The organism is Paenibacillus lupini (assembly GCF_011761355.1).
Taxonomy (GTDB): domain Bacteria; phylum Bacillota; class Bacilli; order Paenibacillales; family Paenibacillaceae; genus Pristimantibacillus; species Pristimantibacillus lupini.
Genome location: NZ_JAASRW010000004.1, coordinates 628,582 through 686,252, shown reverse-complemented (window position 1 = coordinate 686,252; position 57,671 = coordinate 628,582). Strand labels below are relative to the sequence as shown.

Annotated in this window: 54 protein-coding genes and 5 tRNA genes (1 of these 59 running past the window's edge); 17 read left to right on the top strand and 42 right to left on the bottom strand. The window is 46.5% G+C overall.

Going from position 1 to position 57,671, the window contains the following annotated elements:
* Positions 1 to 586 precede the first annotated feature (586 nt).
* A complete protein-coding gene (locus FHS17_RS16440; RefSeq protein ID WP_167279467.1) occupies positions 587 to 1,939 on the top strand; it encodes a WCX domain-containing protein in 1,353 nt (450 codons plus the stop codon).
* Complete coding sequence (locus FHS17_RS16435) at positions 1,890 to 2,750, top strand: WYL domain-containing protein (protein WP_167279466.1); 861 nt, start codon at positions 1,890 to 1,892, stop codon at positions 2,748 to 2,750. The genes FHS17_RS16440 and FHS17_RS16435 overlap by 50 nt, the downstream gene beginning before the upstream one ends.
* Here FHS17_RS16435 and fabF read toward each other — a convergent pair.
* Positions 2,694 to 3,932, bottom strand: coding sequence for a beta-ketoacyl-ACP synthase II (gene fabF / locus FHS17_RS16430; RefSeq protein WP_167279465.1), 1,239 nt, complete (start codon positions 3,930 to 3,932; stop codon positions 2,694 to 2,696). The genes FHS17_RS16435 and fabF overlap by 57 nt on opposite strands.
* 158 nt (positions 3,933 to 4,090) lie before the next feature.
* Between fabF and FHS17_RS16425 the strand changes: the two genes are divergently transcribed.
* The gene (locus FHS17_RS16425) at positions 4,091 to 4,948 is read left to right on the top strand and encodes a helix-turn-helix transcriptional regulator (RefSeq protein WP_167279464.1); all 858 of its coding nucleotides are present in this window, start codon (positions 4,091 to 4,093) and stop codon (positions 4,946 to 4,948) included.
* 49 nt (positions 4,949 to 4,997) lie between these two features.
* Here the strand turns inward: FHS17_RS16425 and FHS17_RS16420 are convergent, their stop codons facing one another.
* The 12 genes from FHS17_RS16420 to FHS17_RS16365 form a co-directional block, all read right to left on the bottom strand.
* On the bottom strand, positions 4,998 to 5,879 hold the full coding sequence (locus tag FHS17_RS16420) for a fumarylacetoacetate hydrolase family protein (RefSeq protein ID WP_167279463.1): 882 nt from the start codon (positions 5,877 to 5,879) through the stop codon (positions 4,998 to 5,000).
* Between the two features lie 134 nt (positions 5,880 to 6,013).
* Complete coding sequence (locus tag FHS17_RS16415) at positions 6,014 to 7,102, bottom strand: hypothetical protein (RefSeq protein WP_167279462.1); 1,089 nt, start codon at positions 7,100 to 7,102, stop codon at positions 6,014 to 6,016.
* A 247-nt stretch (positions 7,103 to 7,349) separates the two neighbouring features.
* A complete protein-coding gene (locus FHS17_RS16410; RefSeq protein ID WP_167279461.1) occupies positions 7,350 to 8,831 on the bottom strand; it encodes a hypothetical protein in 1,482 nt (493 codons plus the stop codon).
* A gap of 355 nt (positions 8,832 to 9,186) precedes the next feature.
* Positions 9,187 to 10,317 (bottom strand): hypothetical protein, encoded by a 1,131-nt coding sequence (locus FHS17_RS16405; protein WP_167279460.1) that lies wholly within the window; start codon positions 10,315 to 10,317, stop codon positions 9,187 to 9,189.
* Between the two features lie 101 nt (positions 10,318 to 10,418).
* Complete coding sequence (locus tag FHS17_RS16400; RefSeq protein WP_167279459.1) at positions 10,419 to 11,930, bottom strand: HAMP domain-containing sensor histidine kinase; 1,512 nt, start codon at positions 11,928 to 11,930, stop codon at positions 10,419 to 10,421.
* The gene (locus FHS17_RS16395) at positions 11,927 to 12,619 is read right to left on the bottom strand and encodes a response regulator transcription factor (protein ID WP_167279458.1); all 693 of its coding nucleotides are present in this window, start codon (positions 12,617 to 12,619) and stop codon (positions 11,927 to 11,929) included. The genes FHS17_RS16400 and FHS17_RS16395 overlap by 4 nt, the downstream gene beginning before the upstream one ends.
* A 104-nt stretch (positions 12,620 to 12,723) precedes the next feature.
* Positions 12,724 to 12,808: transfer RNA gene (locus FHS17_RS16390), tRNA-Leu, on the bottom strand.
* 52 nt (positions 12,809 to 12,860) lie between these two features.
* A tRNA-Lys gene (locus tag FHS17_RS16385) sits at positions 12,861 to 12,936 on the bottom strand.
* Between the two features lie 51 nt (positions 12,937 to 12,987).
* Positions 12,988 to 13,062 (bottom strand) — tRNA-Glu (locus FHS17_RS16380).
* Positions 13,063 to 13,121: 59 nt separating this feature from the next.
* A tRNA-Ser gene (locus tag FHS17_RS16375) sits at positions 13,122 to 13,212 on the bottom strand.
* Between the two features lies 1 nt (position 13,213).
* Positions 13,214 to 13,289, bottom strand: a tRNA-Asn gene (locus tag FHS17_RS16370).
* 125 nt (positions 13,290 to 13,414) lie between these two features.
* On the bottom strand, positions 13,415 to 13,888 hold the full coding sequence (locus FHS17_RS16365) for a SprT family protein (RefSeq protein WP_243865377.1): 474 nt from the start codon (positions 13,886 to 13,888) through the stop codon (positions 13,415 to 13,417).
* Between the two features lie 100 nt (positions 13,889 to 13,988).
* Between FHS17_RS16365 and FHS17_RS16360 the strand changes: the two genes are divergently transcribed.
* Complete coding sequence (locus tag FHS17_RS16360; RefSeq protein WP_167279457.1) at positions 13,989 to 14,339, top strand: hydrolase/acyltransferase; 351 nt, start codon at positions 13,989 to 13,991, stop codon at positions 14,337 to 14,339.
* 77 nt (positions 14,340 to 14,416) lie between these two features.
* Entirely contained in the window at positions 14,417 to 14,569 is a 153-nt protein-coding gene (cmpA, locus tag FHS17_RS16355) for a cortex morphogenetic protein CmpA (protein WP_167279456.1), read from the top strand.
* A gap of 56 nt (positions 14,570 to 14,625) precedes the next feature.
* Here cmpA and FHS17_RS16350 read toward each other — a convergent pair whose 3' ends face one another.
* From FHS17_RS16350 to uptA, 6 genes are all read right to left on the bottom strand, one after another.
* Positions 14,626 to 15,270 (bottom strand): nitroreductase family protein, encoded by a 645-nt coding sequence (locus FHS17_RS16350; protein WP_167279455.1) that lies wholly within the window; start codon positions 15,268 to 15,270, stop codon positions 14,626 to 14,628.
* 252 nt (positions 15,271 to 15,522) lie between these two features.
* Positions 15,523 to 16,020, bottom strand: a complete 498-nt coding sequence (locus tag FHS17_RS16345) for an Rrf2 family transcriptional regulator (RefSeq protein ID WP_208420402.1) — start codon at positions 16,018 to 16,020, stop codon at positions 15,523 to 15,525.
* A 75-nt stretch (positions 16,021 to 16,095) separates the two neighbouring features.
* Positions 16,096 to 18,333 (bottom strand): Tex family protein, encoded by a 2,238-nt coding sequence (locus FHS17_RS16340; RefSeq protein WP_279590359.1) that lies wholly within the window; start codon positions 18,331 to 18,333, stop codon positions 16,096 to 16,098.
* A gap of 141 nt (positions 18,334 to 18,474) precedes the next feature.
* Entirely contained in the window at positions 18,475 to 19,110 is a 636-nt protein-coding gene (locus FHS17_RS16335; protein ID WP_167279454.1) for an MBL fold metallo-hydrolase, read from the bottom strand.
* 25 nt (positions 19,111 to 19,135) lie between these two features.
* Positions 19,136 to 19,702 (bottom strand): thioredoxin family protein, encoded by a 567-nt coding sequence (locus FHS17_RS16330; protein ID WP_167279453.1) that lies wholly within the window; start codon positions 19,700 to 19,702, stop codon positions 19,136 to 19,138.
* Positions 19,703 to 19,723: 21 nt separating this feature from the next.
* Positions 19,724 to 20,332: an undecaprenyl phosphate transporter UptA gene (gene uptA / locus FHS17_RS16325; protein ID WP_167279452.1), complete on the bottom strand. Its 609-nt coding sequence runs from the start codon at positions 20,330 to 20,332 to the stop codon at positions 19,724 to 19,726.
* A 199-nt stretch (positions 20,333 to 20,531) separates the two neighbouring features.
* On the opposite strand from uptA, the gene FHS17_RS16320 reads away from it, so the two are divergent.
* Together FHS17_RS16320 and FHS17_RS16315 are read left to right on the top strand one after the other, a co-directional pair.
* Entirely contained in the window at positions 20,532 to 20,978 is a 447-nt protein-coding gene (locus tag FHS17_RS16320; RefSeq protein ID WP_167279451.1) for a cupredoxin domain-containing protein, read from the top strand.
* Positions 20,979 to 21,057: 79 nt separating this feature from the next.
* The gene (locus tag FHS17_RS16315) at positions 21,058 to 21,369 is read left to right on the top strand and encodes a dehydrogenase (protein ID WP_167279450.1); all 312 of its coding nucleotides are present in this window, start codon (positions 21,058 to 21,060) and stop codon (positions 21,367 to 21,369) included.
* A gap of 54 nt (positions 21,370 to 21,423) precedes the next feature.
* On the opposite strand, the gene FHS17_RS16310 is transcribed toward FHS17_RS16315, so the two are convergent.
* The 4 genes from FHS17_RS16310 to FHS17_RS16295 all read right to left on the bottom strand — a co-directional run bounded on the left by FHS17_RS16310 (position 21,424) and on the right by FHS17_RS16295 (position 25,766).
* Positions 21,424 to 22,587 (bottom strand): glycosyltransferase family 2 protein, encoded by a 1,164-nt coding sequence (locus FHS17_RS16310; protein ID WP_243865376.1) that lies wholly within the window; start codon positions 22,585 to 22,587, stop codon positions 21,424 to 21,426.
* Between the two features lie 312 nt (positions 22,588 to 22,899).
* Positions 22,900 to 25,209 (bottom strand): S-layer homology domain-containing protein, encoded by a 2,310-nt coding sequence (locus FHS17_RS16305; protein WP_167279448.1) that lies wholly within the window; start codon positions 25,207 to 25,209, stop codon positions 22,900 to 22,902.
* 154 nt (positions 25,210 to 25,363) lie between these two features.
* Entirely contained in the window at positions 25,364 to 25,546 is a 183-nt protein-coding gene (locus FHS17_RS16300) for an H-type small acid-soluble spore protein (protein WP_167279447.1), read from the bottom strand.
* 34 nt (positions 25,547 to 25,580) lie between these two features.
* Entirely contained in the window at positions 25,581 to 25,766 is a 186-nt protein-coding gene (locus tag FHS17_RS16295; protein ID WP_243865375.1) for a hypothetical protein, read from the bottom strand.
* A 318-nt stretch (positions 25,767 to 26,084) separates the two neighbouring features.
* On the opposite strand from FHS17_RS16295, the gene ku reads away from it, so the two are divergent.
* Genes ku through ligD form a run of 3 tightly spaced genes read left to right on the top strand, consistent with a single transcriptional unit; the run spans position 26,085 to position 28,863 of the window.
* Positions 26,085 to 27,011, top strand: a complete 927-nt coding sequence (gene ku, locus FHS17_RS16290; protein WP_167279446.1) for a non-homologous end joining protein Ku — start codon at positions 26,085 to 26,087, stop codon at positions 27,009 to 27,011.
* Entirely contained in the window at positions 27,011 to 27,952 is a 942-nt protein-coding gene (locus FHS17_RS16285) for an ATP-dependent DNA ligase (protein ID WP_167279445.1), read from the top strand. The genes ku and FHS17_RS16285 overlap by 1 nt, the downstream gene beginning before the upstream one ends.
* Complete coding sequence (ligD, locus tag FHS17_RS16280; protein ID WP_167279444.1) at positions 27,949 to 28,863, top strand: non-homologous end-joining DNA ligase; 915 nt, start codon at positions 27,949 to 27,951, stop codon at positions 28,861 to 28,863. The genes FHS17_RS16285 and ligD overlap by 4 nt, the downstream gene beginning before the upstream one ends.
* A 7-nt stretch (positions 28,864 to 28,870) precedes the next feature.
* Here the strand turns inward: ligD and cls are convergent, their stop codons facing one another.
* The 4 genes from cls to rfbC all read right to left on the bottom strand — a co-directional run bounded on the left by cls (position 28,871) and on the right by rfbC (position 32,826).
* On the bottom strand, positions 28,871 to 30,307 hold the full coding sequence (gene cls / locus FHS17_RS16275; RefSeq protein WP_167279443.1) for a cardiolipin synthase: 1,437 nt from the start codon (positions 30,305 to 30,307) through the stop codon (positions 28,871 to 28,873).
* A gap of 114 nt (positions 30,308 to 30,421) precedes the next feature.
* Positions 30,422 to 31,294: a dTDP-4-dehydrorhamnose reductase gene (rfbD, locus tag FHS17_RS16270; RefSeq protein WP_167279546.1), complete on the bottom strand. Its 873-nt coding sequence runs from the start codon at positions 31,292 to 31,294 to the stop codon at positions 30,422 to 30,424.
* Positions 31,291 to 32,259 carry a dTDP-glucose 4,6-dehydratase gene (gene rfbB / locus FHS17_RS16265; RefSeq protein ID WP_167279442.1) on the bottom strand — a complete coding sequence of 323 codons (969 nt, stop codon included), beginning with the start codon at positions 32,257 to 32,259 and terminating at the stop codon, positions 31,291 to 31,293. Before rfbB ends, rfbD begins: the two co-directional genes overlap by 4 nt.
* Positions 32,260 to 32,268: 9 nt before the next feature.
* A complete protein-coding gene (gene rfbC, locus FHS17_RS16260) occupies positions 32,269 to 32,826 on the bottom strand; it encodes a dTDP-4-dehydrorhamnose 3,5-epimerase (protein ID WP_167279441.1) in 558 nt (185 codons plus the stop codon).
* A gap of 190 nt (positions 32,827 to 33,016) precedes the next feature.
* Here rfbC and FHS17_RS16255 point away from each other — a divergent pair, with 190 nt between their 5' ends.
* The gene (locus tag FHS17_RS16255) at positions 33,017 to 33,466 is read left to right on the top strand and encodes a bactofilin family protein (protein WP_167279440.1); all 450 of its coding nucleotides are present in this window, start codon (positions 33,017 to 33,019) and stop codon (positions 33,464 to 33,466) included.
* A gap of 62 nt (positions 33,467 to 33,528) precedes the next feature.
* Here the strand turns inward: FHS17_RS16255 and FHS17_RS16250 are convergent, their stop codons facing one another.
* The 7 genes from FHS17_RS16250 to FHS17_RS16220 form a co-directional block, all read right to left on the bottom strand.
* On the bottom strand, positions 33,529 to 34,323 hold the full coding sequence (locus FHS17_RS16250; RefSeq protein ID WP_167279439.1) for an ABC transporter permease: 795 nt from the start codon (positions 34,321 to 34,323) through the stop codon (positions 33,529 to 33,531).
* Positions 34,316 to 35,236 carry an ABC transporter ATP-binding protein gene (locus FHS17_RS16245; RefSeq protein ID WP_167279438.1) on the bottom strand — a complete coding sequence of 307 codons (921 nt, stop codon included), beginning with the start codon at positions 35,234 to 35,236 and terminating at the stop codon, positions 34,316 to 34,318. The genes FHS17_RS16250 and FHS17_RS16245 overlap by 8 nt, the downstream gene beginning before the upstream one ends.
* 106 nt (positions 35,237 to 35,342) lie before the next feature.
* Complete coding sequence (locus tag FHS17_RS16240) at positions 35,343 to 35,486, bottom strand: hypothetical protein (protein WP_167279437.1); 144 nt, start codon at positions 35,484 to 35,486, stop codon at positions 35,343 to 35,345.
* Positions 35,487 to 35,654: 168 nt separating this feature from the next.
* Positions 35,655 to 36,623, bottom strand: a complete 969-nt coding sequence (locus FHS17_RS16235) for an LCP family glycopolymer transferase (RefSeq protein ID WP_167279436.1) — start codon at positions 36,621 to 36,623, stop codon at positions 35,655 to 35,657.
* A 38-nt stretch (positions 36,624 to 36,661) separates the two neighbouring features.
* Positions 36,662 to 37,882: a sugar phosphate nucleotidyltransferase gene (locus tag FHS17_RS16230; protein WP_167279435.1), complete on the bottom strand. Its 1,221-nt coding sequence runs from the start codon at positions 37,880 to 37,882 to the stop codon at positions 36,662 to 36,664.
* The gene (locus FHS17_RS16225; RefSeq protein WP_167279434.1) at positions 37,882 to 38,580 is read right to left on the bottom strand and encodes a CpsD/CapB family tyrosine-protein kinase; all 699 of its coding nucleotides are present in this window, start codon (positions 38,578 to 38,580) and stop codon (positions 37,882 to 37,884) included. Before FHS17_RS16225 ends, FHS17_RS16230 begins: the two co-directional genes overlap by 1 nt.
* Positions 38,581 to 38,601: 21 nt before the next feature.
* Complete coding sequence (locus tag FHS17_RS16220) at positions 38,602 to 39,027, bottom strand: PilZ domain-containing protein (RefSeq protein ID WP_167279433.1); 426 nt, start codon at positions 39,025 to 39,027, stop codon at positions 38,602 to 38,604.
* 249 nt (positions 39,028 to 39,276) lie between these two features.
* On the opposite strand from FHS17_RS16220, the gene FHS17_RS16215 reads away from it, so the two are divergent.
* A complete protein-coding gene (locus tag FHS17_RS16215; RefSeq protein ID WP_167279432.1) occupies positions 39,277 to 39,645 on the top strand; it encodes a helix-turn-helix domain-containing protein in 369 nt (122 codons plus the stop codon).
* 573 nt (positions 39,646 to 40,218) lie between these two features.
* Here the strand turns inward: FHS17_RS16215 and FHS17_RS16210 are convergent.
* From FHS17_RS16210 to gltB, 3 genes are all read right to left on the bottom strand, one after another.
* Positions 40,219 to 40,743, bottom strand: coding sequence for a GNAT family N-acetyltransferase (locus FHS17_RS16210; protein WP_167279431.1), 525 nt, complete (start codon positions 40,741 to 40,743; stop codon positions 40,219 to 40,221).
* Between the two features lie 21 nt (positions 40,744 to 40,764).
* Positions 40,765 to 41,238 carry a DUF2975 domain-containing protein gene (locus FHS17_RS16205; RefSeq protein WP_167279430.1) on the bottom strand — a complete coding sequence of 158 codons (474 nt, stop codon included), beginning with the start codon at positions 41,236 to 41,238 and terminating at the stop codon, positions 40,765 to 40,767.
* Between the two features lie 387 nt (positions 41,239 to 41,625).
* On the bottom strand, positions 41,626 to 46,227 hold the full coding sequence (gltB, locus tag FHS17_RS16200) for a glutamate synthase large subunit (protein ID WP_167279429.1): 4,602 nt from the start codon (positions 46,225 to 46,227) through the stop codon (positions 41,626 to 41,628).
* A 398-nt stretch (positions 46,228 to 46,625) separates the two neighbouring features.
* Here gltB and FHS17_RS16195 point away from each other — a divergent pair, with 398 nt between their 5' ends.
* Positions 46,626 to 47,927, top strand: a complete 1,302-nt coding sequence (locus FHS17_RS16195; RefSeq protein ID WP_167279428.1) for a stalk domain-containing protein — start codon at positions 46,626 to 46,628, stop codon at positions 47,925 to 47,927.
* 46 nt (positions 47,928 to 47,973) lie between these two features.
* Here FHS17_RS16195 and kapB read toward each other — a convergent pair whose 3' ends face one another.
* Positions 47,974 to 48,348 (bottom strand): kinase-associated lipoprotein KapB, encoded by a 375-nt coding sequence (gene kapB / locus FHS17_RS16190; protein WP_167279427.1) that lies wholly within the window; start codon positions 48,346 to 48,348, stop codon positions 47,974 to 47,976.
* Between the two features lie 380 nt (positions 48,349 to 48,728).
* Here kapB and FHS17_RS16185 point away from each other — a divergent pair, with 380 nt between their 5' ends.
* The 4 genes from FHS17_RS16185 to FHS17_RS16170 all read left to right on the top strand — a co-directional run bounded on the left by FHS17_RS16185 (position 48,729) and on the right by FHS17_RS16170 (position 53,574).
* Positions 48,729 to 49,844, top strand: coding sequence for an MGDG synthase family glycosyltransferase (locus tag FHS17_RS16185; RefSeq protein WP_167279426.1), 1,116 nt, complete (start codon positions 48,729 to 48,731; stop codon positions 49,842 to 49,844).
* A gap of 110 nt (positions 49,845 to 49,954) precedes the next feature.
* Positions 49,955 to 51,370: an NAD-dependent malic enzyme gene (locus FHS17_RS16180; RefSeq protein ID WP_167279425.1), complete on the top strand. Its 1,416-nt coding sequence runs from the start codon at positions 49,955 to 49,957 to the stop codon at positions 51,368 to 51,370.
* 127 nt (positions 51,371 to 51,497) lie between these two features.
* Positions 51,498 to 52,691, top strand: a complete 1,194-nt coding sequence (locus tag FHS17_RS16175; protein ID WP_167279424.1) for an acyltransferase — start codon at positions 51,498 to 51,500, stop codon at positions 52,689 to 52,691.
* A gap of 28 nt (positions 52,692 to 52,719) precedes the next feature.
* Entirely contained in the window at positions 52,720 to 53,574 is an 855-nt protein-coding gene (locus tag FHS17_RS16170; protein WP_208420429.1) for a polysaccharide deacetylase family protein, read from the top strand.
* Between the two features lie 39 nt (positions 53,575 to 53,613).
* Here the strand turns inward: FHS17_RS16170 and FHS17_RS16165 are convergent, their stop codons facing one another.
* The 4 genes from FHS17_RS16165 to FHS17_RS16150 all read right to left on the bottom strand — a co-directional run.
* Positions 53,614 to 54,501 carry a cation diffusion facilitator family transporter gene (locus FHS17_RS16165; protein ID WP_167279422.1) on the bottom strand — a complete coding sequence of 296 codons (888 nt, stop codon included), beginning with the start codon at positions 54,499 to 54,501 and terminating at the stop codon, positions 53,614 to 53,616.
* Between the two features lie 360 nt (positions 54,502 to 54,861).
* Positions 54,862 to 56,481: an ABC-F family ATP-binding cassette domain-containing protein gene (locus FHS17_RS16160; RefSeq protein WP_167279421.1), complete on the bottom strand. Its 1,620-nt coding sequence runs from the start codon at positions 56,479 to 56,481 to the stop codon at positions 54,862 to 54,864.
* A gap of 111 nt (positions 56,482 to 56,592) precedes the next feature.
* Positions 56,593 to 57,174 carry an MFS transporter gene (locus FHS17_RS16155; RefSeq protein ID WP_208420428.1) on the bottom strand — a complete coding sequence of 194 codons (582 nt, stop codon included), beginning with the start codon at positions 57,172 to 57,174 and terminating at the stop codon, positions 56,593 to 56,595.
* 2 nt (positions 57,175 to 57,176) lie between these two features.
* Positions 57,177 to 57,671, bottom strand: partial view of an FAD-binding oxidoreductase gene (locus tag FHS17_RS16150; protein WP_167279419.1) — the 3' portion only. The gene runs 951 nt beyond the window's last position; 495 of the gene's 1,446 nt are visible here — the last part of the coding sequence; its start codon lies off the right edge, out of view; the stop codon is at positions 57,177 to 57,179.

Genomic DNA, 57,671 nt, shown 5'->3' with positions numbered 1-57,671 from the left:
GATCGTCTTAACAGGACGATGGAGGAATCGAACCTCCACAATATTTAGGTAAAGTACGTTCCGACTCCGACAGCACACCACGTACAGAGACTGTACCGGCGCTGCGGGATTAATCATCCATCGAAATCCCAGCCCGGTTCGGCCCGGCCGTTGCTTTACAAAACCTATTATCATTCAGATCACACTTCCGGAACATGGTGAAAGTATGGCGATCGAAAACTTTTAACAGAAAAAGTGAATTTCTTTTTCTGTTGAAAGTTACATCGGAAGCATAGGCTTAAACTTTTCACAGCGCCACCCATCCCTGATGCTTCATTGGATTTCGTCCACCTTATTGGTCAAACTGACGTAACTTGCTCTGCTACGTTGGATTCCATACAGTGAAATATGCTCCTTGATCCAAGTAATTCATGAAGAAGCCTGATTAGGTTGGATAGGATCCAGCATAGAGGATCTCAAATAACAAAAGGATTCAAAGCTAATGGATAAAATCCAACGTACACTCAAACTTTTCTGTCCTCTTCCTCCATCGCTTGTTACAATAAAAGAATCAATCCTCTTCCTTTCGAAAGGGGCCTTAGGAAACGTGGCAAAAGAAAGCTTTGATAAAGAAATTCAATTCCTCCGCATGCTTGTACTGACAAGCGGCGCTTATAATCGGCAGCAGTTTGCTGACCGGCTTGGCATCTCTGTACATACTTTCGATAAAACGATCCGGCGGCTGAAGGATATTGCCGGGACGGTCCAGCAGCAAGCTGCAGAGGAACCGAACAAAGCAATGTCGGATATGCTGCGGACGAGCTATTACGAATCAGCAGATCCGCTGCTGCTTTTCCTGTTCCGCTCCAAGTCACTTAAAGAATCCGAGAGCTATCGGTTATCCCTTATCATCGCTGTTTTACAGGAGCAGTCGCTCACTTCCCTTGAGATATTAGATCTTTGCAGCGAAGGGATGCCCGAGGAGCTGTCCCTGCCAGATGAGAAAACAATCCGTTCCGATCTAAAATATTTGGAGCAGGCTGGCGTCATACGGCGACTAGCAGGTGGAAGACCACAGAAGTATACCGCGCATAATGATTTTGTCAGCGAACTGACGGATGAGGAATTATCGGACTTGTATGCTTTTGTAGACGTAATGGCGAATACGCAAGTCCCTTCCGTTCAAGGATATCTGCTCCGTGACAGCCTGAAGAAGGCGATGAGACGGCGGCAGCTGCCAGATGGAGCAAGCGATCTCTTCTTATATAAATACCATTATCATTCGCGTATTCTTGACGAAGCGCATCTCTATACGATCATGCAGGCGATTGAAGCAAGACGGAAGCTGAGCTTCCATTACTTCACACCCAAATCGAATCAAAGCTATCATTCAAAAAATACGAATCCACTGTTCGCCAGGCAGTCCGAAGGCAGGCTGATCGAGATGCTGCCGCTGAAGGTTGCCTATGACCATCAATATGGACGTTGGTATTTGCTTGGCTATAGCTCAGGCAGATCGGGTGTGGCCATCTTCCGGATGGAGGGCCTTACACAGCTTGAGGAAAGTGTTCTAGTTAACGAAGAGGAGTATCAGGCGAAGCTAGCCTCGCTTGAGCGGAATACGCAATTTAGCTGGCTGGTTGATATGGGCAGGCCCGTAGAAGTGAAAGTGAGGTTTTTTAATCCATTCGGCGCAAAACGCAACTTCATCAAAGAACGGGTGCTGCTGCAAGGCCAATGGGGAGTTATAACAGAACAAGATGAGGAGTCTTTCCTCTTCGAAATTACAGTGAATGGCACACAGGAGATTAAGCCTTGGCTGCGCAGCTTTGGCTCAAGCTGTGAGGTGTTAGAGCCTTCGGTATTACGCCGGGAGCTGATTAAAGAATGGAAGGAGCTGGCGGCATATTATGAACCTGTTCGAAAAAATATTCAATTACAAGATGATGGCACAGCTTGATGAGCATGGTGCCATTGCCGTTACTACACAAGAACGACGCTGGCTCCTGATGATGCTGGAACATCCGGAAGCTGCTTCAGCACTTGAAGCGGATACGCTGGCGAGACTTCGGCAAAGCCTTGGTATGGATGACAAGTTGCAGGACCCTGAACGTATACGCGGCATTATTGTAGAAAAAGCTGGCAGCGTTTCTTCCTCCATCTATCATCCGCTAATGCGGACACTTCGGCGGATGATCGTGAACAAATCCGGCATGCAGCTCCTCTATTCCCGCAAGGACGGGACAATTTTGCCCCGTCAAACCGGCGTTCCGTATAAACTGGAATATTCCATGGTGAAACGGGAATGGTACCTTCTCTGGTACAACCGGCGAACACGCTCCTTGATGTCGACCAAATTACGAAGCATTCAACAGGTGCAGGAGATCCCTGTAAGTGCGGAGTTTTTTGATCAGGCGGCCGCAACGCTTGCCAGACAACTCGACAAGCGTATGCAGCACGCGGCTATTGAGATCATTCCGGCTTATAATAAAGAGCTTTCGCGTATTCTTTATGCCTTCTCATGCTTTGACAAGCAAGTTCATTATGACGAGCAGGCGGACACTTATACGATTAAATTGACCTTTCTTGGCGATGAAACGGAATATATTCTGTCAAAGCTTCGTTTTCTCGGCCTTCGTGTCCGTGTGACTGACCATCCTTTTATGAAGTTTCGAATGCGAGAAGCCGCACAGAAATCTTTAGCCCGTTACGGATTAAATCTCGAACCGGCTGAGGACAATAACGGCGTTATGTCCGCCGAAGCCGAATGAATTGGATACGCCAATACGCAGCGAAGCGGATTGTAGATGTGAAGAGACGTTGGTGATTCCGCACTCTGGATCCAACTGTTCCAAGTTTATCGTTGGCGGCACGATACCTTCGCGAAGACTTTGAATTAAGGCAATCGCTTCAACACCGCCTGCTGCGCCAAGCATATGGCCTAACATGGACTTGTTCGCCGTCACCGCAATCCGGCTGGCCTCCTCGCCAAACAATCGGCTGATGGCCTGCCCTTCCGAGCGGTCGCCAAGTCCTGTACTTGTTGCATGCGCGCTGATTATATCCACTTCAGATGGGCTGATTCCTGCATCAGCAATAGCCGTCCGCATAGCCGTCAGCGCCCCAGCTCCTTCAGGATGTGTAGCCACGACATGATAAGCATCGGAGCTTGCCCCATAACCTAGCACTTCTCCATAAATCTCAGCATTCCGTTTCTGAGCATGCGCGAGAGATTCAAGGACAACGATACCTGCTCCTTCTGACATCACAAATCCATCCCGATCTGTATCAAAAGGCCGGCTAGCTGCCTTAGGATCATCATTTCGTGAAGATATAGCTTGGGCATTGCCAAAGCTTGCAAGCGACAGTTCATTTACCGCAGCCTCAGCCCCTCCTGCAATAACGACATCAGCGATACCAAGCCGAATGAGCCTCATCGCTTCACCAATCGCGGTATTCCCGATCGAGCAGGCGGTAACCGGCGCTAATGTTGGACCTGTTAACTGGTATCGAATGCTGATGGATGCCGCTGCCATGTTCGCAATCATCATCGGTACGAGCATCGGACTAACACGCTCCGGTCCGCGATCACGTAATATGCGGTCCTGTTCAACCAATGTACTTAACCCGCCGATTCCTGACCCAACATATACGCCAATCCGGTCCCGATCCATTTCATCGAGCTTCAGCCCTGCATTACTGATTGCTTGGTCAGCTGCCGCAACGGCAAATTGAACGAAACGATCCATCTTTCTTGCTTCTTTCCGTCCGAACAATCCTTCCGGGTCAAAGCCGCTTATTACCCCTGCCATTTTGGTTTTTAACCTTGCTGTATCAAAAGTCTCTATACGAGAAATACCCGATTCGCCCTGCTTCATCCGGGTCCACATTTCATCAACCGAATTTCCAAGCGGTGAGATAACTCCCATTCCGGTTAAAACGACTCGTTCCATATTCATCAACACTCCTTCATTAGATGTTGCTTCTTCAGCACTCGAAAATTAGTACCTGATATTAATTCATGTTGCCACAGCCGTTATCCTATTACAAGTTGTTGTTTATCCTAGTATAATGAGTACTATGAACAATCCTACTGGAGGTATCAATCGATATGAACCATAGAACAAGGCTAGCCGCTCTCTCCAGCTTTCTTAAAGCACAACGTGCCAAACTATCTCCCGAAGATGCTGGTCTGCCCCCAGGTATCCGAAGAAGAACACCTGGCCTAAGACGGGAAGAGGTTGCTGTGCTGGCCGGCGTAAGTACGACCTGGTATACATGGCTGGAGCAAGGCCGGGATATTCAAGTATCGCCCAATGTGCTGGATGCCGTCGCTTCCGCGCTGCGACTCACTCATGATGAACGCAACTACTTGTATGGCCTTGCCATGGAGTCTGGAACAGGTACATTATCCACAAGCGTAATACCTTCCTACTCCTCCGATGCTGTCAGCCCGCCCTTACGTAAAATTTTGCAAGAACTCCGGCAATGTCCTTCCATCATTTCGGACCGCCGCTGCCAGATTGTTGGCTGGAACGAAGCTGCTGCACATGTCTTTGTTGATTTTGCTCAGATTCCCGAGCAGGAACGAAATATGATCAGACTACTTTTTACAAGGCAAGAGCTGAAGCGTCTCGCTGTTAATTGGAAGCAGTTCGCCAGCGGTTTTTTATCGATCTTCCGGGCTTATTACGGGCAATATGTAGAGGATAATTGGTATGATCAGTTTTTGAAGGAAATGATGGAGCTGCACCCGGATTTCCAAGAGCTGTGGGAGCATAGCGAGGTTCGTACCGCACCCGAGGTGGTGCTTGAATTCCGGCATGCGAAGGCAGGGAAAATGCTCTTCCATCTCACCTCCCTGCAATTACAAGGTGGGTCGGATCTGCGCTGCAGCATTTATACTCCAGCACCAGACAGCGATACGGAAGAAAAATTAAGCAAGCTGATGCGAGGAAAGCCGTCTTAGCCCACGATCAGGGCCAAAGACGGCTTTCTTCCTCACTCAGACAAATTTATTAAATGTCTGCAACCATACGATTGGTCAGAGCACCAAGCTTCTCAATTTCAATGGTCACAACATCTCCAGCTTTGAGGTAGACCTGCTTCTCAGGCGGGTAACCCATCATGACACCTTCCGGAGTGCCGGTCAGAATAATGTCTCCCGGCTGAAGGGTCATACATTGCGAGATATAGCTCACAATTTCCTGGCAGTTAAAGATCATATCGGATGTATTCGAGTCTTGGCGAACTTCGCCATTAACCGTACAACTGATCCGCAATGCATTTGGATCTCCTACCTCATCCTTGGAGACAAGGTATGGCCCGATCGGCGCGAATTTATCGCAGGACTTACCCGCCAGCCACTGGCTTGTCCGCGTCTGCAAATCACGGGCCGACAGGTCATTGGATGCACAATAACCAAATACATAATCAAGTGCTTCATCCACAGTTACATTTTTCGCCGTACGTCCGATCACAATGGCAAGCTCCGCCTCATAATCAACCTTCTGCGTGGCCTGCGGCAGAGGCACAGCATCCCCATGAGCCGCCAGCGCGTTATTAAATTTGCTGAACAGAATCGGATATTCCGGCAGCGGCATGTTGGTCTCCTCCGCATGTTTACGGTAATTGAGGCCGATACAAATGATTTTCCCTGGCTCTGGCACACAAGGACCATAATCGATTTCCGATTCGTTTATGTAAAAGACTTGTTCACCCTCCATGCCCGCAATACATTGTTGAAGATTCTCCCATTCCGTCTCTCCGCCATGCAATAAACCACTTATTGTGTTTGCTGCTCCTGGAACGCTGCTTGCATCGATGATCCCTTTATCCGTCCATATTCCCATGCGGTAAGAAGCAAAAGCTTCCTTTTCCCTGAAAGCGACTAATCTCATGAACAAATCCTCCCCGTATTCGAGATAAAAAAAAAGTGCGGCAACTTTCTCCATTATAGCCCTGCTTGATCCCCGGAACAAAATAAAAAACTCCCCGTACAGCACATAGGCTGCACAAGGAGCTGCTGTATTCCTTATTTCAACTTGCCCACACCAGTTGCGATTTGCTCAATTTGAGCATTCGTCAAAGCTTGATCCGCCGAGCTGATTGTTACATATCGGTCGTCGATTTGGAAGGACAACATCGCCGTGTCACTTGGCTTAAACCATTTCGCTTTTACACCATTCGATAGCGTTACACTCGTGCTGTCATACCCGAAGGAATAGTCACGCGGCGAGATTTGGACGGTCATATGTTTGAACCAGAAGATAACCGAATCTCCGCTTGCTACTTTTTGGAAAGCATCTCCTTTTGACATTTGCATAGGAGCGTAAGCAGCTGTAAATCCATCAAACTTGGCATACTCCGCTTTAATTTCCTTTGTCTGTGCTGCCGTATACGCTACAGCAGTTAGATCCGTGTTTTGGGAAGCTCCCACTTTTGTTACGCTTACTACTGCTTTTTCCAGTTGGGATTTGCTAAGCTTCCCGCTCGGGGAGCTTACCGTTACAAAACGGTCATCCACTTTTACAGTCAGCATTTGCGTTTTGCCTTCTGTATACCATTTTGCCTTTGCTCCGTTTGATAAAGTCACCGTTGTACCGTCATATTCGTACGAGTAATCACGCGGCGATACGCTGACTGTCATGTTCTTGAAAAGCAGGTTTACGCCATCTGCTGTTGCTGCTACCTTTTGCAGGGCATCGCCTTTGATCATCATTTGTGGAGCATAAGCTGTTTCAAATCCGTCGAAACCAGCAAAAGCTTTCTTGATCTCGTCGAGCTGAGCTGCTGTATAGTTCGTCAATACCCACTGATCAGTTGTACTTGTACCAATATAGATCGTGTTCGTCTTGCTATCATACTGGATTGGTGTATTCAACGCATTGGAGAGGGCACGAACCGGCAGGTAAGTCGTGTCATGATACGTAATTGGTGCAAGCTTATTTCCGTTCTCATCTTTAGGAATATAAGTGCTGCCGTCAATTTTAAAGCCGATGCTGTAGTTCAAAAAGGCACTGATCTTTTGCAAATTTGTTCCTGCAAATACACCAGCTGCTCCCGATACGGTCATCCCTGCGATCATCATTGTTGCAACTGTTCTTTTAATGTTTTTGTTCATTTTTATTATCTCCTTTAGAGTGAGTTTTTTGTATTTTTAACTTCTGAACTTTTATCTCTTTAATTTCTTATAACCTGCATGCGCTTGTTTGAAGCTCCTTACTGACTTCAGTATATAGAGGCGATATCTCTAAACCATTTCTGGCTTGTAACGAACCTGTAAACTCTGTAGTTGTATTTCAAAATCGCCTATACAAAAAAAAACTCCCCGTACAGCTGAAGAAGCTGTACGGGGAGCCCTTAAGAGCTTATTTCAATTTTGCTACGCCAGTTGCAACTTGCTCGATTTGAGCCTTTGTCAGACTGTTATCAGCCGAGCTGATTGTCACATAACGGTCGTCAATTTGGAAAGTCAGCATCGCTGTATCACTTGGTGTAAACCATTTTGCTTTCACACCGTTTGGCAGTGTTACATTCGTGCTCTCATAACCAACCGAGTAGTCACGTGGTGAGATTTGAACGTTCATGTGCTTGAACAAGAAGTTTACGGAATCTCCACTCGCTACATTTTGGAACGCATCATCTTTTACCATTTTTGTTGGGGCATAAGCGGCAGTGAAGCCGTCAAATTTCGCAAATTCGTCTTTAATCGCTTTTGTTTGAGCAGCCGAATACGTTACTGTTGCCAGATCCGTTTGGACAGCCCCCACTTTTACAACGTTAACCGCTACTTTTTCCAACTGAGCTTGAGTTAGCTTCCCGTTCGGGGAGCTCAAAGTAACATAACGGTCATCCACTTTTACAGTCAGCATTTGAGTATCGCCTGGTTTGTACCATTTTGCTTTTACTCCGTTCGATAACGTCACCGATGTACCGTCATATTCAGAGGAGTAATCACGCGGCGATACGTTGACTGTCATGTTGTTGAAGAGCAGGTTCACACCGTCTGCAGTAGCCGCAGATTTTTGCAATGCATCACCATTTACGATCATTTGTGGTGCATATGGTGCTTCAAATCCGTCAAAGTTGGCAAAAGCTTTTTTGAGCTCATCCAGTTGAGCTGCTGTATAGGTTACTTTTACTAGATCTGTTTGGATAGCGCCTACTTTTGTTACGCTTACTACTGCTTTTTCCAGTTGGGATTTGCTCAGCTTCCCGCTCGGCGAGCTTACCGTTACAAAACGGTCATCCACTTTTACAGTCAGCATTTGCGTTTTACCTTCTGTATACCATTTTGCTTTTGCTCCATTTGATAACGTCACCGATGTACCGTCATATTCATAGGAGTAATCACGTGGCGATACGTTGACTGTCATATCCTTGAAGAGCAGGTTTACACCATCCGCTGTTGTTGCTACCTTTTGCAGGGCATCGCCTTTGATCATCATTTGTGGAGCATAAGCCGTTTCGAATCCGTCGAAGCCAGCAAAAGCTTTCTTGATCTCGTCGAGCTGAGCTGCTGTATAGTTCGTCAATACCCATTGATCAGTTGTACTTGTACCAATATAGATCGTGTTCGTCTTGCTATCATACTGGATTGGTGTATTCAACGCATTGGAAAGGGCGCGAACCGGCAGGTAAGTCGTGTCATGATACGTAATTGGTGCAAGCTTATTGCCGTTCTCATCTTTAGGAATATAAGTGCTGCCGTCAATTTTAAAGCCGATGCTGTAGTTCAAAAAGGCACTGATCTTTTGCATATTCGTGCCGGCATATACCCCAGCCGCTCCTGAAAATGTCATCCCTGCGATCATCATCGTTGCAACAGTTCTTTTAACGTTTTTGTTCATTTTTATAATCTCCTTTAGAATCGTTTTTTTGTGTGTTTTCTTCTAATTTCTAACCTTTTTATCTCTCTGATTTTTATAACCTGTTTGCACTTGTTTGAAGCTCCTTACTGACTTCAGTATATAAAGGCGATATCTCTAAACCATTTCCAGCTTGTAACGAACCTGTAAACATTTTGCCTCACCTAGTTTCTAATTCATTCGTTGCTCTCTCCTTCATTGCTTGTTGTTGTTCTTGTTGATAAACCTAGTATAGTAAGCCGATATCTCCAAAACATATCGGGCTTGTATCGAACCTGTAACGTTTATAGGGATAAAAATAAGATAAAAAAAGATCCGGATCAATTGATCCGGATCTTCATTTGAAATCAATAATATGAGTGACAGCTATACCGTCCTTTCCCGACACCGTTACACCAAGACGTGTACCTGACGGATTCCAGCTTAACGGATATTCAGGGAAATAACTTGGTCCGATTGGAGAAACCTTGCCGGTTGCCGAATCAAAAATATAGACTCCGTTCATCCCGCTCTGATTCTCAGTATATAACGCCGCCGCAAGCTTCATCGAATCCGGTGACCACGCTATATAAGGAATCAAATCACCTTTTGCAATAGACAGTCCTTCCGCGCTTCCATTCGAATCAAATATACGCAGCTCACTGCCAGCCTTACCGGCTTCCTTCTGAACTTCGACTGCAAGATGTTTGCCATCAGGCGATAGCTGGAACGTCATCACATGTTTGACCAACACGGTTGGCTTCGGATCACCAGGTACGAATTGCTTTAAGGTCTGGTTGCTATCCGTGTAATAAATATGACCTTGGCCGGTTCCGAAGTTCGTAAATGGCTGTTCTCCCAGGTCTGGATCATCAAGCTTCAACAGCGTCATGGTTCCATCGACCTTAATCTGACGGATATCACCAAGTCCGTTCATTGAACCTGCAGCAAGAATATAAGTTGTATTGTCCAGCCAGCCGCCGCTCTCCAAATAGTTGCTGCCCGTTATTTCTGTCGTTTTTCCGGTGATGACTTCTTTAATAAAGTTACGTGCCGTATATTTATCCTTCCACTGCTGGATGAAAACATACTTACCGTCAGGCGAAGGCTGCTCCTTCTCGACCGTTTCAATCTTCTTCACAGGCTCAGCGGCCGATTTCAGCTCGTTATTACTTAAATCAATCTTCATCGTAGTGTATTCGTATTTAGCCTCTTCTGTAGCTGTAGCCTTCTTGACAATCTTGGTATACATGAGCTGTACCTGATCGTCAGACATCCACTTCTCCATACTAGCTCCCTCGAAACGGTGAATTCTTTGCACCACAACATCCTGATTTGGTTTTGGCTTTGAGCCTTTAACGACCGTCAATTCCCCGTGTTTATTCGTGTTATTACCATTATTCGCAGGATCACCATTCTGAGTAGAGGAGCACGCTGCAAGAGCTGCTGCGAGCGACAGCACTGCACCTAATTTAATGATCTTGTTCATCGCTAATCCTCCCGGACTTTATAACCAGTTTTTCTTAGTATAAAAGCCCCTTATGTCGAAAACATCTCTGAATTGTATCCAAGTTGTAACAACCTTATTATTTAGTTACCTACCGGATCGCCGGGCAAGGAAATAACGAATCGGGAGCCATCGGAGCCTGATTCGGCCAGCTTGATGGAGCCATGCTGCTTCTCTGCCAGACTCTTTACCAAAGCGAGCCCAAGTCCAGTACCTCCGGTTTCGCGTGAACGATCATCACTAACCGTAAAAAACGGATCGAAAATCTGACTCTGCAGCTCTTCAGGAATACCAATCCCGTTGTCCGCTACTTCGATGACAACTCGACGTTCGCCAGTCGCATCCGTCTCCGAACGGTTCGATAGACGTACCCACCCTCCGGAACGATTATATTTCACCGCATTATCAAGCAGATTTGTGACCATATGCATAAGATTCTCCTGGTCCGCCCACACCTGGTCATCGATCAAATCGGAAGAAAGGGAAATACCTCGCTTTTCCGCCTTGATATGCAACCGTCCTAGAGCCTCTTTCAGCAGCGGCTTTACCTCGAATAAGGCAGCATTTGTCTCAAAATCGTAAATATCCATTGATGAGAGCTGGAGCGCCTTCTCGATAAGGGCATATAACCTTTCCGCTTCTTTGCTGATCTGGATCCGAGCATTTTGCAGCAGAACTGGATCATCACTATACATACCAAGCAGATCCGAATAAGCAAGAATCGAAGTTAACGGGGTTTTTAATTCATGGCTGATATTGCCGATAAATTGCTTCTGCTGCTGCTCAAGCTCCTGTAATCGCTGGATAGCGGTCAACAGCTTCTGCTTCTCTTCATTCAACTCGTTAACATAGGAAGAAATGCTGCCGCTCATATCATAAATCCCTTCCGACAGCTCTCCGATTTCATCCCGCCGACGGATAGGCGGCTTGTCTAGATAACGGCCTTGACCGATCTCCCGGGCAGCCTGATTTAGTTTCCCAAGGATAAACACTTGCCGCCAAACGTATAAATATCCGAGTAGGAGGCCAACAGCCAATACGGCAGCACCTGTCCCGATAAACAAGTCACGGATATGACGGTAGAACATTTTTTGTTCTTGCAGCGAACCATGGAACTGTACACTGCCAAGAAATTGATCAGCATTATAAAGAGGTGCCAGATACAAGACCTGATTACCCAGTGTAATGTATGCTGCTTGACCATTGGCCGTATGAGCAAGTGCTTCCTTAACATCAGTCAGGGGCTGAACAGGCAGCGATGTCCCAGCAAACTCCCCGGCAGCACTATACAGCGTGACCGCGATGCCGCTTTGTCCACCAAGATCCACTGCCAGGCTTTGGCCATTTCGTTCCATAAATTCATCTGGCGATACCCGCTCCCCAGTCAAATACTCCTCACGTACCCGAAGATTCGCCGAATTCGCTAGTTGGGCGAAGTTTTGCTCCATCCTTCTTTGTTGATCCTCACGGATACCCGCAAGCACCAGCATACTCAGCAGCACCACAACAAAAGCGAGCAGCAAAGCGAGAAATAAGGTTATTTTCCCTTTCAGACCGATCCTGAACTTATGCCGGGAAACGGCGGATCGGGTCATGAGTTTGTCCTCGTGCTTTTATAACCAATACCATACACGGTCTGGATGTGTCCCTGCCAATCACCCAGCTTCTTGCGAAGCCGTTGAACATGAATATCTACTGTACGGGTTCCGCCTGCGAAATCCATCTCCCACACCTGCTCAAGCAGCGCTTCACGAGTGTATACCCGATCAGGATGCTGGGCTAGCAGCGCCAGCAAATCAAACTCTTTTGGCGTTAAATCTAGCAGTTGTCCATCAATTTTAACCGTGCGGCTGAGCAGTTCGATCAATATCCCGCCAAGCTCGATCCGCCCCTCTTTGCTCGAAGCCGGATCCGGCGTTTCAATCTGGCGCCTTCTGTACAGCGCCTTTACTCGGGCGACCACTTCCCGGATATCAAATGGCTTCGTCATATAATCGTCGGCTCCAAGCTCAAGCCCAAGCACCTTGTCTACAATATCGTTCTTAACCGTAAGCAGCATAACTGCTGGTCTGTTATTCTCGTCAAGCTTTCGGCACACTTCGTAGCCGTTCATCTTTGGCATCATCACATCAAGCACCATTACATCTGGCTTGAATACGGATACCTTTTCCAGTGCTTCCAAACCATCTCCGGCCGTCTCCACTATATATCCTTCACGCTGCAGCGCATAAGCAATCGCGCTGGAGATACTAACTTCATCATCTACAACCAGCACTTTGATCATGCCGTGTTCACTCCTCGTCCGTATTACTATGTATTCTTTTCATTATAACAAAAACAAAACAAAAAAAAGCCCTTGCTGCGCAAGGACTTGTTGGTTTTAAGTTATGGTGCGGTAGACAGGATTTGAACCTGCACGTCCATGGGACACTACCCCCTCAAGATAGCGTGTCTGCCGTTCCACCACTACCGCACATTTTAAATTGTTTTCCTTCATACCATGTCACTTCGAGGGAAGAAGTAAATGGTGAGCCATGAAGGACTCGAACCTTCGACACCCTGATTAAAAGTCAGGTGCTCTACCAACTGAGCTAATGGCTCTCATGTTGTAAAACGCACTCTTGAGAGCTTGCTTCACTCATTGAGGAAATTTGGTGACCCGTAGGGGACTCGAACCCCTGTTACCTCCGTGAAAGGGAGGTGTCTTAACCACTTGACCAACGGGCCTTACTTGTTTCTTTTTCCTATCGTCATCTCTCTCGAGCGACTTGTCCACCAAGAAAATATGGCGGAGAGAGAGGGATTCGAACCCTCGCACCGCTTACGCAGTCTAACCCCTTAGCAGAGGGTCCCCTTGAGCCACTTGGGTATCTCTCCATGGCTCCCCGAACAGGACTCGAACCTGTGACAACTCGATTAACAGTCGAGTGCTCTACCAACTGAGCTATCAGGGAATACATCCATCAATTGCTGCTAATTTACTTACTTTAGAAGTACTTTTGACTTGCTCTTTTCTTTCATTTCAACCGCTCGTTTACCGCGGCGACAAGTAATAATATATCATGGTCATTTCAGAAGGTCAAGCGTTTTTTAAAAAAAGTTTTCCGCGACATTTTCCGCATACATAACGGGTAGTATCCAGCCTTCTTTTACGCGGATATTCCGTACCACAGTTCTGGCAGACAAGCATGTATTTATAAGGCGCAGGCGCCTTTGCCGCACGTTCCGGAAGTGAGTTGCAATAACGGGATCCGCCAACATAAGCGAGCAGCTTTTTGAAATCCTCATCCCGATGCTGATACCCTCTCTTCATAATATGGAGATGATAATGGCACAGCTCATGCTTAATAATTTTTTCGGTTTCTTCAACACCAAACGCAGCCAGCTGATGCGGACTGATCTCAATATGATGTGACTTTGTAAAGTAACGGCCGCCTGTAGCCTTCAGCCTGCCGTTGAACGTCGCCAGATGTTTGAATGGTCGTCCAAAGCTTTCGAGCGATACACGCTCTACCCAGTGCTGCAGCTCTTCATTATTCATTGTTATCGTCATAGTATTCTCCCCCACTACTTGAATTTTAAAGCGATCATAGGCTACACTGTCAAGTAGCAATCATTATAGAACGTGCTTACGAGGGGAGTTTACTTACACTATGCCTACTATGCGTTATGTCCTTATGAACAGCAGCAGCAACATCTTCTTTGTTGAAATGCCGGAATCTCATGCTTATCAGCTCAGCGCGCTTAATCTGCGTCTTCATAAAGAGATCGACAAGCTGACTGCTGATCATGTGCCTCAACTGCCGTACGCTGTCGCAGAATGCGATAATGTAGAGCTGCACGACAGCTCGATCCGGATTGCATCCGGTCTTGATTACATTAATGAACTGGAACGTGATTTTGCAGCTGTGAAGGAATCGGCTTACCCGCTGATTGCCCTGCTTACTGAGATCCGCGCGCTGCAAGCTCAGCTTGAGCAGTGGTACGAGGAAGAAGAAGTCTAAAATAGGACCTGCACGGACATTCGCCCTTCCCCATATCGTATTAGTACATCAGGTATGGCCGGAAGGAGAAGATACGAATGCCACAATGGCTCTGCAATCAAATGATGCGTGCGTTTCAAAAGAAAGACCTTAGGCAGATTAAACTGCTGAATGAATGCTGGTATTTTTATCGCAGCAAACAAACGACGAAAACAGAGGACGGCGACCGTCCCGAAATAACGCTCCACTAATTCAACGAAAAACTCCCGCAGCTAACAGCTCCGCGGGAGTTTTTTGCATTTATTTATTATTTCACGCCGTTCCAGAACGTGATCTCTTCCAATGGAAGACGTACAGTTGGACGGCCTTCTTCTTTTGCTTTGCCGATTGGAAGCACGAGAAGCGGCAGGTAACGCTCTGGAATTTCGAAGAAAGCTCTCAGCTTATCACGGTCATATCCACCCATTGGCACGGTGTCATAACCTTTAGATTTAGCAGAAAGCATGATTTGCATCGATACAAGACCCGCGTCAAACGCAACGATTTCTGTTACACGTTCCTTCGGAATCGTAGGGAACAGCTTCGTGTAGTGATCTGTGAAGCGCTCAGCAATCTCTTCCGTCATATAACCAGCTTTAACAGCCGCTCCGTTAATCTCACCAAGCCTAGTATAGAATTCCAGATCGCCAAGAATAACAACAACTGCAGAAGCATCAACAACTTGCTGCTGGTTATTGGCAATCGGCAGCAATTGCTCCTTCAAGCTTTGATCCGTTACAACAAGGAAACGCCAGGATTGTGTATTAGCAGAAGATGGTGCTTTTGTTGCCAGTTCCAAAATTTCTTTAATTTCTTCATCTGAGATTTTGAACGAAGGATCATAATGACGAACAGAACGACGGGAAGTCAATACTTCAGTAAATTCCGTTCCAACATTTGTTTCAATAGCCATTGTCGGTTCCCTCCAAATTTGGTTATCTGTGTTACAGATTGCTCAGTTAAAATCATAAAAAGGCATCTAAGACATTGACTGTGAATCATTCACAGTATTAACTGCGTATAATTATACACAGTTACAAACAAACTCAAATGCCGATTTCGCCGCTGTAGGTACGCCCGAATCTGTAACAGTTTTGATAACAGTATAAAATTAAGACGGCGGAAAGTCAACAGGGTCAGTGTGACTATTTTTCCGCCGCTAATGTTAATTATTCAATTCCATTCGTTTCAACGTACAGATCCGTTCAGAAAGCTGGGCAATTGTAACCTGCCCCAGCACTTCGATCGTTCTACGTTCCACCTCATCAGTTATCTCCATAAAAGCAACACGCATTTCCTGACCGAAGTCATGGATACCGGTTGTGTCGAGCATTCCGCTGCATAAGGGCTTCCCTACACGCAAAGCTAAATAAACGTCAGCAAGTGTAATGGTCTCCGGAGAACGCTTTAAGCGATAGCCTCCAACTCTACCCTCTCTTGTCTCAAGCAATTGCTCACGAGCCAGCTTGGCAAGAACACGGCGAAGCATCGTAGCTTCCGATTTCAAATGCCCGGCGAGCTCAGCGCTTGTGCAGGCATTTGGTTTGCGTGACAATACAACAAGTGCTTGCAGAGATAAACCGAACCATTTGTGATTGGGTGCACTGCTGCATCGCTCGGGCTGTTTATCTGATTGATTGTCAGGCTGAATGATGATGTTCATCCTCTCCTTCCCAAGTAGGATCTTAGAGGCTCATCTGTATTATAGTGTTGGTCCTTAAGGCCAGCAAGCACGAAATTATGCCTGTTTGCGCATCGTGAGCGAGACTCTGCCCTTTTTCAGATCAACGCCAAGCACCCATACGGTGACATTGTCGCCTACAGAAACGACATCCATTGGATGCTTCACGAATTTGTCGCTCAATTGCGAGATATGGACAAGGCCATCATTCTTAATGCCGATATCGATGAAGGCACCAAAGTCGATAACGTTCCGTACTGTACCGTGCAATTCCATTCCTGGTGTAAGATCTTCAATATTCAATACATCCGTATGGAAAATTGGCGGCGGCAGTTCTTCGCGCGGATCACGCCCCGGACGAAGCAAGCTCTCGATAATATCCTTCAGTGTTGGCACACCAACGCCAAGCACAGCTGCAATCTCGACTGGATCAATACCAGACAACTTTTCTTTCAGCTCATCGGTGCCAATTTGATTCAGCTTGAGACCAAGCTGACCAAATAGCTTATCTACAACATCATACGATTCCGGATGAATTGGCGTACGATCCAATTGATTAGCCGCTTCCGGAATTCGCAGGAAGCCTATACATTGCTCATAAGATTTGGCACCAAGCCGCGGTACCTTCTGCAGCTGGCCGCGCTTCGCGAACCGACCGTTCTCTTCACGATATTTGACGATGTTTTTCGCAATCGTTGCATTGATCCCCGCTACATAAGAGAGCAGAGAAGCAGAAGCCGTATTCACATCGACACCAACATGGTTAACCGCCGACTCGACAACACCGCCAAGACTTTCGTCGAGACGCTTCTGACTCACATCATGCTGATACTGCCCAACGCCGATAGCTTTAGGCTCAATCTTCACCAGCTCAGCCAGCGGATCCTGCAGACGGCGTGCAATGGAGACGGCGCTGCGTTCTGCAACGTCCAAATCCGGGAATTCCTCAGCAGCCAGCTTCGATGCAGAATAGACACTTGCTCCTGCTTCGCTGACAATAATATATTTCAATTCGGCAGCTCCGGTACGCTTGCGAATTAATTCGGCGATGAACTGCTCCGTCTCTCGGGATGCCGTTCCGTTACCAATTACAATCAAGGTGACGCCATAGCGGTCAATCATACCGTTAATCGTACGTTCAGCTTCCACCACTTTATTGTTGGGAGGTGTAGGGTAAGTAACGGCTACTTCCATCAGTTTGCCGGTATCATCAATAACCGCAAGCTTGCAGCCTGTCCGATAAGCCGGATCGACGCCAAGAACAACATTGCCGCGAACAGGCGGTTGAAGCAGCAGATTACGCAAATTCTCCGAGAAGATCGAGATCGCATGCTCTTCCGCCTTCTCAGTCAGCTCTCCGCGCACTTCTCGTTCAATGGATGGAGCGATAAGCCGTTTGTAGGCATCCTCAATCACATTAACCAATACATCTCGAACGCTAGGAGCTGTTTGCTGACGCAGCACCTTGCGTTGAATAAACTCATGAATCCGATCAGACGTCAGATCAAACGTGACACGCAGTACATCTTCCCGCTCCCCGCGGTTAATAGCGAGTACTCGATGAGGCGGCAGTTTGCGTACAGGCTCCTGGTAGTTATAATACATTTCGTATACGGATTCCGTCTCAGCATTCTTCACATCGGTACGAAGCAAAGCTTGATCAAATGTATGCTTCCTTACCCAGGCGCGGATGGCTGCATCATCGGCAATATTTTCAGCCAGAATATCCATTGCACCTTGAAGTGCTTCTTCTGTTGAAGCAACTCCTTTATCAGCATCTATGTATTTAACGGCCTCTGCAAGCGGCTCTCCTTGACGTGGTTGTGCCCACAGCCACAGAGCAAGCGGTTCTAACCCGCGCTCTTTCGCCACGCTGGCGCGTGTTTTCCGTTTTTGCCGGTAAGGGCGGTACAAATCTTCAATTTCCTGCAGCTTGCCTGCCGTTTGGATCGAAGCGCGAAGCTCATCCGTCAATTTGCCCTGTTCATCAATCAGACGAATAACTTCCCGTTTGCGATCTTCCAAATTACGCATATATTGCAGCCGCTCTTCGATAGCCCGGAGATCATTCTCATCAAGCTCACCCGTCATCTCTTTACGATACCGGGCGATAAAAGGAATGGTGTTCCCTTCATCAAGTAAAGAAACTGCTGCTTTCACTTTCGTAATAGGGATGGACAGCTGTGATGCCATTCCTTTAATAATCTGTTCGTTCTCAACAGCAATCTGCTCGGGTGTCCGTTTGCCTGTGCTTGCAGCTTCCTCTTCCACTTGCTTCACTTTGATATCCGCCAAACAACTGCACGTCCTTTCAAATTCATATATCCAAAAGACCATAACTACATTGTCTCAGATTTGAAACCGCTTTTCCATATTTGTGGAGATGAAATAAAAAGAACCGTCGGTATCATCACCAACGGTCCTGATTTGAAGCTCTTATCTTACGTATGGATTATTCGCCATTTCGAATCCGATTGTTGTCTTTGGTCCATGCCCGGAGTATACCGTAACCTCAGGCGGAAGCTTATACAGCTTCGTCTTGATTGAGTCAAACAAATCCCGTTCACGGCCGCCAGGAAGATCGGTCCGCCCAATAGATTGTTTAAACAAGACATCTCCAGAGAACAAGTCAGTGCCGCAAAGGAAGCTTACGCTGCCCGGTGAGTGACCTGGGGTATGCATCACTTTAAACGTTTGGCCGATGAAGCTCAGCGTCTGGCCTTCATCCAGCGCATATTCAGCTGGGCTTGTTGTTAATGGCGGTGTTACATCCGACCAGCGGAGCGAACCATTCTTTTTCGCATCCGTCAGCCAGTCCGCTTCAAGATCATGAATGTACACCGGACATCCTGCTGCTGTCCGTACTTCTTCCACACCGCCCATATGGTCAAAATGAGCATGGGTCAGTAAAATGGCTTCAATCTTCACATTGGCGATCCGATCGAGGAGTCGTTTTGGATTCATGCCTGGATCAATAACAATTCCGCGTTCCTCGCCTGTCTGTTCATTTTTCTCCGTCAATAAATAAGCATTCGTCTGTATCGGACCAAGTGTAAACATTTCTATACGCATTCTCGTAAAACTCCAATCTAATGGTTTATACCGATTCAATCAAGGCCCGCAGCTCTTGAACAACGAGAGCTTGATAACCTGTGCCTTCGCCGTAACGCCGCATAATTTCCTGTCTGGTCACAGTAAGATTCTCCTGATAATCCGCTGCTTCACGATCAGGATTTGCCTTTTTGAAGTTAACCATCGGCTCTTGGATGTATGTAGGTCTTGGCCCCCATGTGCCATGCACATTTCCTTCGGCATCTGCTACAATGACAACCGGCACGGAGCGACCGCCCATCGTGAGGAATTGATCCATCGTGTCGAGATTTTCTTCCATAATGAGAACCTCTGTTGGAACATTGCCCGCTTCAAGTGCACGGAATACAACCGGAATATTGCGTACAACGTCGCCACACCAGTCAGCCATCAGAATAAGGACACGCAAATCATTACGGCCACTCAGTGATTCGAAAAATTCACGGTCGCTATTATCAGACCATTCAAACTTATCATACCAGCCTTGAAAAGCTTCCTTATTCTTCGTCATGCCTTCAATAAACTGCTCCGGACTAATACCTTTGTTTACTTTATCTGCAACGCTTCTGCTCATGTTCATCCCTCTTCCTCTTTGTTATACGGATTTCCCTTTGGAGCGAATAAACTTGTAGACGACGTACACAATCAACAGGGCAATAGCGATCAAGATAGCCGGCTGTACATATTGAGCTGCTTTATCGTCGATATCTTCCCAGTTCTCTCCTAATGTTTTACCCAAATGAACAAATAAAATCGTCCATGGAATCGACGCAAGCGCCGTCAGCAATGTAAATAGGGAGAACGACATCTTCGCCATACCCGCTGGAACGGAAATAACCTGTCGCATTACCGGTATAAAACGAGCTGTAAATACAATACCCGCTCCATATTTCTTAAACCAGTTTTCTGCAATATCCACATGCTTCATCTTAATCTTAATATACTTCCCGTATTTCTCCACTAGCGGACGGCCGCCAAATCGTCCAATACCATACAAGATCCAGTTTTGCGCGACCGCGCCTACTACACCAAAGATAATAGCACCAAAGTAAGATATTTCACCTTTTGAAACTAAATATCCGCCATAGCCCAATACAATTTCACTCGGAATAACCTCTATCATTAATCCAATTAATATGCCGAAATAACCAAGACTTTCAATCCATAACAGAATCTCGTGTAACAGATCCGAAATCCAACCCAACTACATCATTCCTTCCATCCTAAATAATAGCAATTGACTGTATTCTACCATACGAAGTGGATGAGCATCCACCCGACCAGAGTCGGGCATATCCGTGAAAGCGCATTAGGCCCAGCAGTCATGTACGGACAAGCCCGAGCATACACTAGCATCATCTTCGAATCTACTCCCGCTTAAATATAGAAGAGGAGGAATTCTTATGTCTCGTGTATTCATCATTCATAAAAAGCATGTCCAGCTGTTTGTGTTCGTGACGCTTATCATTCTGATGGCTGCCGTCTATCTAAGCTGGGAACGAACACGTACCGCAAGTGGTCAGCCAACAGAGGTGCAGACCATCAAGCTTGTAACCGGCGAGTTCAGTTCGACGACTGAGGACGGCAAGAAATTGGAGGTCTACCGCTGGGATCCTGGCACAATCAGCCTGCGTAAAGGCGAACCAGTTGAGCTCCAAATCAGCGGCGTAAATGGCAGCAGTCATCCCTTCATCATCGAGGGCCTTGGTATTAAAGGAGAAGTGAAAAAAGGGAAAACAACGGTTGTCCGATTTACACCCGAGCGGGCTGGCACCTATCCCATTATATGCCTCGTCCATACCGATATGAATAATGGCGGTCCGATGGTGGGCTACATCGAAGTCCATTAACAAACGTTAATACGTATTTCTTCTGTGACCGTCTCATTCTCAGACGCATATTTATGGGTTAGAGAGGAGTCGGTTCACCATGAAGTCATCCGCCCAGAAACATACGACCGGCCTGCCGTCCGCACGAAAAATCCGCCGCGCCTGCAGCAATGAACTATATCGAACCGTCAAACGGTTAAAGGTATATGTGCCGAAGGAGAAGATGGATCAGGCCGAGACCTTGTACTACAAAAAGGTTATTCTAAACCTGCTTTATATTGCGGAGAATGAGAAAAACCGCAAAGTGCTGTCCGATTGGTGGGACGAAAACGTCAGCGAGGAGATCGCCGAGTTGTGGGAGGTCGACCCCACCCAGCTTCGTCGGGCGTTCAGAGATGCGTTCGGTGGATAAATAAACACCACGAAAAAGCTGCCGAGCGATCGGCAGCTTTTTGTTTGAGGTATCTTATCTCCATATACGCTTAAGCTTTAATAGCTCCTGAAGGTATCCATATATGGAAACAGGACTCATAATAATCTGATAAATGATAATGAATAAAATAAAGCCCGTGTTGTTCCTTCTCACTTTTAGATCCAATGCTCGAAAGACCGACTTCTGATAACGGTACAGAATCATATAACTTAATATCGTAATCGGCAGTACAAGAAGGGTCAAAGGTCCCGCAATCCAATAGATACCAAATAAAGCCAGAACCAATCCCGGCAGCCAAAAGAACGTATAGGCAGCGTCCACATAAGGCAAGATCAGATTAACACCAGTTAAATATTTGCCGTACATGCGCGGCTGCTGCCAGGGCTTGACGGCTTTCAGTCCCTCAATCATTCCTCTCGCCCAGCGGCTTCGCTGTATGCTGAAGGATTTGAAGGATGCGGGGACGCTTGTAAACGCAACGGATAATGGCTCAAAGAACACACGAAAGCCCTTCTTCAAAAACTTCCACGTCAGTACGATATCCTCACCAATGACATCATCCCAGCCGCCAATTTCCTGAATAACCTTAGTTCTATAAAGACTAAACGCCCCTTGGGCAACAAGTGTTTGCTGATACATCCCCTGAAGTCGTTTTACAGAGGCTATGGCAAGAAAGTAATCCCACTCCTGAATTTTGGTCCATATATTCTGACGGCTGTTGCGGACAAGTACTGCCCCAGCAACTGCACATACGTCTTCCGGTGCACTCATCATCCTGCAGACGATAAATCGAATCGCCGAGGTGTGAAGCAAAGTATCCGCATCCAAGGTAATCATTAGCTCTGTTTCAACGTACGATAGGGCCGTATTCAGGGCGTAGTTCTTCCCTGCTTTCTTTTCCGTAACAACTTGCAGGAAAAGTCCCAGTTCCTTCGCCACCTGATCAGCAACATCAACCGTACTATCTGTACAATTATTATCGATGAGTATGATCTGAATATCACCTTCATAATCCTGCTTGGACAGCTGCCTTAGGGTGTCACCGATATTCTTCTCTTCATTCCATGCAGCAATTAGAACAGTTACCGGTTGTTTGGGATACTCCACCTTAAACTCTGGCTGTCTGTCCATGAGCAGACTGCCTACCATAAAGCTAATCAAATAACCGGGAATATAAGCTATACCCGTTATAATCAATATAGCTCCCAGCAATGTGACGACATGTCCAAGCGATACGATCCAGGGTCGAGAAATATAAATTGAAAAAAGCAGCCAAACTAATGCGAAGCAATGACCTATTATAAATTTATATTTAATTGGCACATAAAATTTAGGACTAGACAGTTTGCTCTTGTTGTAAGCCTTCAATTTGTTATCACATCCAATGAATTAACTCTAGCAAAAAGCTCGAATTAATACATTAGAACTATATGGAACGCAATATAAAAGCCCCAAATAAAAAAAACGAACAGCTCATGAAAGCTGTTCGTTTTCGAATCTGCTAGGAAGTTAATAGTAGTTGTTCATAATTGGTGAATCCACTTTATTCTGCAAAGTAGCAAGTCTTAAAAGAACCGTGCTGATCTGTGCTTTGGTTACTGGTGCATCAGGATTAAACTTTCCGTTATCTGTTGTCAGCAAGCCAAGCTTAATGGCAATAGTTGCTGCTCCTTTATTCTTAATTTGACCAGCATCCTTCAATTTTGTCACATCCGTATCGTTCGCCATAAATTCAGACAACTTTTCATATTTAAGCAGCTTTGTCAGCCATACTGCCAAATTGCCGCGGGTCAAAGCCTGCTCAGGATGCAGCTTTTGAGTTGGCGAAGCTTGCAGGAAGCCTCTTTGCACCAAATAATCCACGGCATTCGCATATTCGCTGTCGAGCGGAATATCAGCAAAGCGCTGTTTTTCCGGTGTGTTATAATACTGTCCTGCTCCAAAGCTGGCGAGCAGAATATTAACCCAATCCCCGGTATTAACCGTTTGGTCCGGATGGATGAGTCCATCGGATTCCGGTTTGATAACGCCATAATTGAACATAATCTCGAGCGATTTGGAAGCCCAATGTTTCTTCGCGTCTGCTGGCAGCTCGCCCTTCTCTTCAGGCATACCAAGGAAATTATACTGTTGCTCCAGCTTGCCGCTAATCGCATTTACAAAGATGCTTATGTTGTTCTCAAAATCTTTTATTACAGGTGAATAAACAAGTTTCACTTGCTGTTCCTGAAGCTTACCAGCAACATAATTGCCGCCGATTGTCACATACTGCAGCTCGGCACTAAGCGCATCACGATACACCTTGAGCGCTTCTTCCTCCGTAACCTTGGCGGTTAAGGAATCAAGCTTACCAAGCGTATCCACTGGAGTCGTCGTAGAATAATACTGCTGCAAATTACCTTTACCATCGAGGTTAATCTGAACGGTCGACGGCTGGATTGGCTTATCTTTATAGAACTGCTGGAACAAGTAAGTATAAGCAATATCAGGACCGTATGAAAAATTGCCCGGACGCTCAATCAGCTTCAAATCGCCTGATGCGTTCGGATAAAGCTTTGTAACCAGATCTTGTGCCTTGGCTTTGGCTTCTGATTCTGTAATAGAAGACTGTGCTGCTTTCTCTGCTTCATCTCCAGAGGATCCATCAGACGAATAAGAATAGGTGAAAAATTGAATGAGCCGCCCAGTTGCAGCATCTACTTCCGCATGGATTTGTTCGCCGCCAAACGGATCTCCAGATGAGATATTCCAAACCTTATGACCATTCCGATTACTGCTAATTGAGCCTTGTTCTTCCGATAACTTTCGTCCCGAAGCGGTGGCCACAACGGCTACTGCCTCTTCCTTAGTCAGTTCCTCCCCTTTATGCGGCTGGAACGGTGCTGCAGTCGAAGAAATGGCGGAATAGCCGGCTTCCGGAAGGGAATCTACAGCCTGACCATTTTCGTCAAGATATTTTCCTGAGTTCGCATCAATTAAGCCAGTTCCGCTTGTTGAAATATAGCCAAGACGGTAGTCTGACGCCTTGAGCGGAGAATTGTAATAATCGGAGTTCGGGATATAAGCTAATTGAAGCTTAATATTCTTTTTCATCTTTTCTCCTGCCTCTGCCGCCGTCAGAGTCGTGTCAGGAGAAGGATAGTTCTTATTTGTGCTGGACCCGAAGTAATTGTTGATTTTACCGTTACCGTCAACCGTTACTTGAATTTGACTGTTCGACGTTGGAATACCATTCACTTGCATCTGATAAATAAAGGTATATTGCACCTGCCCAAACAAGGCTTGTGGATAATTGCTTTCTGTTGGCAAGAGCTCCAGCTTATCAGTCTTGATGGACGGCGCAGCGACTGTGATGAATTGCTTAGCAATCTTCTCCGCCTCATCCTTAGTCACTTTTGCCGGATAATAAGCGTATTCCTGATCAATTGGATAATAATATGTAAGAATATCTCCTGTTATCGCATCAATGCTGGTACTGAAACCATGTGTCCCGTTGTCTACAGCTACACTCCATTCGATTGTCCAAATCATCTCATTGCTTGGCGGATACTGATTTGGGTTCCCAAGTTGAACACTAACCGCTTCAGCATCCTTAAATTCAGGGAACAGCTTTCTAAACTTTTCGACGGCCTCATCTTTCGAGATTTTCGCCAGGCTCTCGTCCAAAACTCCCACAGTAGATGAAGATGCCTCGCCAGACGCAACCGCTATACTTGTTACAGAATTGGCTGCATGGACAAGTCCACCGAACAATGGGACCTGTAGCAAACTTAGCGATAGTGCCGTTGCCAATGCCTTACCTTTGAATGATCTTTTCATTACTTCTCCTCGCCTTCTCTCTAAATCTTGAACAACTTCCAAAATCATACACTTAACAATAAACGATGAACATGGTAGAAAAGTTTCATTTTTTTCCAAATAAAAAAACCGAACAGCTTAAATTAAGCCGTTCGGTTCTGGAATATCACGATATTTATCTTTCCTGCAGCCGGTCAACAGATACCGTCTTCGTGTTAACCGGATTGCCCCCAACTTGCACGGTAGCCATCCCTTTAGCCTCATCTACATTCTCGATCCATACGGAATCGCCGTCATCCAGATGAACTTTTATCGTAGAATCCGAGCTATAAATTTGCTTGGCGCGGTTTACGTCCATTAAATTGCTGCCTCCTTCAACTTGCCTTTGCAGGTCAGTCTTTTGTCTCCGGAACGATATAATCGGTAGTTGATTCATCGATTAACCCGTTTTGAGGGGACACAGTGCCTCCGCCTAAGCCCTCATTTACCATACGGTCAATATCCATAAAGTAATTGTCGCGGCCTTCGTCCCATTTGTCAGTCGGCGCTTTTTCAGTGTTATCATCAATTTCCATCATAGTCGGTTCACTCCTCCCTGCTGCAAGCATTATTGGTTCAAGCAAAATATACCCGTTTTGTTTGATTCTCATGCATTGCGGGAACAATAAAGCTTATATATAGCATGCTTTCGAAGCAATGAATCATCACAATAGCCCGAATGGCCATTTGGGTGATTATTCATTAAGCGCATGCTTTCGAAGCAATGAATCATCACAATGGCCCGAATGGCCATTTGGGTGATCATTCATTAAGCTTATGCTTTCGAAGCAATGAATCATCACAATGGCCTGTATGTGGCCATTTGGGTGATAATTCATTTCAGGAGGAGATACCAGATGCATACTGTGTGGAAAGGTGCAATCAGCTTTGGGCTTGTCCATGTACCTGTCAAAATGTTCTCGGCAACAGAAGATAAGGATATATCACTGCGTATGATTCACGAGCCTTGCGGCAGCCCCATCGCCTATACAAGACGTTGTCCAAGCTGCGATGTAGAAGCAGAGTGGAATGACATTATTAAAGGCTACGAGTATGAGAAAGGCCGCTATGTGCTGTTTGATAAAGAAGAGCTCGAACAGCTGGCGGGAGAGAAATCACATACGATTCAAATTTTGGACTTTGTAGCGCTCGAAGAGATTGATCCCATCTACTTCCAAAAGACTTATTATCTGTCCCCCGATCAGGCAGGAGGCAATGCTTACGGTTTGTTACTGCAGGCCATGTCCGATACGGGCAAAATTGGCGTAGCCAAAGTGTCCATCCGTTCCAAAAGCAGCCTAGCCGCTATCCGTGTCATCGATAATTGCCTGGCGATGGAGACGATCTTTTTCCCGGATGAGATCCGCTCAATCTCCCATGTACCCGGCATTCCAGAATCCGTTAATGTAAACGAAAAAGAGCTGACGATGGCCAAGCTGTTAATTGAGCAGCTGTCGACACCATTCGAGCCGTCCAAATATACCGATGATTACCGAATCAATATGCTTGAGTCTATTAACAATAAAGTGGCCGGCCAAGAGATCCGCGTCGCACCTCAACAAGAGCAAACCAATGTGCTTGATCTGATGGCAGCTCTGCAGGCAAGTCTTGAGGCAGCAAAAATGCCGCCTGGTGGAGTTGGTCTTGATACCGGCGCAGGACAAACGGCAGCTAACAGTGGTGCTCAAACCGACGGCGGCGCTGCCGCAAGCACCGATCAACCAGTAGTGAAGCCTCGTAAGCCAAGAACGAAGAAACCTAAAGCAACGGAGACCGTTTCTTAATGGCCGCATTCGTGCTCCCTTCCGAGCCGATGATTCCGATTGCGGATGATCGTATTCCTGAAGAACCTGGCTGGATTTATCAGATCAAATGGGATGGCGTCCGTATTGTGTCCACCATAAGTGAGGATGGTCACGTAGACTTGTACTCGCGCCGGCTGCTAAACAAAAACAACGTCTATCCTGAAATCCACAGGACACTTCAAGAGCAAGCTTCGCTTCTTGGTCCATGTATGCTGGATGGTGAAATCGTCTATTGGGATGGCGAACGCCCAAATTTCCAAATGGTGCTCACCCGTGAACGAAGCTTCGGCAGTGAACCTTCCCCTTCTACAAGCAAGGGGAGGGTTCTGTATGTCTTGTTTGATCTGCTGCAGGACGGTGAACAGGATCTCCGTCTACTCCCTTACGCTCAGCGGCACGAAAGAATGATAACGAAGCTGAAGCCCGTTCATTCTGACCGGCTCCTTACAGCTGACCTCTATACTGATGCAGATTCGCTGTGGAAATGGGTGGATGAACATCAGTGGGAAGGAATCGTCAGCAAGAGACTTGACAGCCCTTATAAAGAAGGCAAAGCACATCGTGATTGGCTGAAAAAAAAGCGAGCACTGCTGCTAGATGTTGGCATCGTAGGTGTCAAACGCCGTGAAGGCCGTGCGGCTAGCTTAATCATGGCCGATCAGGGCCGCTTCATTGGGAGCGTATCACTTGGCCTTGATGATGCGATGCGAGAGCTGCTTGGTGAAATGCTTCAGCTCAGGAGAAGTGATGCGCCATCATGGCCGATGCCCTTCGACACCCTGCCTTCCGAGCTAAAAGGCGAAAGCATCATTTGGCTGCCTTCACCGATGCCCTGCCGGGTAACAGGGCTTGAGCTGACATCGGCCGGATTGCTCCGGCATCCGAAGCTTGTATCCTTTGGCGCAGGAGGCCGCCTATGAATATGACGCGAACTTCATCGAAACGCTCTGCAGTTGTTACGGTCGAAGGATATGAAATTACGGTTACAAATCCGGAGAAGCCACTATGGCCGGAGCATGGAATTACCAAGCTTATGTATTTAGAAAAACTCACCATGCTTTCGCCTTTTTTGCTGAAGTACTGCAAGGATCGCTATTTGACGACCATTCGTTATCCGCATGGATATGCCGGCAAATCGTTTTATCAGAAAAATTGTCCCGTCCCTAAACCGGATTTCGTTCATACTGCTGACAGCGAGGGTATCTCTTACGTTCATCTCGACAGCCTGCCGACTTTACTGTGGCTTGGTAATCTGGCTTGTCTTGAATTCCATGCGTCTTTCGACAGAATTAATGAGCCGGATTATCCGACGGAATGGATTCTTGATCTAGATCCATCACGGGAAGATGAGCCAAGAATTATTGAAGCGGCTGCTCTGGTAGGAAAGATGCTGGAGTCTCTGAAGATCCAGTCCATTCCGAAAACTTCCGGAGCAACAGGTGTGCAGATTATTGTGCCCGTGCAGCCACGTTATACGTTTGATGAGCTAAGAAAGCTTGGCCAATTTGTCGGAGACTATCTATCCCGTGCCTATCCGCAGCTATTCACTGTAGAGAGACTGACCAAAAATCGCGGCGATCTTATTTATGTGGACTATCTGCAGCATTACCGGGGAAAAACGATATCAGCTGCTTATACGCCAAGAGCCCGCTTTGGCGCTCCAGTATCTACTCCACTTAAGTGGGAAGAGGTGTATGCCGGAGGGATCAAACCCGCTGACTTTCACCTCCTAAATATTGCAGATCGGCTGCAGCGTTATGGAGATCTGATCGACCTTGCGCAGCCGCAGGATTTGGAGCATGTGCTCAGCTTTATCGGCAGTTCAAAATAAAACCATCTTACAATAACGGTGACAATAAATGGGCAGCGGCTTCCGCTGCCTTTTGCCGATTCGACCTCATACTGAAGCTAGGCAAATCCAACTCAAGACTATCCAGCAGATCCTGTTCATAATCCCCTCGAAGCTGATCAATTGTCTGCTGATTGAACAGGACGGCATTTTGCTCAAAGTTGCTGTGGAAGCTCCTCATATCCATATTCGCTGTCCCAACTACGGCCAGCAAGTCATCCACAATCATCACCTTCGCATGAATAAACCCTTTCTGGTATCGATATACCCGTACACCCGCTTCAAGCATCCGCTCAATAAACGACAAGGTTGCCCATAGCACCAGCTGTGTATCCGCAATGCCAGGTATAATGAGACGGACATCAACTCCGCTTTTCGCTGCATTGCCAAGAGCGGCCAGCAAGCTTTCATCAGGAATAAAATAAGGCGTCGATATATAGACGCTCGACTTTGCTGCTTTCACAGCCGCGAACGCTGTCTCTAGTATCGGCTCACCACTCCGATCTGGCCCGCTTGATACAATAAGGACCGGTTCTTGCACCACATCATCCGGATCATGCTCCGGCATATACTCTGCATGCACAGGAAGACGTTCCTTCGCCGCAAGCTCCCAATCCTTCATAAACAGCTCCTGCAGGAAATATACCGAATCCCCTTCAAGCTGAAGCTGCGTATCCCGCCAGAAGCCTAGTCTTTCATCCTTACCCAAATACTCATCACCAATATTGATTCCGCCTACGAATCCGACTCTCCCATCGATGACGGCGATTTTACTATGATTACGGCTGTTTAACAGCCTCTTGAACAAAGCGGCTCTTGCCGGCAGAAAGCAGCTGACCTTTACTCCTGCTTGCTTTAATTCCTTAACATATCGCTTGCTCAAATGAACACTGCCAATCCCATCATAAAGGACACGAACCTCGATGCCTGCTTTTGCTTTTGCCGTCAGCAGGGTTAAAAATTGCTGCCCAATCCCATCATCACGAATCGTGTAATAGTCCAGGTGGATATGATGTCTGGCTTGTTCAATTGCATAAAGAATAGCCGCAAACGTCTCCTTCCCGTTTGTCAGTACCTTCACGTGATTGCCTAACGTAATTGGTCTCCCGGAGCATTCGTTCAACAGCCGGAGTAACTGCTCTTGTTCCAGCATCCCGATATTACCGAGCTCACCTATGCTGCTAACAGAGCTGGACAGCCGTTCAGCGGCTTGTTCATATTCTCTTGAAATGTCTTGGCCTGCTTTCACCCGCTTCGAACGCCCAATCATCCAGTATCCAAAGAAGCCTAAAAATGGAACAGCTAATGACAAGAAAATCCATGCTATAGCCTTAGCAGCTACTCGCCTCTCAAGCAATAAAATGATAGCAGGCTGAGCACTATACATCAGTAGTAATAAAATAATTGCAATTAGAAAGCCGATCATACCTGCACCCCATTAATCCAATCCATTCAACTAGTTTGGTCGGGCAGCTTCCAACGTATACGGTTGGATATAAAAAACAGCCTGTTCCAGCCACGATGTGGCGGAATAGACTGCTTAAATCCTCTTCGTATTCGATAGATAATGCCGCAGCGCTTCCCGCCATGGCCGAAGTGGCTCCAAGCCATTGCTGCGAATTGCACTATGATCCATAACGGAATAAGAGGGGCGCGGCGCTGGACGAGGAAATTCCGCCGTTGTACACGGTTCAATCTGTGTACCGCACCCACTCTCCTCCATGATAACCTTAGCAAATTCATACCAGGAACAGATCCCGCTGTTAGAAGCATGATAGAGGCCGTAATAATCGGTTGCTGCCAGCTCCAGTAGAAATAACGCCAGGTCATAGGTATAGGTCGGCGAACCAAATTGATCGGCAACAACCTTAAGCTGATCCCGTTCAGACGCTAGCTTCAACATCGTCTTCACGAAATTATTGCCGTACGCGCCATATACCCAAGATGTTCTTACAATAAAATATCGATCATGCAGGCTCTGTACGAGCTGCTCCCCTGCTAGCTTGGATTGTCCGTACACCGTTAATGGATTCGTACGATCATATTCCTTATACGGGATTGTCCCTGTACCGTCGAATACATAGTCGGTACTTATTGCGCATAACTTGGCGCCAATCTCTCTTGAGGCTAAAGCGATATTACGTGTCCCTGCCGCATTGATTCGGAAAGCCTCATCAGGCTCGGCTTCTGCCTTGTCCACTGCCGTATAGGCGGCACAATGGATCACCACATCGGGACGCAGCTGGGCCAATACCTCCCGGCATTGTTCCAAATTAGTTATATCCAAGACTGAACGATCAAGGCCTGTAATAGCAAACCTGCCTTTCGAGTCCATCATGACGAGTTCACGCCCCAGTTGTCCATTAGCTCCGGTAACGACTACCTTAAGCGTCCTCTGATCTACTCCGGTCATCTCGACTCCAGCTTTTTCAGCCAATCTTCATTCTGCAGATACCATTCAATCGTTGTCTTAATCCCATCCTCATAGGAACGCTTTGGTTCCCAGCCAAGCTCATTACGGATTTTGCTGGCATCAATCGCATACCTGCGATCATGACCTAGACGGTCCTCTACATGGCGAATGAGCGATTCCGGCTTGCCCAGCTCTTTCAATATGGTCTGTACCACATGAAGATTTGTCCGTTCATTGCTTCCGCCAACATTATACACTTCGCCGATTGTTCCTTGATGGAGCACCAGATCGATAGCATGACAGTGATCCTCCACATAGAGCCAATCTCTCACTTGGAGACCATCGCCATATACCGGCAGCGGCTTATCCTGCAGAGCATTACGAATCATGAGCGGTATAAGCTTCTCCGGGAATTGATAAGGACCATAATTATTCGAGCAGCGTGTAATAAGGGCCGGCAGACCAAAGGTCTCATGATAAGCACGAACAAGCAGATCTGAACCGGCTTTGCTGGCTGAATACGGACTATTGGGCGCAAGCGGAGTTGTTTCAGTAAACAACCCTTCTGAACCTAACGTACCGTATACTTCATCCGTTGATACCTGTACATATTTTGACACTTTATACGTTTTGGACAACTCAAGCAGCACCTGTGTTCCCAGCACATTCGTACGAACAAACACCCCCGGCTGCAGGATGCTTCGATCTACATGAGACTCCGCCGCAAAGTTGATGACCGCATCTATTCCATTCTCAAACCATGGAGTAAGCATCGCTTGATCAGCAATATCCGCTTTAACAAACGTATAATTGGGATGATCCTCAATAGACTTAAGATTTTCCAAATTGCCTGCATACGTTAGAGCATCTACATTAATTAATTGATAATCGGGATAATGGTTTAACATATAGTGAACGAAGTTGCTCCCGATAAATCCCGCCCCTCCTGTAATTAACAGTTTCACTTTGCATGCTCACCCCTCATATACAAAATTATTTTCCGCTTGGGCAAGCTTAGGATGCTTTGCGTCTTTATCCGACAATATCGGCTTCGTTACCGGCCAATCAATGCCAAGCGCTGGATCGTCCCAAGCGATACCCCGATCATGCTCTGCCGAATACAATGCATCGACCTTATACTGTACTTCACAGTTCGGCACCAAGGTGCAGAAGCCGTGGGCAAAACCTTGCGGTACAAGCAGCTGCCTCTTATTAGCCGCACTTAGAATAAATCCCTGCCACTGTCCATAAGCTGGTGAACCTTGGCGCATATCAACAACAACATCATAAATGGCACCTGCTGTTACCCTTACCAGCTTCGTTTGTGCTTTGGGAAGAAGCTGATAATGCATACCCCTCAGCACTCCCGCTTCAACCGACAGAGAGTGATTATCCTGTACAAAAGTATGGAGGATCCCCTGGTTCCGCGCCGTTGTCTCATTATAGCTCTCCGAGAAGAAACCTCTGTGATCGCCATATACAGGAGGCTCCAGCAATTTGACACCTGGCAGCCTCGTTTCCATCACCTTCATGCTTCACCATCCTGTAATATCAAAACTCCACTATATTATATATATTCGACATGCTCGTACTGACTCTTAGGCATACGCCATTTTTCTCCCCTCGGAGTCATATAATTCTGGCATGTTTCGAGCTTTGCGAGAATAAAAGTCAATAGAACGTTCCAATACCGGCCGGAAGGCAAGGAGGATTACAACAACTATGTTCAAAGACTATAAGCGCGCATCAGCAACCGATACGTTAATCGGACTTGGTACGCATATAGAGGGCAAATTGAACTGCGAAGCAAATCTCCGTATCGAAGGAGAGCATAGCGGAGATATTGAATGTGCTGGTGATGTCATCATCGGAGAAAACGGAATGGCCCGGTCTACGATCACCGCAAGAGATATTACGATTGCCGGGAAAGTATACGGCGAGGTAACGGCAAAAGGCAGACTGACCATTACAGCTACAGGCCAGTTGACCGGCAGTATTTCGGCTCAAGCCATCATTGTTCAAGACGGCGGTATGCTAAATGGAACCTGTCATATGGAGATGGCAAATGAGATACGGACACGTCCATTGTCGGAAACGGGCAGCGGAAGCAGCTCTACCAGTAATACGAAGGACCAAACTCGTGAGAAAGAAAAAGCACGTCAAGCCGTTTAACAATATAAAAAAACTCCGATCAGGTTCCTATTAGCAGGGTCCTGATCGGAGTTTTTTGGTGATTACGCCGCAACATCTCTCTTCTTGAAAACATACCAAGCGAGTCCTACAAAAATCACATAATAGATCGCTAATACAAAGAAAGCGAAGCCTAACGTCATGCCATCTCGCATTGGAGCATCGTCCAAATACTGTGTAAGATCAAGGTGGATGAACAATAAATAATCAGCCCACTTGTATTTGAGCGTTGCTAATAATGGAGCAAAGGAGTTGACCCCAAGAATGAGGAACAAGGACAGCCCAATGGCTAAAGCTCCACTACGGGACACCGTAGCAAGCATAAACGCAAGAGTAGTCGTCACCACAAGGGATACATATTTCAATAAGCTGTATTTCAGTAAATAAGCCGCAACTGACCCCGATACGAGCGGAGAAACGACCTCCGATGCTGTCACATCTTGATAGCCGAATAAGACGGTATTCAGGATAAAACTAAACAACAGCATAACGACAGCCATTCCAAGCGCATACAGCAGCACAGCTATATATTTGGATAACAGCACCTTTGATCTTGACCATGGACGAATCAGCAGCAGTTTAATCGTACCGCTTGTGAACTCATCGGCTACACTCCCGGAAGCAATAATGATTGTGAAAACCGTAATGAGCATATAGGAAATCATCGACTCAGTAAAAATCATGTTCCAGGCTAAAGTGTTATGCGTATCGTCTACAAAATAAGTAATAATCGAAATTGCCGCTATCAACGCAAGCATAAGGCCCAGCATCACATAGGTACGAGGACGGCGGTAAATCTTCATATTCTCATTTGCAACCAGCTTCATAAATTTAAACAATGCGTTCACCTCCTGTTACTTCCAGGAATTGATCCTCAAGCGATTTGGTTTGGACGCGTATTCCGTATACTTTGATTCCTTCCGCAACAAGTCTTGCATTAAAGGATGCCACGAAGTCACGGTTCGCTTCCAACACAATGCTATCGCCTTCCCTGAGCGCATCTTTACCAAGTTCAGCCGCAACAGCAAGCGCTTCGGCCGGCTTGTCTACTTCAAACAGAATATTCACATCACTCTGAGCGTTGATGCCGCCTTGTTGAATCGTACGTACGTCGATCAGCTTGCCATTCTGAATAATGGCTACACGATCACACATGAGCTCCATCTCCGAGAGCAGATGGCTGGAGACGAATACGGCGATGCCTTCATCCTTCGATAACTGGCGAAGGTAGTCGCGCAGCTCACGAATGCCTGCTGGATCTAGACCGTTCGTAGGCTCATCTAGAATGAGCAGCTTTGGCCGATGCAGAATTGCTTGTGCAACACCAAGCCGTTGACGCATCCCTAACGAATACGTTTTTACCTTATCATGAATTCGGGACTCCAGACCAACGAGGTCAATAACCTCCTGAATTCGCTGAGGTGTAACGCCGTCGATCATTCTGGCGAAATGAACAAGATTCTGATAACCGGTCAAATACTTGTACATTTCCGGGTTCTCTACAATTGCTCCAACATGGCGGATCGCCTGCTGGTACTGACTTCGAATACTGTATCCGCCAATTTTTATTTCACCTGAAGTCATCGCCATAAGCCCTACCATCATACGGATGGTAGTCGTCTTGCCTGCTCCGTTTGGTCCGAGGAAACCAAATACTTCACCCAGCGGCAAATCAAGCGACAGGTTGTTGATGATTGTCTTTTTCCCGATCTTCTTCGTGACCTGCTGCAACTGTACAATCGGTTGCTCCATAGTATCCTCCCTCTAATGCATCGACTATTTCCAAAATCTAGTTATATGTATTGTTCGTCTATTATAGCGAATTAAAAGTGTGAGGGAAAGTTGCGTGAGTCATTATTTAGACTTGCGAGCAGCCTGAGCAGCAGCCTAGCGGTAGAACGACACGGAAAAAGCCTGTCCGAAACAACGACTTTGCTTCATACATCCGCACCATTTTACCACAGCCCACACAATAGAAATGTTCTTCCAGTTGTACCATCATTAATTCCCTACTTTCATGTAATTATACTTTTTGTATCAATTGACATAACTTGTTACAATTCGTATCTTAACTTTATTGGATTTAGCGAAAGTTGTCAATACTTGTATACGTTTTGTCGTCTTTTCTTGCTGTAAGCGTTTACATAATATGCGATAAAAACAGCGCCCTTTAAGGCGCCGCCACAGTAGTCACACTATCTTCCATTTGCTCTTTCATGAGCTCATGAATACGTTCCCGTTCTTCTTTGTTCACAATTAAGTACCATACTGAGTTAATCGTGCTTCCAGAACCACTTATCTCAACCATATTGATATTACCGACATCTTCCCGATAATCGGTCATAAAGGTTTTCATCTCGTCGAACGTTATGTTCGTCTTCACACTGGTGCCAAGCTCTTTTAATATTTTCTGAATTTGCGTAATGTTGTTAAACTTGAGCGAGCTCTTCATCACTTCCATTAATATATCGCGCTGTCTGGCATTACGGCCGAGATCACCTCTCGGATCTTCATAACGCATTCTGGAATACAAGAGTGCCAGATTACCATTAAGCTTAAGAGGGCCTTCATTAAATTGATGTTCACCATAATAAAACGAGAACGGGTTATTCACTTCAACTCCGCCTAAAATATCTATTAAATGCTCGAAGCCTTCCATATTAATTCGGACATAGTAATCGATCGGATAATCGAGAAAATGCTCGACCGTATTTTTCGCCATCGTTACTCCGCCAAATGCGTAAGCATGGTTAATTTTATCGGTTGTCCCATGTCCGATAATCTCTGTCCTCGTATCGCGCGGAATGTTAAACATTAGAATGGATTTCTTGGCTGGATTAACGGCTAGTACAATTAATGTATCAGAGCGGCCCTTATCATTTTCCCGCTCATCTACGCCCATAACAACAACCGAGAAAGGATGGCGCTTTTCTATTAAAGCCTCTGCAACTTCCTGTGGCTTTGCCGGCACTTCCGGATCTTTGCTCACATAGACAGTTTGCTCAATTGGCTCATATATTTTCGCGGCCGTATCTTTCACTGAGCCGTATAGATGCCAAGCATAACCGGCTATCCCCAATCCAATGATAACGACTCCTGCTCCAACGCCGATAAGTGCTCTTTTCCAGACCCGTTTCACACTCAACTGCCCCCTTCTTTCCTACGGAGACCTATTCTCTAAATGGCAGCATAGTCTAGAAGCAGGTCTTCCCAATTGTCTGCCAGGATTATACGGTCATCTTCCATTAGCTCTGAACCGATCTGAACCTCGATTATCGATAGATGTGAAACAGCCCGAATCGTATGCTTCACTCTTGGTGCAATCTCGATCACATCGCCTGCCCGGATGGCTCTCCGTTCCTCATTGAGGACAGCTTCTCCCTCACCAGCCAGCACGGTCCAAATTTTTTTCCGTTTCAAATAAAGCTCATAAGCCAGCTCTTTACCCGCCATTACAGTAAGCTGTCTAGTGACGGATTGGTGACCTTCAAGAGTTGTTGTAGTGGTATGGATGACCGTCGCATAACCCCAGCTTCCTTCTTCATAACCAGACAAAAACAGCGGCTCTTCCGATCGAAATCCTTGAAGCTCCATCTCGGACTGGACTGCTCCTTTGGCTGCTACGAGAATACCTGCAGAAGACATGGCAATTGTAATGTCGTTCAGCCCCTTCAAAACGATGGGAACTGCCGAATCATTATAAATAGGATCGTTATCCGGCAATGCGGTGTGAAGCGCATCCCAGCTGTTGATGTGATAAAAAGGCAGTTCCGGCATCTTAAAGGTAGGGCAGCCTTCAACCAGTTGCTCAACGACCTGAGCTAGGCTGCTGTGCAGCTCTTCATAATGCCGATAAAGCTGCTCATATTGGAGCGGCAGCCCTTCTTGCTGCAAGCAAGAAATAACGGTCCCAAGCTGAAATGCCACTATCCCACTTCCATCGCTTGTCTGCACTAGAGATAGCTCATGCTTACGAAACTGCTCCGGCAGCTCCTTTAATGCTTCAAGCCATTCCTCGTCTTCGAGGTACAAATCAGATGGCAGCACTGCCACCGTCTCATAAAGCGGGATGGATGCAACGGAATATAAATAGACAGCAGCAAGCGCGACGGCAGGATACATCCCTTTAGCCTCAGGCTCACGGATGACATTCGAGCTGCCTTCCATCTGATTGCGAACAGTCTCCACCTGATGACGGCTAATCGCAATAAACGTATCTTGTTGCAAACCGATTTTGCCTAACTGGCTCCAAAGTCGCTGCAACAAAGATTGCCTCGCTCCTTCCTCACCAGTTATTAAGGGAAGAAGCTGTTTCGCTCGCTTGGCATGAGAAAGCGGCCACATCCGCTTGCCCTGGCCGCCGGCGAGCAATACAAGTCTCACCTGCTGCTCTCCCATTACTGCCTCCCATTGGTACCGTAATAGGCGTAGTACAGCTGGTCTTTACTTTTCTTCTTTTTGTTGTTAAGCACAACTCCAAGCAGCCTAGCCTTTACATGTTCCAGACTGGCGTACATTTTTTTCGCTTGTTGGCGCTTTGTCATCCCTACGCTAATGACCGCAACCACTCCATCACATTTGGAAGCAAGAACTAAACCATCAGTCACAATAAGTGAAGGCGGCGCATCAAACAGGATCATATCGTAATGAGCAGACAGTTCCTCTATGAGCAGATTCATTTTTTTGGAGCCAAGCATTTCGGATGGATTAGGAGGAGTAGGACCTGAACCAATGAAATACAAGTTATCTATTGAAGTAGAACGAACAGCATCCTGCCATTCCATTTGATTAGCAAGAATATTCGTTAGACCGCTTTGATTGGATTGTACAAATATCGTATGAAGCGTTGGTCTGCGCAAATCTGCATCAATTAAGAGCACCCGCTTACCTTCCTGTGAGAAAGCAACCGCCAGATTGGCTATCGTGGTCGTCTTTCCGTCGCCAGATTGGCAGGAAGTTACCATTAAGGTTTTTACAGGCGCATCAATTGATGAAAATAAAATGTTCGTTCGTAGTGAACGGTAAGCTTCGGAAATGGGAGACTCCGGATTAAGCGTCGTGATCAGATTGCTTTTTTCCATTGCGGATTGTTGCATAAGTTAACCACCTGCCAGCTATTATTGGTAAGCCTTATGATTTAGAGCGCGATATAAAGCGTGGATTTTGTACTGCTGCGGGCTTTGACGTAGAAGTTCTTGATTTAACATACGGACCAGTACAGCTCGAAGCCTGTTAGGCGGATGAAAGACAATGCCATATTCATATTGGTTATCCCGGTTATTCCGCCAAACCACATGACCTCGAAGATTCATGGCAACGCCGGCCAGGTTCATCTGAAAATCCAGCATATAGCCTTTATTCACAGGAAAACGCAAGCCAGACATAAAACAAAGCCCATGTCGGCTGATGTTCATGATTAGAACCGAGCATGTTGACGAGGTGAGCAATAAGCCTTGCTCATCCAGCAGCCCTGCCTGAGCAGTTACTCCTTCATGCAAATGAATACGAATGTTGGTCCGTGGAATATAAGGGTCGGAACCCATGATGATGCAACTCCTTGCCTAATTTTCATAGGGAGGAATAACGGCAACGATTAGCGTGAATACTGGAAATCATTATGATACGTTTCGTATCCCTTGTTCTTCTCACTTTACGATACGAACTGTATCATGTCAAGGAAAATTACAAATACGGTAAAATTTTTGCGACGTTTTGTTGCAATAAATGCATTTCTAACGTTTCCGTATTAATATAGGTGTAGCGGAAATCGGTCAAATTTAGGAGGATATGTAATGAACATTGGGAACCGAATTGCTGGCATGAGGGAAGAAAGAAAATGGACACAGGAGCAAACCGCTGCGAAGCTCGGCATATCCAGGGCTGCTTTATCTCATTATGAGAAAAACCGCAGAGAACCTGATACGGAGACATTGGCAAAGTTCGCTGACCTGTATCAAGTATCCATAGATTATTTGGTAGGTAGAACGATGAATTCACAAGCGGCGCTAAGCGATGATATTCGAAACTTTGTCGATCATCTGGAGTTATCTGACGAAGAGCTGCTGGAGAAATATAATTTAAGCGTGGATGGACGTAAGCTTACGGCTGATGAAACCAAACGGTTTATTGCCTTTGTTCGAGCTGAACGTATGATGAACTAGTCAGGTATCATTTGTTAGGGTTGGATGAGATCTGAAGGCCATTTTTCCGGCGGAATATCCAATTGTATAAGTATTTCTCTAATGTTTAATACTGTTCGTGTGTCTTCTACATTCGTTACCTGAATTTCTACTTCTCTCATCATATCCGATTCCTACTCTCTATAAATATGAAATCATTGGTAAAACAATAATGTTATTATACCTAACAATTAGACTGGAATATGTCGGAAGTTGTGGTAACTTTAGTTCTTTTTTTGTCGAAAATAGGAAAAAAAGCCCATTTATTTTTTGAGATGATACCTTTTAGATTGGCAATCCCCTCATTGGTTAGCAAAAGGTTAGAAGCAGATTGGTTCTGCTCCTAACCTTTTCTTCATTTCTGAAATCGACTTATCTTCCGTTTTATTGTAAAGTAGACGAACATAAGAATCGAACCACCTAGCCATATTATCTACAGATGGTGATGATGGGCTATATCTAGCTTTGGCAGTAATTATCTCTCTTCAACTTTCATTCCTTACTGCTTACATCCTATGCAAGTCCAAAACATAAAATAACCGCCCAGATGGGCGGTTATTTTATGTGAAAAAGAACATGTTTGCTGAGGGGACTCGTTTTCTCAACCTTTGGGTGATCAAACGATTTTAAGTAGTTCATACCAATCTTGCTCATTACATTTTTCGATGGGGTATTAATCTCGGCTGTGAAACTATAAATATCAGTGAAACCAAGCTTGCTAAACCCATATTGCAAACAGGCCTTCGCCCCCTCTGTTGCATAACCTCTTCCCCATTCCTCTTGTTTCAGCCGCCACCCAATCTCTATGCACGGTGTAAAATCAGCTTCAAACGTTGCCCGATGAAATCCAATAAACCCGACAAACTCTTTGTTCTCCTGGAGCTCCACGGCATATAATCCAAACCCGCACTCCTCAAACTCTGCAGCAATATTTCTATAAAACCCATTTGTCTCTTCGGCCGATAACGTTTTAAGAAAATACTCCATCACCTTCTCGTCCGCGTTCATCCGGCTAAAAGGCTCTAAATCCGTTTCTTCCCAGTCGCGTAATCGTAATCTAGGCGTTTCAATGTAGATCATTATTCATTCTCTCCTTCCACCTCAGACTGTGTGCTCGTTTTCCGACTTCAGATAAATGACGTTTTGCAATAACCGTTCAAGCAAAGCACCGAATATGGCGATCACAAAAGAAGCGAAGATTACAACTAAGCCAAGTACAACAACTCCCGGCGCATCTTCCTGTCTTGCCATGTTGTACAAAACAGGCTCCATTACCACAAAAATAAGACTGATGCTGAACCCACAATATTTAATATTCTTCAATGCCCGAACAGACAACTCAGAAAAAGCGATCTTTTTATCAATATAACCAATCAATTGAAACGCCTTATACAAAGCAATGAAATAAGGAATAACGGCAGTAAAAAATCCGATATCGGATACCTGCATTTTCCCTGGAAATTGATCTGGATTATCTCGAATTAATGCAATCACCGCTACTACACATACAGCGATCGCAGGCAACCCCATCAGAACCACAGTAATCTTCAAAAACAAAATTGTAAATCGACTCACAAATAACACCTCATCTGTATAGATTCAGTGATATTATAAACTCATATTTATCGTTTTACAATATATATTAATTGTTTTCCCTTGAACAAGGCAAGGCGAGGAAATCGCCTCTCCCTACTTGTCTCCCCTGTTTCCCTTCCTTCAGGCGAGCGGCACTATGCGCAGCTTGCTTTTTTTCTGTTCTGCTGCGGCGGAGGTGCGTGGGAATAGAGGGTATGTAACTCCTGGAGGAGCGGAGCGTTCGCCTTTGTCTACACTTTGCAACCTTGTAATATTGTTCAGGCAAAGTGTAGACAACAGCGACCGGAAGGAGATACATTCCCGTCATTCCCGCGCCACCAGCAAAAACAAAAAAACAGGCTGAGCAACTGCCCAGCCTGTTTCCCTTTATCCTCCTGTACGAGCCAACTCTTTCATGCTTGCTTCAAAAGCTGCAAGAAGAGCTTTGTCGTCAGTCAAGCCGGCATCTTCCGCTTTGCGGATATGTTCCAGCATTTTCTTGTAGTCCTTCGGAATAACCTTCACGAATTTGTTAAGCGATGCTTCCCAATCATTCAGAACACGCGAACCAATGGCGCTTTCTGTATATTCCACATGGCGCTCAACTAAGCCGCGAAGCTCAGCAACTTCTTCTTCTGTCTCGAGACGCTCAAGCAGAACCATCTCAATGTTACAGTTCTTGTAGAAGTCACCATGCTCATCGTAAATGTAAGCCACACCACCGGACATACCTGCTGCAAAGTTACGGCCTGTGCTTCCGAGTACTACAACTCGGCCGCCAGTCATATATTCACATCCGTGGTCACCTACACCCTCAACAACTACCTTCACGCCGGAATTCCGAACCGCGAAGCGTTCGCCTGCAGTACCGCGGATATAAACTTCACCATCCGTTGCACCGTACAGTGCTGTGTTGCCGATAATAACGTTCTCTTCTGCTACGAATGTAGCTTTCGGAGATGGAGCAACGATAATTTTACCACCTGATAAACCTTTACCTACATAGTCATTGGAGTCGCCTTCGAGCGAGAGCGTAATACCCTTCGGAACGAATGCGCCAAAGCTTTGACCAGCAGTACCAACGAAGTGGTAGGAGATTGTATCTTCAGGCAAGCCTTTCGCGCCGTAACGACGAGTTACTTCGCTGCCGAGAATGGTACCAACTACACGGTTCGTATTGCAGATCGGGAATGAGCCGCGAACACGTTCGCCGCTTTCCAATGCTGCCGCTGCTCCTGGAACAAGCTCTTTCATGTCGAGCGAAAGCTCGAGACCATGATTTTGCTCTTGTACGTTATGACGCGCTGCGTCTTGCGGTACATCCGGGGAATGCAGCAGAAGGCTAAGATCAATACCTTTTGCTTTATAATGGTCAACCAGATTCTTCGATTCAAGAATATCAACACGGCCAACCATTTCTTGAATGGTACGGAAGCCAAGCTCAGCCATAATCTCACGAAGCTCTTGTGCAATGAAGTGAAGGTAGTTCACGACATGGCTTGGATCGCCCATAAATTTAGCACGAAGCTCTGGGTTTTGTGTTGCAACGCCAACCGGACAAGTATCGAGTTGACATACACGCATCATTACGCAGCCCAGTACGACGAGTGGTGCAGTCGAGAAGCCGTATTCTTCAGCACCCAGCAAGATTGCAATCGCAACGTCGCGGCCGTTCATCATTTTACCATCGGTTTCGATAACGACACGGTCACGCAGATTGTTCAGCATCAAAGTTTGATGCGTTTCTGCAAGCCCAAGCTCCCATGGCAGACCCGCATGGCGAATCGAGTTCATTGGAGATGCACCAGTACCGCCGTCATAGCCGCTGACCATGATTACGTCTGCACGTGCTTTCGCAACGCCGGCAGCAATTGTGCCTACGCCAACCTCGGATACAAGCTTCACGTTAATGCGAGCACGAGGGTTCGCATTTTTCAGATCGTGAATCAGCTCAGCAAGGTCCTCGATCGAATAAATATCATGATGCGGTGGAGGCGAGATCAGGCCTACACCAGGAGTGGAACCACGGACCTCAGCAACCCAAGGGTAAACCTTACGTCCTGGAAGCTGACCGCCTTCACCTGGTTTCGCGCCTTGCGCCATCTTGATTTGAATCTCATCCGCATTAACCAGATAGTTGCTCGTTACGCCGAAACGGCCCGATGCAACCTGTTTGATCGCACTGCGGCGGGAATCGCCGTTTGCATCAGGAATGAAACGTGCAGGATCTTCGCCGCCCTCACCTGTATTGGATTTACCGCCAATACGGTTCATTGCGATCGCAAGACTTTCATGCGCTTCTTTACTGATCGAACCAAACGACATTGCGCCTGTTTTGAAACGTTTGAAGATAGATTCAACCGGCTCGACTTCGTCGATTGGCACGGATTGCCGTCCATCCTTGAACTGGAGCAGCGAACGAAGCATCAGATGCTTCTTGTCTTCGCCTTGTACCATGCTCGAGAACTTCTTGTACAGTTTATAGTCGTTCTTACGGGATGCCATTTGCAGCGTATGAATCGTTTGCGGGCTGAACAAATGGTCTTCGCCGTCTTTACGCCATTGATAATCGCCGCCGGAGTCGAGTTCTTTCTCCCCGCCCTCTTGGTCAGCGTATGCTTTGTTATGACATTTCAACGCTTCTTGAGCGATGATATCAAGACCGATACCGCCGATACGCGAAGGTGTCCATGTAAAGTACTCGTTGATCAGCTCTTCTTGCAGACCAAGTGCTTCGAAGATTTGTGCACCGCGGTACGATTGAATCGTCGAAATACCCATTTTGGACAATACTTTTGTTACGCCCTTCGTAGCGGCTTTAATGTAGTTCTTAACAGCCTTCTCATGCTTGATGTTGCTCAGCATGCCTTGGCGGATCATATCGTCAAGCGTCTCGAACGCCAGATACGGGTTAACCGCATTGACGCCGTAACCAAGCAGCAAAGCATAATGATGTACTTCGCGCGGATCGCCGGATTCAAGCAGAATCGCAACCTTCGTTCTTGTACCTTGACGGATCAGATGATGGTGCAAAGCCGATACGGCAAGCAGCGACGGAATCGCAGCGTTGTCTTTATCCAGACCACGGTCAGACAAAATAAGAATATTATGACCTTTTTCAATAACGCGGTCTGCCGCTTCGCGCATAAGTTTAAGTGCGGAACGGAGGCCTTCTTCGCCTTCAGCAGCCGGGAAGAAGATCGGAAGCGTAATCGACTTGAAGCCAGGACGGCGTACATGGCGAAGCTTCGCAAATTCTTCATTCGACAGGATTGGCGTATCCAGCTTGATATGGCGCGCGCTTTCCGGTTCAGGCTTCAGCAGGTTGCGCTCAGGCCCAATCGTTGTGCTAACGGCTGTAACAATTTCTTCACGAATCGCGTCAATCGGCGGATTCGTTACTTGTGCGAACAGCTGCTTGAAGTAGTTGAACAGACGCTGTGGACGCTCCGACAATACTGCAAGCGGCGCATCGTAACCCATGGAAGCGATTGGCTCTTGGCCGCTGCTAGCCATTGGTTCAAGCACTTTACGTACATCTTCAAAAGTGTAGCCGAATGCCTGCTGACGCTGTTGCACAGTAGCATGATCCAGTTCAGGAAGCTCAGGTGCGTCTGGCAATGCTTCAAGGTCAATAAGATGCTCGTCAAGCCAGTCACGGTAAGGCTGTTCAGCCGCGATCTGTGCTTTCACTTCCTCATCGGAAATAATGCGGCCTTCTTTCGTATCTACAACGAGCATACGGCCCGGACGGAGACGGTCTTTGTACAAAATCTCTTCAGGAGCGATTTCGACTGTGCCGGCTTCAGAACCAAGGATGATATGATCGTCTTTCGTTACATAATAACGGGCTGGGCGCAGGCCGTTACGATCAAGGTAAGCGCAGATTTGCGTACCGTTCGTAATCGCCATTGCAGCAGGTCCGTCCCACGGCTCCATCAACGTGCTGTGGTATTCGTAGAATGCTTTTTTCTCGTCGTCCATGCTTTCATGGTTCGACCATGGTTCCGGTACCATCATCATAGCAACATGCGGCAAGGAACGGCCGGACAAATGCAGGAATTCGAGTGCGTTGTCGAACATTGCTGTATCCGAACCATCCGGACTGATTACCGGTTTTACTTTCTCCATATCGCTGCCAAACAGCTCGGTTTCGAACAATGTCTGACGGGCATGCATCCAGTTGATGTTGCCGCGAAGCGTATTGATCTCGCCGTTGTGGATCAGGTAATGGAACGGATGCGCACGTTCCCAGCTCGGGAAAGTGTTCGTACTGAAACGGGAGTGAACAAGTGCCATAGCCGACACGACAGACTCGTCGTTCAGCTCTTGGTAGAACGAGCGTACTTGCTCCGTTGTCAACATCCCTTTGTATACGATCTTCTTGCTCGAAAGGCTTGTGAAATAGAACATTTCTCCGCCTTCTTTGCCACCGAAACGGATCGCAATCTCAGCGCGTTTGCGGATCACATACAGTTTGCGCTCAAAGGACAATTCGTCCTTAAGCTCAGGGTTCTTCGCAATAAACACTTGGCGAACAAATGGCTTCACCGACAAAGCAGATTGACCAAGTTTCGAATCATCCGTAGGAACAGTACGGAAGCCGATCAGCGATTGGCCTTCTTCACGGATAATGATCTCAAGCTCACGCTCAAACGAACTGCGGATCGCTTCGTCTTGCGGCATAAACATCATGCCAACTGCATATTCTCCTTCTTGCGGCAGGTCAATCTCAAGCTTTCTTAATTCACGCGAGAAGAAATCATGAGGGATTTGGAGCAGGATGCCTGCGCCGTCCCCCGTGTTAGGTTCGCTGCCTTGACCGCCGCGATGCTCCATGTTCTCGAGCAGCGTCAACGCTTGACGAATGACAGTATGCGATTTTCTTCCCTTGATGTTTGCCACAAATCCCATGCCGCATGCGTCTTTTTCATAGCGCGGATCATATAGACCTTGTTTCGGCGGTAATCCAAAAATTTTCTCTTTCATCGTGTGCAACCTTTCTATCAGAAGATTTTTGGGCAAGCATAGCTCAATAACGGTATATCGAACGGCAGCAAACGTGACACATCGGCCAGTTGCTTGCTGTTCTTGCGAGCTTAAACGTGATGGCTTTATGGCCAATTTCCCGCGGACACAAACTTTCCAGAAGCTTAGAGAGGAAAATGTTCGTATCTAGCGCAAAATTATTAGCTGAATGAAGCTTTCGTTTAAGATTGACCATGTTCCGGGCCGTGTTCCGCCATTGCGGTTATTATATTATTTTAACATCACCCCAAAAGGGAATCAATTTAATATTTTTATGAATGTGATAAAACTTTACTTTACAGTACATTGTTCGTGTTCTTATACTATGGCTAACATTTTATCATTAGGGGGATGAACATTTGTATAGCAAATCAAGGAAACAGAGTATCCGATTCACATTTATCATGCTTGCAGTCATCATATTATCCGTCTCGGCTTGGGGAGGTACATACGCATCAGCCGCCCAGCAAGAGACAAAGCCTTATCAAATCGTCGCATTAGGCGACTCCCTTACTGCCGGTTATGAGCATGGTTTTACGGAAAAATCCGTTCCTTACGGTTATGTTGAGCAGGTGTACGAGCAAGCTTTGTTCCATGGACTTCGCGCAGAATATGTCAACTACGGGATTATTGGCCTTAAAGCTGAGGGGCTTAAGCTGCTGCTACAGGCTGCGTCGGAGGGCCGAACAGTGAAACCCGATGAGATTCAGCAGCAACTGCAGGATCCGCGTAAGGATGTACTCCTTGGGCAAACCGCTCAAATGGCCAAATCCATACGTTCTGCTAACCTTATCGTCTTAACGATCGGAGGAAATGACCTTATCCCGGTTATGGACAAACTGGCATCCGGTGCTTCAGATGAGGAAGTTACTAAATATATCCAAGATCTGCTGGATCAGTATGAAAAAGATCTCGAGAGCTCTATCCGAACAATCGCTGGTCTTAATCCGACTGCACAAATCGTCATTGCGGATCAGTACTTGCCGATTCCTGCGCCGGTGAAGATTGGCAACGTTACGATTCCTCTTTACCCAGAAGAAGACCGCCTGCTCCTATTGGACGGTGTAAAGAAAATCCGAAACAAGCTTGACCTGATAAGCAGTAGACTCGCGAAGGACGATATTAAGCTCCAAATCACCAGTGTGAGTGACTTATTCGTCGGCCATGAGCTGGAGTATACCTCTATCGCCAATAAGGACATCCACCCGAATCAACTTGGTTACGCAGTCATGGGCCGCGCATTCGCCAATACGATATGGGGTGATTACCGCACCGTTCGGACACGTCCAGCCAATGTTCAAATGTCTGTCGTTGTCGCTGGAAAAGAGCTTCCAGCCGGAGCTGCCCCGCCTGTTCTGCGCAGTAATCGCAGCTTTGTTGCGATGAGGGACATCGTGGATGCTCTTGGTGCAAAACTTAGCTGGAGCAACACATCTCAAAGCGCTTCCGTAACCTATAACAGCCATAAAGTGGTCTTTACCATTGGTTCGGCTTATGTAACGATCGACAATAAGAAGGTTAAGCTGTCCACGCCGCCAGCCTTCCTGCTTAAATCCGGTAAAGAAACAAAAACCTACCTGCCACTGGCTTCCCTTTCGGAAGCCCTTGGCCTGCAGGTCATTTATCGCAGCACCCTGCAAACCGCCTTCATTAACAAGTAATTTAAGCAGTCAGCAAGGCAGCATACTATTGTAGCAATAATTCTATTTACTTATAATCCTTCCGCAATTCCTTCAGCAGCTCCAGCCCGCGCGCGGACCAGCGCATCAGCCGGTCCAGCGCGGCGATCTGCGAAGCTACAGCCTCATGCAATGAAGTATTGTAATCCGGCACTTCTCCCTCGTATGGCTTCAAATCACGAAGCAAAACATTCGTCTTCTCTGTATAGCCGAGTGCCCTCCGCTCATGGAACATCGCAACATCCGGATTATAAGGATGATGCAGATCCCCTTGCTCAGGATGCTTCAGCACCGCCAGCACCTTGAATACAGCCCGTGGTCCATTAACCTCTATAATCTCACCAATGTACTGCCCCGATCTTACATCCGCCCGGGCAATCGTGCCTGGAGTTATCTCATTCATTATGTAGTCCTCCTCAAAAGAATTGTGAAGCAATTCTTGCTTCGTAAGCATTAGCTCAAAAGAATTGTGAAGCAATTCTTGCTTCGTAAGCATTAGCTCAAAAGAATTGTGAAGCAATTCTTGCTTCGTAAGCATCAGCTCAAGAATTTCTTAAGCACGCTTCTGATTTCCAATGTGCTATAATACCGCTTAGCGTCCATTCCTATTTTGAATGATTCCCCTATCATATAAAATTTTTTTAACGCAAATCAACCCATGATTTTCTCGGTTGCAGCATGCATGTCCGTACTAGGACTACCGCACCTGCAACTTCAATAGCAGGATGACTTGTTTTAAATCGAACAGAGTCGTAATATGGAACTAGAAAAGTAGGTGACATTATGCGTAAGAAAAGAGTGCTCCTGCTCTCCGAAGGATTCGGATCAGGGCACACGCAAGCCGCGCACGCTTTGGCGGCAGGCATGCGTCAGCTCAGTCCGGATATACAAACCCGCGTTATGGAGCTGGGTAATTTTCTTAATCCCGTACTAGGACCTTTGATTATTTCCGCCTATCGCAAAACGGTCAGCAGTCAGCCGAAGATGGTTGGTCTCATGTACCGCAGCAATTATAAAAAATCGTTAAATCGATTCGCTCAGCTTGCGCTCCATCGCGTATTTTACACACATACCTCGCAAGTTATCGCACAGCTTAAGCCGGATCTCGTTATTTGTACCCATCCTGTTCCAAATGCTGTAGTCAGCCGGCTAAAGCGGCTAGGCCTTCATATCAAGCTTTGTACCCTCATTACCGATTATGACGCACATGGCTCGTGGGTAAATCAGGAAGTGAATAAATTCTTGGTCTCATCCGCCCTTGTGAAGGACAAGCTGATCAATCACGGCGTTCCTGAAAGCCGCATTGACGTAACCGGCATCCCTGTCCATCCGCATTTCTGGAAAGCTCATGACAAGGCTGAGGTTCGTCAGCAGTTTGGTTTGAAATCATTGCCTACCGTCCTTATTATGGGCGGCGGATGGGGACTTATGTACGAGGACAGTTTGCTGGAATATATGACGAAATGGCGCGAGCACATTCAATTTATTTTTTGCGTAGGGAACAATGATAAGGTTAAGGAAAAGATGCTTTCCAACTCTAATTTCCGGCATGAGAATATTCGAATCCTAGGATTCACCAAGGAAGTCAGCAAGCTGATGGATGTGGCAGATGTTCTTGTAACAAAGCCCGGAGGGATGACCTGCACGGAAGGCATGAGCAAAGGAATCCCAATGCTGTTCTATGAACCGATTCCGGGGCAGGAAGAAGAAAACTGCGAATATTTCATTCGTAACGGTTTTGGAGAAATGCTGGAGAAACCAGAGACGGTAGACAAATGGATGGCTGCGATCCAGCAGACCGATGCATCCAGCCGTTACCGCCAAACCTTGCTCGACAAAAGAAATGAACAATATAATCCGACTACGTGTCCGAAAGCCGTCTTGCAGCTGTTGCAGTGACGGCTTTTTACTATGTACATCCTTTTATTTTAGGAGAATAGTACAAGCCATTTCCGGTTATTGTTATAGAGAGGATGTACTTGTCAGTGCAAAAAAGGGAGCGGATAAGGATGAAAGAACGGAGCATGGATGGAAAAACAATCATATTACGACTCGAAATTGATACCCAGCAGGCGCAATTTGGCAAAGCCGTCACAGCCATTGAAGCGGCCGGTGGAGATATAGTCGCAATTGACGTTATCCAAACCGATAAATTGATAAGCATACGTGATTTAACTGTAAAAATTACCGAAGCCGGGGCAGCCGAGCGGCTGCAATCTGTCCTGCAAAGTGTACCTGGCATTCGTCTGCGGCATGTATCCGACCGCACCTTCCTTCTTCATCTTGGCGGCAAAATTACGATTCAGCCTAAAACTCCAATTCAAAACCGCGACGATCTATCCCGTGTCTACACACCGGATGTAGCCAGAGTATGCCAAGCGATAGAAGCGGACCCTAAGAAAGCTTACACTCTTACTATTAAACGTAATACAGTGGCTGTTGTCTCGGACGGGAGTGCTGTTCTTGGCCTTGGCAACATCGGCCCTTACGCAGCCATGCCTGTTATGGAAGGTAAAGCCATGCTGTTTAAGCAATTTGCAGATGTGGATGCTTTCCCTATCTGTTTGGATACGCAGGACACGGAAGAGATTATCGCCTCTATTAAACATATTGCTCCTGCTTTTGGAGGAATCAATCTGGAGGATATATCGGCGCCGCGCTGCTTTGAGATCGAACGCAGATTGCGTGAAGATCTGGATATCCCCGTCTTCCATGACGATCAGCATGGAACGGCTGTCGTACTGTATGCCGGGCTGCTTAATGCACTAAAACTAACGAAACGGAAAATAGAGGATACACGTTTTGTAGTATGCGGCATCGGCGCTGCCGGTACAGCTTGCACCAAAATGCTGCTCGCCGGCGGTGCAAAACATATTGTTGGCGTAGATCGTGAAGGGATCCTAACAGCTGATCGAACTTATAACAATCCGATGTGGCAGTGGTATGCCGAACATACAAATGAAGCTAGAATCAGCGGAGGGCTAAAAGAATCGCTTGAAGATGCCGATGTATTTATAGGGGTATCTGCAGGTGGCATTCTAACAAGAGAACATATCTTGTCTATGGCAACTGATCCCATTGTGTTCGCAATGGCTAATCCCGAACCAGAAATCCGACCAGAACTAGCCGAAGATATTGTTGCCGTTATGGCTACAGGAAGAAGCGATTATCCGAATCAGATTAACAACGTCCTCTGCTTCCCCGGCATATTCCGCGGAGCACTCGACAGCCGGGCAAGCAACATTACAGAAGAGATGAAGCTCGCAGCAGCCGAAGCGATTGCATCTGTCATCAGTGAAGATGAACTGAGCAGATTGTATATTATTCCAAGTGTGTTTAATACAAGAGTTGTAGAGGAAGTTCGTAAGCGTGTCGTTCAAGCGGCGCAGGACAGTGGAACAGCGCGAAGAAAGCCTAGAGAATAAAGAAAAAAATACAACAATTTGTCTTCGTTTCTCTCTGGGAGATAAAGACAAATTGTTGTGTATGCCTGTCCGTTTATACTATAATAACTAGGTTAATAGTATAAACAGTTGGAAGGATGAATAACGAATGGCTACGGCTTCTCCATCACTGCAGAAACGGGATAACATCCCTGAACTGCTACTCGTTCGGGCAATGGCTATCATCGGTGTGTTGTCCGTCCACTCGACTTCGTTCGCTACCGTTGATATGGTGAACTCGAATTATTTTTTCATGTATAACTTCTTTAATATTTTTATGAAAATCGGAACGACAACCTTTATCTTCCTAAGCAGTTTTGTCCTCTTCTACAATTATTACAATCGGCCTTTGGACAAGAAGTTGCTAGGCAGCTTTTATAAGAAAAGACTGCTGTATATTATAATTCCGTACCTGGTCTTTTCCTTGTTCTATTTCGCTATTTTGCATTTCTATTATTATCCGGACCGGACTCTATCAACTGAGTTTCATAACTTTATTGATAAAGTACTAACCGGCAAGGCTTACACGCATCTTTATTTCGTCTATATCAATATTCAGTTCTATCTGATGTTCCCGCTATTCCTGTGGCTGATGAAAAAGTATCCACGTACGGTCAAATGGGCCATTCCTGTTGGCTTTGCGCTGCAATGGGGCTTCTTCATGCTTAACAAATACGGCCTGGAGACACCTGTTCCCAACCGCGGAAGCTGGTCGTTCTCTTATTTCTCGTATTATTTGATGGGCGCAGCTCTAGGAATCTATTATCCGAAAATAAAAGAATGGATTATTATCGCCAGAAACCATGCAACTACCCTTCGTGTGGTCACATGGATCGCTTTGTGGGCCCTTTGGATTGCTGCTGGGTTATCGCATGTATATTTGTATTACGAGACTAGACTTCACCTTGATTCATTCAATACTACATTGTTCGATTTTGTATGGAATATTCATGGGGTACTAACGGCACTTGTTTTAATGCAAATTGCATTTATTTTATCTCGTAAACTACCAAAAGTCCTAACCCACCTTATTGGAAGATTAGGTGCTCTATCTTTTGGTGTCTACTTGATCCATCCATTCTTCCTGCTCGTCTACCGGCAATATCCGCTCCATACGGGTACAGCCTGGAAGCTTCATCTTTGGTATCTCGGCGGCTTCGCGCTCGCCCTGGTCGGATCCTGGATCGTTGTTTCTTTCTTTGCCCGCTACGTTCCATTTAACTGGATCGCCTTCGGCAATCTGCCGAAACCAAAGAAACGCCCTTCCGGGCCAGTCGTTCCAGAAAGACAGCTGGACGCGTAATTCATCGTAGGAGGAATAAGTCGTGAGAATGAAAGTGATTGCTGCACTCCTCGTCATCGCCCTCGCGATCACTTGGCCGGTGTCCCAGTATCAGCTGAACGCTGCTACTAATAAACCTGCACATTATAAGAACAAAGTTATCGTTCTCATGTATCATCATATCGATGAGAAGGAAAGTGGAGCAACGATTTCTCCAAACCGGTTCGGCACGCATATGAAGCTTCTGAAGGAGAACGGCTATAACGTGATCAGCGTTGAGCAGTTTGCAGATTTCATGAAGAAAAAGGCCACCGTTCCTGACAATGCAGTTGTCATTACGTTCGACGACGGCTACGAGAGCTTTGATCAATATGCAGTTCCTATTATGAAAAAGTATAATTTTGTGGGTACTCATTTCATAATTGGGGCAAGCAGCGACAATCAAAATGTACACACCAAGCATCTAACTTGGGATACGATGCGTAAGCTTAAAGGTGAAGGCAACAGCTTCTACAGCCATACTTACAATCTGCATGAATATGCTGCGCTCGATAAAAAAGGCAAGAAAAAAGGGCCTATACTGAGCAATCCAATCTATCTGCCTGACAAGGGCCGGGTAGAAACGAAGAAAGAATACATGACACGCGTGGAAGCAGATGCACAGCTGATGGAAAAACGTTTGAAGGAAGAATTAAATAATTCCTATCAGATGATTGCTTTCCCATTTGGCTCCTTCACCTCCAGCGTTAAGCAGCTTGAGAAAAACGCAGGCGTCAATTTATTTTTCACTACCCGCCCAGGTATTAACCGACCGGGATCGGATGAAGTATTCCGCTTGAATGCAGGAACACCGGCACTCACAGCTAACAAATTCCTCGATATGATGAAGAAATATGGAAGATAATGATACAAAAAAAACCTTAGCCAAACGGCTAAGGTTTTTTTAATGAGGTTCTATTGCAGTCGCCTCATAAGGCTCCACATGTACATGAATACTCATAATATTATGCTTGTTCTCCATACGCTGCTCAATCTCATCACTTATCCGATGGCTTTCGATAAGCGACAAGCCTGGATCAACTTGCACAATTACGTCAATAAGTACATTACTGCCGTGTACACGTGCTTTAATGTCTTTAATCGACCTCACGCCCGTCGTCCGCTCGATCGTCGAGCGAAGCGTCATCAGCTCATTCGCATCAAAGCCATCTGTAAGAGCATGCGTGGAGCTGTAGAAAATCTCCCAAGCTGTCTTACAGATAATCCCACCCACTAACAGCGCAGCAACCGGATCAAGCCAAGGCAGGCCAAATTGAGCGCCTATGATGCCGATAGCAGCTCCGATACTGACCAGCGCATCAGATAAGTTATCCTTCGCCGCTGCGTGTAATGCCTGATTATTAATGCGATTAGCAAGTCTACGGTTATAGATATAAACGGCTCCCATACACACTGCCGCAAATAAAGCGACCCATGCCGAGTTCAGAGAAGGTATCTTCTGCTCATCGGAGAACAAGGAGCGTACTGTGTTGATAATAACCTGCAGACCTACTGTCGCCATAATAAACGAGGCAATCAGGGCTGCAATGGTCTCCGCCCGAAAATGCCCATACGGATGATCCCTATCAGGCGGCTTCTGTGAAATTCGCAAACCGATTAAGACTGCTACTGATGCAACGATATCCGTTAAGTTGTTAAATCCGTCCGCGACGAGTGCGCCTGAGGCGAACCAATAGCCGGCGCCAAGCTTGATCGCAGACAGCCCGATATACGCGCCAATGCTGACCAAGGCTCCCTTCTCGCCCTGCCTGATCTCTTCATACTGATTCATTTATGTCCCCTAACCTCATTTCACTGTTAATCCATGAATGCAATATGGAGTATCATACCCGAACGAATACAAGTGGGTCTAGAGAAACAGTGTTTACCATATACGTACTTTTATGCACGGAGGCAACTGCGTGCTGCGCAAAAGGTTTGGACCTCCGATCGCTGTTGTTCCCGGATTTCTTTATTCAACTCGCTTAAGCGGTTGAAATCCGGGAACAAAGGCGCACGCTACGCTTCTCCGGCTCAAACCTTTTACTCCGCTCAGTTAGACTCCTCCCCTCACAAAAGCGACTACTTAGTAAGAAAAACAAACAAAAAGGCCGTATCGAGGTTAAACTCGTACGGCCAATTTCTAATTTTTTTATACCGCGTACATACGCTCGCGGAGAGCTTTAACTTCTTCGCTCTCCAGGTACTCGTCATATGTCATCATTCTGTCGATCAAGCCGTTTGGCGTGATTTCCATGATGCGGTTAGCGATCGTTTGCACGAACTGATGGTCATGCGAAGTGAACAGGACCGTACAGTCCGTATCTGTCAGACCATTGTTGAGCGCTGTAATGGACTCAAGGTCCAAATGGTTCGTTGGCTCATCCAGGACAAGCACGTTCGCACCGCTCAGCATGATTTTCGACAACATACAACGTACTTTCTCGCCACCAGATAAGACAGTTGCTTTCTTCATCGCATCATCACCAGAGAACAACATACGGCCTAGGAAGCCGCGAATAAACGTTTCATCTGGATCCTTCGAGTATTGACGCAGCCATTCCACGAGGTTCAGCTCAACCCCATCGAAGTAACTTGCATTATCTTTCGGGAAGTAGCCTTGAGTTGTTGTAACGCCCCATTGGTACGTACCTGCATCAGCTTCAAGCTCGCCCATGAGCAGTTGGAAGAGAACCGTTTTCGGAAGGCCGTTAGGACCAACAAATGCGATTTTGTCGCCTTTGTTAACAGCAATCGTCAAGTTATCAATGATTTTCTCACCATCGATTGTCTTCGTCAGACCTTCAACAAGCAAAAGCGATTTACCCGCTTCACGGTCGCCTTTGAAGTTGATGAACGGATATTTACGGTTCGACGGACGAATGTCGTCGAGCGAAATTTTATCCAGCAATTTTTTACGCGAAGTCGCTTGCTTGGACTTCGATTTATTGGCACTGAAACGTTGAATGAAAGCTTGCAGCTCTTTGATTTTATCTTCCTTCTTCTTGTTCTCGCCGCGTTGAAGCGCGAGAGCCAGCTGGCTCGACTCATACCAGAAGTCGTAGTTACCCACATACATTTGGATTTTAGCAAAGTCGATGTCCGCGATGTGCGTACATACCGTATTCAGGAAGTGACGATCATGGCTGACTACGACAACAGTGCCTTCATAGCCGGACAGGAAATCTTCCAGCCAACGGATGGACTCGATGTCCAAATGGTTGGTAGGCTCATCGAGCAGCAGGATGTTCGGTTCGCCGAACAATGCTTGTGCCAGCAAGACGCGGACTTTCTCGTTACCGCCAAGCTCAGCCATCTTCTTGTCATGCAGATCAGGAGTGATACCCAGACCGTTCAGCATTTCAGCTGCTTGCGATTCAGCTTCCCAGCCGTTCATGTCAGCAAATTCAGCTTCAAGCTCGCCTGCGCGCATGCCGTCTTCGTCAGTGAAGTCCGCTTTCGCGTAGAGAGCGTCCTTCTCTTTCATAACGTCATACAGCTTTTTGTGACCCATAATAACTGTTTCAAGTACAGCAAACTCATCGTATTCGAAATGGTTCTGCTTCAATACTGCAAGGCGTTCGCCTGGTGTGATATGAACTTCCCCGCTGGATTGTTCAACCTCGCCGGACAAAATTTTCAGAAACGTCGATTTACCGGCGCCATTTGCACCAATGAGGCCATAGCAGTTGCCAGGCGTGAATTTAATATTTACATCTTCGAACAGAGGCTTCTTCCCGAAGCGAAGTGTTATGCCGCTAGTACTAATCATTTATTTAATCCCGTCCTTCTTTACCATACTCAATTATCTCGAACCATTATACCACAGTCTCCATCGGAAACGAACGTTCAATTGCACCCAGCAGGGGAAAAAGATGAGTGTTTAGCCTCTAATCGCAACAGATCCATTATTTGTTTCTGTAATCGGAGTCATCGCCACTCTCTTGCGCATACGCCACACCGCCATAGCGCTTGCTCCATATAACAGTGCACTTATATAAAACAGGACATTAATCGTCAGCCAGTCGATCAGATAACCGCCAAGCACAACAGCAAGTCCCGAAGCTACCGTTGTCCAGAAGTGATAGGAACCAATAGCGATACCACGTTCGCCTGGCTGCGTATAATCGGCGAGCAGCTGACGTTCACTCATTTTCTGCATCGCATTACAAGTGCCCATAAGAAGCTGAAGAATGAGCACCCATCCGTAAGACATCACCCATGGAAAAGCGATCATTGCGCCCATCATCCCCAAGGAGCTCACAATCAGCAGACTTGTGCTGGACCGATCCAGACGGGGACCAAGCCACTGCGACACCAACGCAGAGCTGATCGTAAATACAGCAAAAGCCAGGCCGTATTTCGAATAGCTGTTACCGAGATTTTTCAGAAACAACAAATAATAAGGATAAATCATCCCTGCAGCAAGTGTTACTATGCTCTGCGACCGGATCAGCCATTTCATATTCACCCGGCTTGCCCTCCCTTGTATTGCTCATAGAACGTATTCATAAACAGCCCGCCCGGATCGTACTTCAGCTTTTCCTGGAAGAACAGCTTATAGTTTGGATACGCCTTCTGGAACTGCATTAGACTCGGATATCCGGCATAAGGCAAATAATACGTGCCTCCCCGCTTTATTGCAGCGTCGATAATTTGTTGAACGGATTGTTCCATATGCTTCTGGCCCTTACTGGATAATGGCACATTGAATAAGCAGACAAGCGCAAACATATCTTCCTTCGCGTACGACAATACGGCTTCATCATCTTGATTCACAAACCTCACGGTAACATTCAACAGATTCAGATTCTCAGCTTGTACAATAGTCCCCATTGCCTTAACGAAGCTTTCGAACTCTTGAACCGGAATAAAATATTCCTGCAGTAAATCACTGCTTCCCGGCTCGTCATACTCCATAAACTGCCACGCCGCCCGCATCGCATTATTGCGGCTGATTAA

Bases quoted from the DNA above. Each gene is read 5' to 3' on its own strand.
- FHS17_RS16435 (WP_167279466.1), top strand. From the start codon at position 1,890: ATGAACCTGTTCGAAAAAATATTCAATTACAAGATGATGGCACAGCTT.
- fabF (WP_167279465.1), bottom strand. From the start codon at position 3,932: ATGGAACGAGTCGTTTTAACCGGAATGGGAGTTATCTCACCGCTTGGA.
- FHS17_RS16425 (WP_167279464.1), top strand. From the start codon at position 4,091: ATGAACCATAGAACAAGGCTAGCCGCTCTCTCCAGCTTTCTTAAAGCA.
- FHS17_RS16420 (WP_167279463.1), bottom strand. From the start codon at position 5,879: ATGAGATTAGTCGCTTTCAGGGAAAAGGAAGCTTTTGCTTCTTACCGC.
- FHS17_RS16415 (WP_167279462.1), bottom strand. From the start codon at position 7,102: ATGAACAAAAACATTAAAAGAACAGTTGCAACAATGATGATCGCAGGG.
- FHS17_RS16410 (WP_167279461.1), bottom strand. From the start codon at position 8,831: ATGAACAAAAACGTTAAAAGAACTGTTGCAACGATGATGATCGCAGGG.
- FHS17_RS16405 (WP_167279460.1), bottom strand. From the start codon at position 10,317: ATGAACAAGATCATTAAATTAGGTGCAGTGCTGTCGCTCGCAGCAGCT.
- FHS17_RS16400 (WP_167279459.1), bottom strand. From the start codon at position 11,930: ATGACCCGATCCGCCGTTTCCCGGCATAAGTTCAGGATCGGTCTGAAA.
- FHS17_RS16395 (WP_167279458.1), bottom strand. From the start codon at position 12,619: ATGATCAAAGTGCTGGTTGTAGATGATGAAGTTAGTATCTCCAGCGCG.
- FHS17_RS16365 (WP_243865377.1), bottom strand. From the start codon at position 13,888: ATGACGATAACAATGAATAATGAAGAGCTGCAGCACTGGGTAGAGCGT.
- FHS17_RS16360 (WP_167279457.1), top strand. From the start codon at position 13,989: ATGCCTACTATGCGTTATGTCCTTATGAACAGCAGCAGCAACATCTTC.
- cmpA (WP_167279456.1), top strand. From the start codon at position 14,417: ATGCCACAATGGCTCTGCAATCAAATGATGCGTGCGTTTCAAAAGAAA.
- FHS17_RS16350 (WP_167279455.1), bottom strand. From the start codon at position 15,270: ATGGCTATTGAAACAAATGTTGGAACGGAATTTACTGAAGTATTGACT.
- FHS17_RS16345 (WP_208420402.1), bottom strand. From the start codon at position 16,020: ATGAACATCATCATTCAGCCTGACAATCAATCAGATAAACAGCCCGAG.
- FHS17_RS16335 (WP_167279454.1), bottom strand. From the start codon at position 19,110: ATGCGTATAGAAATGTTTACACTTGGTCCGATACAGACGAATGCTTAT.
- FHS17_RS16330 (WP_167279453.1), bottom strand. From the start codon at position 19,702: ATGAGCAGAAGCGTTGCAGATAAAGTAAACAAAGGTATTAGTCCGGAG.
- FHS17_RS16320 (WP_167279451.1), top strand. From the start codon at position 20,532: ATGTCTCGTGTATTCATCATTCATAAAAAGCATGTCCAGCTGTTTGTG.
- FHS17_RS16315 (WP_167279450.1), top strand. From the start codon at position 21,058: ATGAAGTCATCCGCCCAGAAACATACGACCGGCCTGCCGTCCGCACGA.
- FHS17_RS16305 (WP_167279448.1), bottom strand. From the start codon at position 25,209: ATGAAAAGATCATTCAAAGGTAAGGCATTGGCAACGGCACTATCGCTA.
- FHS17_RS16300 (WP_167279447.1), bottom strand. From the start codon at position 25,546: ATGGACGTAAACCGCGCCAAGCAAATTTATAGCTCGGATTCTACGATA.
- FHS17_RS16295 (WP_243865375.1), bottom strand. From the start codon at position 25,766: ATGATGGAAATTGATGATAACACTGAAAAAGCGCCGACTGACAAATGG.
- ku (WP_167279446.1), top strand. From the start codon at position 26,085: ATGCATACTGTGTGGAAAGGTGCAATCAGCTTTGGGCTTGTCCATGTA.
- FHS17_RS16285 (WP_167279445.1), top strand. From the start codon at position 27,011: ATGGCCGCATTCGTGCTCCCTTCCGAGCCGATGATTCCGATTGCGGAT.
- ligD (WP_167279444.1), top strand. From the start codon at position 27,949: ATGAATATGACGCGAACTTCATCGAAACGCTCTGCAGTTGTTACGGTC.
- cls (WP_167279443.1), bottom strand. From the start codon at position 30,307: ATGATCGGCTTTCTAATTGCAATTATTTTATTACTACTGATGTATAGT.
- rfbD (WP_167279546.1), bottom strand. From the start codon at position 31,294: ATGACCGGAGTAGATCAGAGGACGCTTAAGGTAGTCGTTACCGGAGCT.
- rfbC (WP_167279441.1), bottom strand. From the start codon at position 32,826: ATGAAGGTGATGGAAACGAGGCTGCCAGGTGTCAAATTGCTGGAGCCT.
- FHS17_RS16255 (WP_167279440.1), top strand. From the start codon at position 33,017: ATGTTCAAAGACTATAAGCGCGCATCAGCAACCGATACGTTAATCGGA.
- FHS17_RS16245 (WP_167279438.1), bottom strand. From the start codon at position 35,236: ATGGAGCAACCGATTGTACAGTTGCAGCAGGTCACGAAGAAGATCGGG.
- FHS17_RS16240 (WP_167279437.1), bottom strand. From the start codon at position 35,486: ATGATGGTACAACTGGAAGAACATTTCTATTGTGTGGGCTGTGGTAAA.
- FHS17_RS16230 (WP_167279435.1), bottom strand. From the start codon at position 37,882: ATGGGAGAGCAGCAGGTGAGACTTGTATTGCTCGCCGGCGGCCAGGGC.
- FHS17_RS16225 (WP_167279434.1), bottom strand. From the start codon at position 38,580: ATGCAACAATCCGCAATGGAAAAAAGCAATCTGATCACGACGCTTAAT.
- FHS17_RS16220 (WP_167279433.1), bottom strand. From the start codon at position 39,027: ATGGGTTCCGACCCTTATATTCCACGGACCAACATTCGTATTCATTTG.
- FHS17_RS16215 (WP_167279432.1), top strand. From the start codon at position 39,277: ATGAACATTGGGAACCGAATTGCTGGCATGAGGGAAGAAAGAAAATGG.
- FHS17_RS16210 (WP_167279431.1), bottom strand. From the start codon at position 40,743: ATGATCTACATTGAAACGCCTAGATTACGATTACGCGACTGGGAAGAA.
- gltB (WP_167279429.1), bottom strand. From the start codon at position 46,227: ATGAAAGAGAAAATTTTTGGATTACCGCCGAAACAAGGTCTATATGAT.
- kapB (WP_167279427.1), bottom strand. From the start codon at position 48,348: ATGAATGAGATAACTCCAGGCACGATTGCCCGGGCGGATGTAAGATCG.
- FHS17_RS16185 (WP_167279426.1), top strand. From the start codon at position 48,729: ATGCGTAAGAAAAGAGTGCTCCTGCTCTCCGAAGGATTCGGATCAGGG.
- FHS17_RS16180 (WP_167279425.1), top strand. From the start codon at position 49,955: ATGAAAGAACGGAGCATGGATGGAAAAACAATCATATTACGACTCGAA.
- FHS17_RS16175 (WP_167279424.1), top strand. From the start codon at position 51,498: ATGGCTACGGCTTCTCCATCACTGCAGAAACGGGATAACATCCCTGAA.
- FHS17_RS16170 (WP_208420429.1), top strand. From the start codon at position 52,720: ATGAAAGTGATTGCTGCACTCCTCGTCATCGCCCTCGCGATCACTTGG.
- FHS17_RS16165 (WP_167279422.1), bottom strand. From the start codon at position 54,501: ATGAATCAGTATGAAGAGATCAGGCAGGGCGAGAAGGGAGCCTTGGTC.
- FHS17_RS16160 (WP_167279421.1), bottom strand. From the start codon at position 56,481: ATGATTAGTACTAGCGGCATAACACTTCGCTTCGGGAAGAAGCCTCTG.
- FHS17_RS16155 (WP_208420428.1), bottom strand. From the start codon at position 57,174: ATGAAATGGCTGATCCGGTCGCAGAGCATAGTAACACTTGCTGCAGGG.